The sequence below is a fragment of the Kitasatospora sp. NPDC048194 genome (assembly GCF_043202455.1).
In the GTDB taxonomy this organism is placed as follows: domain Bacteria; phylum Actinomycetota; class Actinomycetes; order Streptomycetales; family Streptomycetaceae; genus Kitasatospora.
The window spans coordinates 1-48,817 of the sequence record NZ_JBIDAK010000045.1 but is presented as its reverse complement, the minus strand read 5'-3'; the positions used below and the strand labels follow the sequence as shown (position 1 = coordinate 48,817).

At 69.1% G+C, this 48,817-nt stretch carries 37 protein-coding genes and 4 pseudogenes; 28 read left to right on the top strand and 13 right to left on the bottom strand.

What is annotated here, in order from left to right:
• The first annotated feature begins 68 nt into the window (after positions 1–68).
• Both ACGF07_RS33050 and ACGF07_RS33045 read left to right on the top strand, forming a co-directional pair.
• On the top strand, positions 69–404 hold the full coding sequence (locus tag ACGF07_RS33050) for an integrase core domain-containing protein (RefSeq protein ID WP_392904916.1): 336 nt from the start codon (positions 69–71) through the stop codon (positions 402–404).
• 496 nt (positions 405–900) lie between these two features.
• Positions 901–1,122 (top strand): hypothetical protein, encoded by a 222-nt coding sequence (locus ACGF07_RS33045; protein ID WP_362563600.1) that lies wholly within the window; start codon positions 901–903, stop codon positions 1,120–1,122.
• 196 nt (positions 1,123–1,318) lie between these two features.
• Here the strand turns inward: ACGF07_RS33045 and ACGF07_RS33040 are convergent, their stop codons facing one another.
• Positions 1,319–2,356, bottom strand: a complete 1,038-nt coding sequence (locus tag ACGF07_RS33040) for a hypothetical protein (RefSeq protein ID WP_392904914.1) — start codon at positions 2,354–2,356, stop codon at positions 1,319–1,321.
• Between the two features lie 133 nt (positions 2,357–2,489).
• On the opposite strand from ACGF07_RS33040, the gene ACGF07_RS33035 reads away from it, so the two are divergent.
• The 3 genes from ACGF07_RS33035 (at position 2,490) to ACGF07_RS33025 (ending at position 5,125) form a co-directional block, all read left to right on the top strand.
• Positions 2,490–2,897, top strand: a complete 408-nt coding sequence (locus tag ACGF07_RS33035; RefSeq protein ID WP_392904912.1) for a helicase associated domain-containing protein — start codon at positions 2,490–2,492, stop codon at positions 2,895–2,897.
• Positions 2,898–3,071: 174 nt separating this feature from the next.
• Positions 3,072–4,646 carry a restriction endonuclease fold toxin-2 domain-containing protein gene (locus tag ACGF07_RS33030; RefSeq protein ID WP_392904910.1) on the top strand — a complete coding sequence of 525 codons (1,575 nt, stop codon included), beginning with the start codon at positions 3,072–3,074 and terminating at the stop codon, positions 4,644–4,646.
• Positions 4,647–4,666: 20 nt separating this feature from the next.
• Entirely contained in the window at positions 4,667–5,125 is a 459-nt protein-coding gene (locus tag ACGF07_RS33025; protein WP_392904908.1) for a hypothetical protein, read from the top strand.
• 934 nt (positions 5,126–6,059) lie between these two features.
• Here the strand turns inward: ACGF07_RS33025 and ACGF07_RS33020 are convergent.
• Both ACGF07_RS33020 and ACGF07_RS33015 read right to left on the bottom strand, forming a co-directional pair.
• Positions 6,060–6,578, bottom strand: coding sequence for a hypothetical protein (locus ACGF07_RS33020; RefSeq protein ID WP_362563874.1), 519 nt, complete (start codon positions 6,576–6,578; stop codon positions 6,060–6,062).
• A 238-nt stretch (positions 6,579–6,816) separates the two neighbouring features.
• Entirely contained in the window at positions 6,817–7,518 is a 702-nt protein-coding gene (locus ACGF07_RS33015) for a hypothetical protein (protein ID WP_392904906.1), read from the bottom strand.
• An 85-nt stretch (positions 7,519–7,603) separates the two neighbouring features.
• Between ACGF07_RS33015 and ACGF07_RS33010 the strand changes: the two genes are divergently transcribed.
• The 4 genes from ACGF07_RS33010 (at position 7,604) to ACGF07_RS32995 (ending at position 10,680) form a co-directional block, all read left to right on the top strand.
• Positions 7,604–7,927: a hypothetical protein gene (locus tag ACGF07_RS33010; RefSeq protein WP_392904904.1), complete on the top strand. Its 324-nt coding sequence runs from the start codon at positions 7,604–7,606 to the stop codon at positions 7,925–7,927.
• The gene (locus tag ACGF07_RS33005) at positions 7,924–8,196 is read left to right on the top strand and encodes a hypothetical protein (RefSeq protein ID WP_392904901.1); all 273 of its coding nucleotides are present in this window, start codon (positions 7,924–7,926) and stop codon (positions 8,194–8,196) included. The genes ACGF07_RS33010 and ACGF07_RS33005 overlap by 4 nt, the downstream gene beginning before the upstream one ends.
• A 782-nt stretch (positions 8,197–8,978) precedes the next feature.
• A complete protein-coding gene (locus ACGF07_RS33000; protein ID WP_392904899.1) occupies positions 8,979–9,164 on the top strand; it encodes a hypothetical protein in 186 nt (61 codons plus the stop codon).
• Positions 9,165–9,312: 148 nt separating this feature from the next.
• Positions 9,313–10,680: a helix-turn-helix domain-containing protein gene (locus ACGF07_RS32995; protein WP_392904896.1), complete on the top strand. Its 1,368-nt coding sequence runs from the start codon at positions 9,313–9,315 to the stop codon at positions 10,678–10,680.
• 332 nt (positions 10,681–11,012) lie between these two features.
• Here the strand turns inward: ACGF07_RS32995 and ACGF07_RS32990 are convergent, their stop codons facing one another.
• Positions 11,013–11,975 carry a LysR family transcriptional regulator gene (locus ACGF07_RS32990; protein WP_392904894.1) on the bottom strand — a complete coding sequence of 321 codons (963 nt, stop codon included), beginning with the start codon at positions 11,973–11,975 and terminating at the stop codon, positions 11,013–11,015.
• Between the two features lie 523 nt (positions 11,976–12,498).
• On the opposite strand from ACGF07_RS32990, the gene ACGF07_RS32985 reads away from it, so the two are divergent.
• The 3 genes from ACGF07_RS32985 (at position 12,499) to ACGF07_RS32975 (ending at position 16,204) form a co-directional block, all read left to right on the top strand.
• Complete coding sequence (locus ACGF07_RS32985; protein ID WP_392904891.1) at positions 12,499–13,413, top strand: C1 family peptidase; 915 nt, start codon at positions 12,499–12,501, stop codon at positions 13,411–13,413.
• Positions 13,347–15,722: a polymorphic toxin-type HINT domain-containing protein gene (locus tag ACGF07_RS32980; RefSeq protein ID WP_392904889.1), complete on the top strand. Its 2,376-nt coding sequence runs from the start codon at positions 13,347–13,349 to the stop codon at positions 15,720–15,722. Before ACGF07_RS32985 ends, ACGF07_RS32980 begins: the two co-directional genes overlap by 67 nt.
• 92 nt (positions 15,723–15,814) lie before the next feature.
• Complete coding sequence (locus ACGF07_RS32975) at positions 15,815–16,204, top strand: Imm1 family immunity protein (protein ID WP_392904887.1); 390 nt, start codon at positions 15,815–15,817, stop codon at positions 16,202–16,204.
• A gap of 114 nt (positions 16,205–16,318) precedes the next feature.
• On the opposite strand, the pseudogene ACGF07_RS32970 reads toward ACGF07_RS32975, so the two are convergent.
• Positions 16,319–17,380: pseudogene (locus tag ACGF07_RS32970) on the bottom strand (IS256 family transposase); the annotation flags it as partial.
• A 371-nt stretch (positions 17,381–17,751) separates the two neighbouring features.
• Here ACGF07_RS32970 and ACGF07_RS32965 point away from each other — a divergent pair.
• From ACGF07_RS32965 to ACGF07_RS32955, 3 genes are all read left to right on the top strand, one after another.
• Complete coding sequence (locus ACGF07_RS32965; RefSeq protein WP_392904886.1) at positions 17,752–18,642, top strand: hypothetical protein; 891 nt, start codon at positions 17,752–17,754, stop codon at positions 18,640–18,642.
• On the top strand, positions 18,639–19,259 hold the full coding sequence (locus ACGF07_RS32960) for a HEAT repeat domain-containing protein (RefSeq protein WP_392904884.1): 621 nt from the start codon (positions 18,639–18,641) through the stop codon (positions 19,257–19,259). Before ACGF07_RS32965 ends, ACGF07_RS32960 begins: the two co-directional genes overlap by 4 nt.
• A gap of 86 nt (positions 19,260–19,345) precedes the next feature.
• Positions 19,346–19,855, top strand: a complete 510-nt coding sequence (locus tag ACGF07_RS32955; RefSeq protein ID WP_392904882.1) for a YrhB domain-containing protein — start codon at positions 19,346–19,348, stop codon at positions 19,853–19,855.
• A 525-nt stretch (positions 19,856–20,380) separates the two neighbouring features.
• On the opposite strand, the gene ACGF07_RS32950 is transcribed toward ACGF07_RS32955, so the two are convergent.
• Complete coding sequence (locus tag ACGF07_RS32950; RefSeq protein WP_392904880.1) at positions 20,381–20,734, bottom strand: hypothetical protein; 354 nt, start codon at positions 20,732–20,734, stop codon at positions 20,381–20,383.
• Positions 20,735–20,904: 170 nt separating this feature from the next.
• On the opposite strand from ACGF07_RS32950, the gene ACGF07_RS32945 reads away from it, so the two are divergent.
• Positions 20,905–21,240 (top strand): hypothetical protein, encoded by a 336-nt coding sequence (locus ACGF07_RS32945; protein ID WP_392904878.1) that lies wholly within the window; start codon positions 20,905–20,907, stop codon positions 21,238–21,240.
• 118 nt (positions 21,241–21,358) lie between these two features.
• On the opposite strand, the gene ACGF07_RS32940 is transcribed toward ACGF07_RS32945, so the two are convergent.
• Together ACGF07_RS32940 and mycP are read right to left on the bottom strand one after the other, a co-directional pair.
• Entirely contained in the window at positions 21,359–21,889 is a 531-nt protein-coding gene (locus ACGF07_RS32940) for a hypothetical protein (RefSeq protein WP_392904876.1), read from the bottom strand.
• Between the two features lie 30 nt (positions 21,890–21,919).
• Positions 21,920–23,161 carry a type VII secretion-associated serine protease mycosin gene (gene mycP, locus ACGF07_RS32935; RefSeq protein WP_392904874.1) on the bottom strand — a complete coding sequence of 414 codons (1,242 nt, stop codon included), beginning with the start codon at positions 23,159–23,161 and terminating at the stop codon, positions 21,920–21,922.
• A gap of 442 nt (positions 23,162–23,603) precedes the next feature.
• Here mycP and ACGF07_RS32930 point away from each other — a divergent pair, with 442 nt between their 5' ends.
• From ACGF07_RS32930 to ACGF07_RS32905, 6 genes and pseudogenes are all read left to right on the top strand, one after another.
• The gene (locus tag ACGF07_RS32930) at positions 23,604–35,114 is read left to right on the top strand and encodes a LamG-like jellyroll fold domain-containing protein (RefSeq protein WP_392904873.1); all 11,511 of its coding nucleotides are present in this window, start codon (positions 23,604–23,606) and stop codon (positions 35,112–35,114) included.
• 24 nt (positions 35,115–35,138) lie between these two features.
• Positions 35,139–35,720: a hypothetical protein gene (locus ACGF07_RS32925; RefSeq protein ID WP_392904870.1), complete on the top strand. Its 582-nt coding sequence runs from the start codon at positions 35,139–35,141 to the stop codon at positions 35,718–35,720.
• A 463-nt stretch (positions 35,721–36,183) separates the two neighbouring features.
• Entirely contained in the window at positions 36,184–36,774 is a 591-nt protein-coding gene (locus ACGF07_RS32920) for a hypothetical protein (RefSeq protein WP_392904868.1), read from the top strand.
• 32 nt (positions 36,775–36,806) lie between these two features.
• The gene (locus ACGF07_RS32915) at positions 36,807–37,043 is read left to right on the top strand and encodes a TauD/TfdA family dioxygenase (protein ID WP_392904866.1); all 237 of its coding nucleotides are present in this window, start codon (positions 36,807–36,809) and stop codon (positions 37,041–37,043) included.
• 596 nt (positions 37,044–37,639) lie between these two features.
• Entirely contained in the window at positions 37,640–38,935 is a 1,296-nt protein-coding gene (locus ACGF07_RS32910) for an integrase (RefSeq protein ID WP_392904864.1), read from the top strand.
• 258 nt (positions 38,936–39,193) lie between these two features.
• A pseudogene (locus tag ACGF07_RS32905) lies at positions 39,194–39,538 on the top strand (IS5 family transposase); the annotation flags it as partial.
• An 18-nt stretch (positions 39,539–39,556) separates the two neighbouring features.
• On the opposite strand, the gene ACGF07_RS32900 reads toward ACGF07_RS32905, so the two are convergent.
• On the bottom strand, positions 39,557–40,807 hold the full coding sequence (locus tag ACGF07_RS32900; RefSeq protein WP_392904863.1) for an IS110 family transposase: 1,251 nt from the start codon (positions 40,805–40,807) through the stop codon (positions 39,557–39,559).
• A gap of 196 nt (positions 40,808–41,003) precedes the next feature.
• Between ACGF07_RS32900 and ACGF07_RS32895 the strand changes: the two are divergent.
• Together ACGF07_RS32895 and ACGF07_RS32890 are read left to right on the top strand one after the other, a co-directional pair.
• Positions 41,004–41,568, top strand: a pseudogene (locus tag ACGF07_RS32895) (IS5 family transposase); the annotation flags it as partial.
• Between the two features lie 68 nt (positions 41,569–41,636).
• Entirely contained in the window at positions 41,637–42,686 is a 1,050-nt protein-coding gene (locus tag ACGF07_RS32890; protein ID WP_392904860.1) for a hypothetical protein, read from the top strand.
• Between the two features lie 175 nt (positions 42,687–42,861).
• Here the strand turns inward: ACGF07_RS32890 and ACGF07_RS32885 are convergent.
• Together ACGF07_RS32885 and ACGF07_RS32880 are read right to left on the bottom strand one after the other, a co-directional pair.
• A pseudogene (locus ACGF07_RS32885) lies at positions 42,862–43,305 on the bottom strand (helicase associated domain-containing protein); the annotation flags it as partial.
• A 313-nt stretch (positions 43,306–43,618) separates the two neighbouring features.
• Positions 43,619–44,164 carry an SMI1/KNR4 family protein gene (locus ACGF07_RS32880; RefSeq protein ID WP_392904857.1) on the bottom strand — a complete coding sequence of 182 codons (546 nt, stop codon included), beginning with the start codon at positions 44,162–44,164 and terminating at the stop codon, positions 43,619–43,621.
• A 205-nt stretch (positions 44,165–44,369) separates the two neighbouring features.
• Between ACGF07_RS32880 and ACGF07_RS32875 the strand changes: the two genes are divergently transcribed.
• Complete coding sequence (locus tag ACGF07_RS32875) at positions 44,370–44,684, top strand: hypothetical protein (protein WP_392904918.1); 315 nt, start codon at positions 44,370–44,372, stop codon at positions 44,682–44,684.
• Positions 44,685–44,844: 160 nt separating this feature from the next.
• On the opposite strand, the gene ACGF07_RS32870 is transcribed toward ACGF07_RS32875, so the two are convergent.
• Complete coding sequence (locus ACGF07_RS32870; protein WP_392904854.1) at positions 44,845–45,510, bottom strand: SMI1/KNR4 family protein; 666 nt, start codon at positions 45,508–45,510, stop codon at positions 44,845–44,847.
• A gap of 116 nt (positions 45,511–45,626) precedes the next feature.
• On the opposite strand from ACGF07_RS32870, the gene ACGF07_RS32865 reads away from it, so the two are divergent.
• From ACGF07_RS32865 to ACGF07_RS32855, 3 genes are all read left to right on the top strand, one after another.
• Positions 45,627–46,169 carry a hypothetical protein gene (locus ACGF07_RS32865; RefSeq protein WP_362563676.1) on the top strand — a complete coding sequence of 181 codons (543 nt, stop codon included), beginning with the start codon at positions 45,627–45,629 and terminating at the stop codon, positions 46,167–46,169.
• 70 nt (positions 46,170–46,239) lie between these two features.
• Positions 46,240–47,769 carry an ISKra4 family transposase gene (locus ACGF07_RS32860; RefSeq protein WP_392904852.1) on the top strand — a complete coding sequence of 510 codons (1,530 nt, stop codon included), beginning with the start codon at positions 46,240–46,242 and terminating at the stop codon, positions 47,767–47,769.
• Between the two features lie 112 nt (positions 47,770–47,881).
• Positions 47,882–48,415, top strand: a complete 534-nt coding sequence (locus tag ACGF07_RS32855) for a CbrC family protein (RefSeq protein WP_362563885.1) — start codon at positions 47,882–47,884, stop codon at positions 48,413–48,415.
• A gap of 210 nt (positions 48,416–48,625) precedes the next feature.
• Here the strand turns inward: ACGF07_RS32855 and ACGF07_RS32850 are convergent.
• Positions 48,626–48,817, bottom strand: a 192-nt coding sequence (locus ACGF07_RS32850; RefSeq protein ID WP_392904849.1) for a hypothetical protein, incomplete at its 5' end; no start/stop codon positions are given.

Here is a 48,817-nt window from a genome sequence, read left to right as displayed (position 1 = left end):
CAAGATCCTTGGCTGGAAGACCCCGGCCGAGGTCTTCGAGGAGCAGCTACGCTCACTACAACAGCCCGGTGTTGCAACGACCGGTTGAACTCGCCGAATACAGCAGCCAGGCCTACAACGAGCTGTGCGACCGTCTCGGCGTGGTCCAGTCGATGGGCCGGGTCGGGTCGGCGCTGGACAACGCCGCCGCCGAGAGCTTCCACTCCACGATCAAGGTCGAGTACATCCACCGGCACCGCTTCGCCACCCGCGCAGAGGCCCGCTTGAAGATCGCGACCTGGATCGCCGACTTCTACAACACCCGTCGCCGACACAGCGGGGCCGGCGGACTGCCGCCCGTGGAGTTCGAACGGATCATCAGCAAGGCACGAGCCGAGGCCCATCAGGAGGCCCAGGCCGTTTAGCGAGGACTCCACGATTACTGGGGATTGACACTTCAGTTCCCGACCCGCGGTCCGCAGCGCTCTTCGGACCCACTGCGCGCGATGCGCGGGGGCGATCCCCGGGGGCCCGGTGAAAGGGGCCTGCCGAGGCGGTGAACATCGGGAGCCGAACACTGCCGGCGATGGCAAGTAGAGACCCGGGGGATCGGCGTCCGGTGAAACATCAGCTACGGAGCTTCCCTTCGATCGTGTGCTGTCTCCCGGTGTGTCGGGATGAGCAACGGAGACGGAGGACAGCCTGCCGCTGAAAGGAGACCGCGGGCTCGGAGGGTTCGCGGCTCTCGTGCTGTCGACAGGTGGGGGTGTGGTGGTCGCGCTGGATCCGCTCGGGCCGGTGCCGGACCGGGAAGCCGTGGTGGCCCGGTTGATGGACCTGGAGGCGGGGTGAGGCAGGTCGGCGACGGCCGTGCTTATCGCTTCCGGGGTGACTGGTCGAAGAACCTTCGAGAGTGAGCGCTTGAGCATGATCAACGGCCAGGTCGGGGCGGCTCCGCACCTCGAGGAAGCCCAACGCGTCGCCAGAGCCCCCAGTGCCTCCCACCCACAGCTGCGCTGCTTCACCCATAACCGGCTCCTCGCGCGCCCGGCTGTCACCGGCTACGGCGACGCATGGCTGCTGTACCGGTTCCCCCAGCTCGTCCACCGCAAGGCCAGCCCCACTGGCGCCGTCCTGGCCTGACCGAAGCGAAAGGGCTCGTCTCCTGCGGGAGACGAGCCCTCGTATTTCCAGAGCCGGACGTATGACTCGGGGAGCGCCGATTCCATCCTGGCCGGCGCCACCTGCCGGCAGAGGCCCCGGTGACTCGCAAGCCTCAGAGTCCAGCTCGCGGCCGCGTGGCTGAAACGGCGGTCTCGCCCGTCTGGGGTGGCTCGATCTAGCGAGGTGCCCGGTTGTCGGTCGCCAGCACGTCGCCGGGCACCGTCGAGCCCACCTGGCGCCGCAGCGCGCCGATCGCCGGATCGGAGATGGAGACCGTGAGCCGGTAGTGCGGCTGGCCGGTGATGGTGTTGTGTGAGTCAGTCGGCGCCACCAGGAACTGCTGGAGGGCGAAGCCGTCGACATCCGGGCACAGGGCCTCGGCGGGGAGGGTGACCTGGACGGAGGCGCCGCTCTCGGGTGCGACGTGGACGGTGCCGCCCGCGTCTGACGGGGCGTCTTCGTCGGGTGTGAGTGGGAGCCCGTGGGCCCCGGCGACCAGGCCGTCCGGGCCCTCGATCTCCACCGCCACGCCCTGCGGGCCGAGCGGTGCGGACAAGTCCAGCGCACGGTCGCCGGCGCCGGGGCCCGGGCCGAGCCCCAGACCGATGGTGAAGTGCCCGGGGTCCTTCTGCGAGGTCCGTGAGAACCCGTAGGAGCTGAGGACGAGTTGCGGTCCCGGCGGCGGGGCGTCCGACTGCGCTCCGGCGGCGAAGCTGAAGGACGCGGGCGCCAGTTCGAAGTGGTGGAAGCCCTTGGTGCCGCACCTGGTGCCGTCGGATACCCCGCCGCCGGGCAGCGCGACGTCCGCAGCTGGCCTGGGAGATACGGGCACGGCCCACGGGTCGCGCGCCGGCCGACGGCTGCCGTTCAGCAGACCGGCCGGGTCCATCCCGACCGCGACGGCCAGCAGCGCCGCGAAAGCGCCGGCTGCGATCAGCGCGGTGCGCCGGTGTCCGGGCCGCATCCACCGCCAGCGGGCCGCGCCGGGGGTCGCCCCGGGCGCCCAGCGGCGGCCACCCGGGTCCACCGGCGGCCCCTGCCGCCACCGAGGGGCGAGCATCCGGGTCCGGGCGGTCGGCTCCTTGACGGCGGCGTCCTTGATGAACCGCTCGTCCAGGACGCGCCCCTCGAACGGGTCGGGTGTCGCCCGGCCCGGCGCTATCGGCTCCGGCTCACGGGAAGGGGGCTGGTGGGGTTCCTCGGGGGTCGGCACGGCGCCAGTATGCCCGCCCGCTCGGACACACCGACCGGCGAAGTGGCTCGGAACGCCTCGTGGCTTGGACACCGACGATCACTCAGCCCTCGGGCGTCGCGCTCGGCATGATCTGGTCCAAGCACGCCAACGCGTGGGAGCGCGCTACGCCTACGCCCGGGCCTGGGCCGGCCAGCGCGGGCACCTGGCGATCCCGGCGACGGAGAAGCTGGATGGCTACGCGGTGGGCGCGTGGATGCGCCGCCAGCGCAAGGCCGAGGCCCTCGGCGCCGGCCACGCAGGGAAGCTGGACGCGCGGGACGAGCTGTGGCGCCTGGAGCCGGACTGGAACCGCTCCTACCGCCGTCTGCTCGCCTACCTGGCCGCCGGAGGCACCCTGGACGGCCCGGCCAATCGCACCGGCCTGGGCGACGACCTGGCGTTCCGGCCCGGCGCGTGGCTGCGTAAGCAGGACCGGGCGCGTACCGACGGGAAGCTGACCGAGCAGCAGACGGCGCTTCTGGACGCGCTCAGCCGGCACGCCGAGACCGTCGTCGGCTGACCCTCGGCCGCCCTTGGCCTCGTTGTCCCGGACTGCCCCGTCGCGGCGGGCTGCGGGGGAGGAGACGGGTGCGCGTATCCGGGCTTGTCCTGGGCTGTCGGTGCGGCTCTCGTACCATGGATGGCCTTGCTTGGAGTGTGGGGGTGGGGGTTGGACGGCGGCTACAAAGTCGACGTGAAGGCGCTGGTCGAGGGGTCATGGCAGCTGCATCAGGTCTCGGAGGATCTGCTCCAGATCGTGACGTTGCTGGCCCGTGAGCTGTCAGAGACGGGCGGCATGATCGGTGACGATGAGGCGGGGGAGATCTTCGCGAAGGTCTACAAACCGACGGCGAAGACCGCGTTGAACCAGATGGCCAACGCCTGCCACTTCATGGGCAAGGGCGCGGAGACCCTGCTCATGAACGCCAACGCCTATCTGGCTGCGGAGGACGCGACGGCGAAGCACCTGCTGGAGGCGAGCACGGACTCCAGCGCGGACCTGTCTCAGCCGTGGGCGTCGCCGGAGAAGTGCGCACCCGACCCGCGGGGTGTCGGTGAGAGCCTGCCCGAGGCGGTTGGCCAAACCAGCGGCGTCGACAAGTGGGTGTGGGGCGACAAATACCGGGGCGACGCGGGCAAGCTCAGGAAGGCGGCGCAGACCTGGCAGGCCGCGCACCGGCTGACCGCCCAGGTCCTCACTGACGCGCAGGACGCGTGGAGTGCCGTTGCCGAGATCCATGAGGGCGAGACGGCGAAGGCGATCGCCCTGTTCTTCGGCGCTTTCGTCGGCCGGCAGGGGTATCCGGCGAAGCCGGAGGACGACCACACCCTCTTGGCGAACCTCTCCTCCGCCTGCAGGCAGCTCGGCGACGCCTGCGAGAACTACGCCAAGCACATCGACGACGCGCAGAGCATCTTCAACGGCTGGTTCGACGCCCCCTGGGACAACCCGATCTTCGGAGGCAACGGCGACGACGGCGGTCTGAAGTCGAAGGTCCTCGGCGACACGCAGATCCTGTCGCTCGCGAACACGCCGCACGTCCTCGACGACACCCAGAAGCGCATACCCGTCCCCCAGGGACAACCCGCCCCTCCGAAGCCGTCCAGCCCGTTCCCCTGGATCCTGCCCTTCCCCGCGCCGCTCCCTGTGCCCGGGCCCGTGTTGCCGCTGGTCCCCGCCGTCTACACCCCGGTCAACCCCTCCGTGCAGCTCAGGAACCCGGTCTCGCCCCCGGTTCCGCCGATGCCGGGCTACCCGCCGTTGACGCCGACCGAGCTGGCCGCGTTCAGGCAGTGGAAGTCGGGACTGGTGACCGGCGGCTTCTCCGGAGGCAACGAAGCCGACAAGCGCTACCAGTGGGACGTCGCCGGCTACCCCGAGTACCGCCTGCCCATCGTTCCACTGAAGCCTAACCAGGAGCCAGCCATGATGGCCGACGGCCTGCGGGAGACCGACGGGATGATCATCGAGGCCAAGTACGTCCGGGACCCGGCCAAGTGCTTCCGCACTCTCGCGGAGTACGAGAAGTCCAAGAACGGGGAGAAGGGCGCCAAGCCCAAGTTCCTGTTCAAGGACGACGAAGAAGAGATGCAGAAGTACGCAGCCGCCATGAACGACCCGCGCAACGCCCCCATCCGCGGCATGGAGATCGTCACCAACGACCCCAACACCGTGCCCTACTGGCGCACCATGATGGCGCTCAACGGAGCCAAGGGCTACGCCCGCTACGTCCCGCCGGGCCCCCTCACCGCACCCACCATCTCCTAGAGACGAAAGCGGACCACTCGATGACCTCCGACGCGCCGTTCCCCTTCGGGGAAACCAGCACGCTCTTCATCTTCACCCCCACGCACGGCACGACCTGGAACCTGACCCTCGACGGTTTCACCGAGGCACTGCGCCGCAAGGAAGGAGACAAGACGTTCGTTCACACGAAGGCAGACGGCGGAGCCTACGGACCCAGCAGCGAGCACGACTGGTGGTTCGACATCACCGCAGCCGGCGCCTCCTATGAAGGCATCGGATCCAGTGCGTCCGGTGACGAGGGGCTCTGCCTGCGGAACGCGACCGCCGGCGCCGCCGCGGAGTTCGCCGCCTGGCTGTTCCAGGAGATCGTGCCGCCCGGCGCCGGCATGGAGTTCAACACGCGGATCGGCATGGAATCCGGGCTAGACGACGAAGTTCTGGCCGCTCGGACGGTGGCCGAGCTCGAGGCCGTGTTCCGTGAGCATCTAGAAGACCTGTAGTCCACAGACTGCCGTGTCGCTGGGCTCCGCCGGGACCTGACGGGTCGCCGCCGTTGGCCGTCCGCCGTCCGGCTGCGGGGTGCCGGTGGCCCGGCGCAGCGGCCGGGCAGCGGATGGCGGGGGCGGGCGGCGGGGGCACGGCGGCCGGACGCAGCGGCACGGCACCGGCCGGGCCCTGGCCGGGCGGCGGCGGACAGCGCACGAGGCCGACGGACAGCAGCAGGCGGCAGGCGGCAGGCGACGCCGGCCGAACAATGGATGGGCCGGACGGGCGGGCAGAACGGCAGCGGCAGGTTGCCGCCTCCGTCCCGTCGCGGCTGAGGACCGGAGCCGCGGCGGGCCGACTGACGCCGGACCGCCGGGGCTGCGAGCGCAGGGGCATGGGTCGGAGTACTGGGGGTAGCGGGTGGCTGCGGGCGGGCAGGCGGCGCGCCAGTCCCCCCTTGGCGCGCCGCCCCGTTCCGCATAAGCTGCCCGGGCGAGCCCACCTCCCCGCTACACCTCGACCTCCGAGCAGCACACACCCCGAGCTTCACTTCCACCGTGCCGCGTCGCCGTCGGGGATCTCCTCGACGTGCTGGCGCGGCACGGTCACCGATCCGGTGCACTCCCGGTGCTGTGCGAGCGCGGCCAGGCCTCGGTCGAAAGCATCCGTCTTCCCGGAGCCGGCCTTCCTCTTCGGCGCCGCCTCCTCGGCCGGGGCCAGCCGTCCGGCCGCCGCCGTTGTGCCGCGGTCCGGCCGCGCCGTTGCCGGGCCGTGGTCTGGTTGTCGTCGCGGCCTGTCTGCCGCTGTTGTGCCGTCGTCGTGCGGCCGCGCATTGGCCGCTGCCCGCTCGGGCGCGCACCGGCCGATCCGTCTTTCCTGAAGAGCGCCGGATCGGCCGTGCCGGACGGGGCGCCCGCCGTGCTACAGAACGGCACGGCCGGTTCTCCGTTACGACGTCAGCTGGACGCGCAGGGCACGTACTTCCGGCGTCTCGCCCAGCACCACGCCCGCCAGCTCGACGAAGCTCCCGAGTGAGTGCTGGTCCTCGAGGTCTATGATGTGCTCCTTCACCTGGCCGCGCACCTCAGGCCAACGCTCCGCCCACAGTCTCAGGTGCCAGCCGATCGCTTCGTCCAGATAAGCAACGGCTGCCCCTGTACCGTTCAACCGCCGCTGCCCCACCAGACTCCGACGACCGATCAAGATGCCCTCGAAGCACCACAAGACCGCGAAGTAGGACGCCAGGACGGCCTCCGTCCGTGCAAGGTCACGGTCCTGCGCGCGCCTGTAGAACTCCAGCGCATCCCGGGCGCCGCTCATCTGTGGAGACACGAGGGTTTCGTACAGCGTGCGCGCCAGCTCGAACCCGGTGTGCAGCTTTGCTCCTCGAGCATTTCGCCAGGTCAACGCCGCGCCGCCAACAGAGACAGCCGCTGACAAGGCATTGATGTAGGTGGCGCCAGACACGATCCCCCCAGATCTCGACTGAAGGTTCGATACCCCAACAACGACCCACGAACGCAACGGAAAGTGTTCCCCACTCCCGCTACACCGCCGGCTACTCCAGCGGCTGGAGGAAATTCCGCGTCACCACCACCGTGGAAGCCGTCGTCGTCGGCATCATCCCCGGCGCCCCACCCCGGCCCGCCAAGCCGCCGTCCTCGCCCGACCCCCGACGCCCGCGGCCGACTCCGGCCGGTCGCCATCAGCCTCCTCCTCGGCCAGGCGCAGCGCTCGGAACTCGCCCCGCTGCTGCACCCCGCGAGCGGCGACCTGGCCGAACTGCCCGGCACCGTGGGCGGCCTGCCCGGCAGCCCGCCGGTCGCCTACCTGCCCGTGAAACCCGAGGTCGTCGTCGAGATCGAGACCATGAACGGGCCGCGGGTTTGGAGACGCAGCCCTCGACGCCGCCGCCGAGGCTTTTGAACCAGGCCTTCGCCTGGTCGAGGTTGTCGGTCATCGGCACCGGCCAGATCGTGGGCGGTGCGTTCTCGAGCAGGCCGAGGAGGAGCTCGTGCCGCTCGAGGTAGGGGAGTGGGCGGCGGTCGGTGTCGTCGGCGAGCGCGTCGAACGCGGCGAACTGGACGGTGAAGTCGGCGCCCGGCTTCGGGCCCTTGCCGGAGCGGGTCTGCAGGCGGGCGAAGGACAGGGCGCCGGTGCGAAGGACGGCGATCACCTCGCCGTCCAGGACGCACGGCGGGAGTTCGGCCGCGGCCGGGACGACGTCGGAGAACGCGCGGCTGAGATCGGTGCCGTGGCGCGAGTACAGCCGCGCGGCGGGGCCCGCCGCGAGCAGCCCGCGCCAACCGTCGAGCTTCGGTTCCGCTCGGTCGCGCCCCGCGCTGGCCGGCAGCCGGTCGATCGGCCGGGCGAGCGCGAGACCGATAGGCAGGTCGAACGGCGCCACATCCTGCGCCTACCCCGGCGTGGTGGGTCCTGACCTGGGGCGACCGAGCTTGTATTCGAATGAACGTTCGAACTACTGTGGGGGGGTGTCCTCCGATCTTCCGCTCTCCCGTCCCCGTCACCCGGACTACCAGCCCGGGGACGCCGAGCGCGCCCCGCGGGAGCTGATGTCCGGCCCGGGGCGCTGTTGGACGGTGGAGCCGCGGTGGCGGTGGGTGGAGATCCGGATCGGCGGCCGGTGGCGCCCCGGCCGGGTCGAGTCGTGGCGGCTGCACCAGGGGTCGACCCGCTGGGTCGCGCTGGTGCGCTGGGGTGCCGACCTGGACGCGTGGGGCTGGTACGTGTTCAGTCCGGGGACGGTGCGGCAGATGCCGGAGCCGGCGCCCGGCACGGGGCCGGCCGCCTGGTGAACACCGACGGCGCGAGCGCGGCCGCCGACCTCGCGGACGCCCTGGCCGACTTCGCCGAGCGTGCCTGTGTCCCCGGCAGCCCGGGCGAGGTCTGGGTCACGGTCGGCACCCCGCACGAGATCGAGCAGCGCACCGTGCGGCTGCCGACCGCCGTCGTCGACTGGATCACCGAACTCCTCGAGGACGAGGCCGAGGTCCTGGACCAGGGCCGGGACGGCCACGGCGCCGGCGGCCTCCAGGTGGCGTCCGGACCGGGCGGCTGGTACTGACTCTCGAGTGTCCCTTCGACCGGGGCCGTGGCCTGCTGGCAGGAACTGTGGATCTCCCGCGCCCCCGCCGCCGGGCGCCGGCGACGAGGTCGGATGGACTCACGGGGCCGTGGGGACCGCGGCGTCGAGGAGCTCTGCCTGGTGCGGCGCGGTCATGAGGCGGTCGGTTTCCGTCGTCGTGTCCGGGCGGCGTTCCTGCGGGCGCCGTGCTGGGCGTCGGGGGAGGGCGATGCCGGCGGGCGCCGTCTCGAACCCGGTCCACGCCGTCGGGGCTCCGATCGTGGTCGCCGGCGGACCGGTCGGCGTGGCGGTAGGCCTGTGTGTGTCGTGGCCGTCGGGGTCCCGGCGGTCCAACCGGCGCGTCCAGCGGCGTCGGGACCGGTGGCCGGCGCCGGGGCGCGTCGCGGGTGTTCGCCGACGGTGTCCTTGCGCGTCCTTTACCAGCTCGGTGCGCGCGCGGAGGCCACTTTAAATATTTACGGGCCTAGTTTCATGGTTCGCTGGCGCGGAATTCGCACAATCCTGCACAGACTCGCAAAAAGTGAGGGTTGTGCCAGTTTGGGGCATTCGTTTTCGGCAGAGCGTGAGGCTATGGTCACGATTGGGCACGCAGGCCCCATGGGGTTCGCCAAAACCATTCACCACGGGGCGCTGCGTGCCTTACCAGAAATCGAACGAGCCCAGGAGACACCATGTCTCGATCCCCTCGGCACCGCCGGACCAAACCTGTGAGGGTCCCGGCCCGTATCCGTGACAGTAGCAGCGGCAGCGTTATCCGTTCCATGCTGAACCAGCCGGTCAAGAACGCGGGCTTGCGGTTTGCCGCGCACCTTGCCCTCCCGGTCATCCTGATCTCCAAGCCGCAGATCCAGGTAGAACTGTCGCCCGAAACGGCGTTCCCGCTGCTCACCGCAATCGGCGTGGCCGTATTCGGCGCCGGCTTCGTCCAGCGGCTCCGCCGGTCCTGATCCGTGCGGCCCGGCCCCGCACGGGGCCGGGCCGTCCACGCGGTCTCAGCGGTGACACGAAACGGGTAGAGGGCTCCGCTTGCGTTACGGAATTACCCGGGATGAACCCGTTTCGTGACACCGGTGACGGGACCGGAAAAGAGAAGAGATGTCGAACGCGCCCGCCACCTGCCGCTTCTGCGACACGCCCCTGGCTGTCGCCGACGGCCCCCGCAAAGGCCGGCCCCAGGAGTACTGCAACGCCGTCTGCCGGCAGGCCGCCCACCGGGAACGCCGCAAGGCCAAGACCCGCCCGCCGACCAGAACCGACGCACCGGCCCCCTCTCCGCCGCCCACCCTCTCCGCCGCCCACCCGCCCGGCGCGCCCGCCCGCGCGGACGCGCCCAGCATGGAGGACACCCTGATGGAGATCGTCAAGGACATGCAGGAGGAACTGCGACAGCTCGCCCGCTGCCTGTCCGCCACCGAGACCCCACCCGAGGACGCACTGCGCCGCGCGGTGCGCATGCGCGCCCAGCTCGAAGGCCTCACCGCCGGCCTCGTCGGACTCGCCCGCGACCGCCGCCTCACCTGGTCCGCCATCGGCGACCTCCTCGGGATAGGCGAGGACACGGCGCGCCACCGCTTCCAGCCCGCCTACATCGCCCGCCGCCTGGGCCAGCTCGTGCGCTTCCGCCAGGAAGCACCAGCCAAGCCCAAGAGCCGCCGCTCCCACACCGAGCCCGCCAAGACGCCCCCGCCCACCACCGACGCCGCCGCGGCCGAGCCCTCCCGCGCCAGCTACAACCGACTCGCCCCCGTCCTATCCATGCTCGCCCGCTCCTGCGACCTGCCCCTGCAGACCATCGCCAAGCGCACCGGCTGCTCCCCGTCCTACCTCTCGCGCCTGCTCAGCGGCGAGCGGGTGCCGACCTGGACCATGACCGAGCGCTTCGCCAAGGCCTGCGGCGCCGACCCGCTCATCCTGCGCAAGGTCTGGGAGAGCGAGCGCCTCAAGGAGAAGGAACCGGCCCTGCGCAGGGCCGCGGAGCCCGGCACCAGCCCGGTACCGGGCGTCGACGACCTCCTGGCGGCACTGCGCACCCTGCACGTGCGGGCCGGCCGTCCCACCGCCTACGACGTCGCGGTCGCCAGCCGGTGGAAGCTGACGCCGGACCGGGTGAGCGAGATCCTGGACGGCGCCGTCGAGGACTGGGACGACCTGGCGGTCCTCCTCTACGTCCTCGGCGGCGACCGCGACTACTTCCGTCCGCTCTGGGAGGCCGCGGAGGCGGCCGCGTCCCGGATCCAGCCGCCCGCCGCGCCCGCCGCGGTGGAGCCGGCGCTGCCGCCGAGCGGCGAGGTGATCTCCCAGCGGGTGCCCGGCCTGCTGGAGCGCTTCAGCGGCGTGCTCGGCTCCCGGCCGCACCTGTCCCCACGTCAGGAGCGGGTTCTCAAAGCGAAGCGGGACGCGGTCCTGGCCAACCGTCTCGACGGTCACACCGCCCTTCCCATCCCGGACGACGAACCGCAATAGCTTTGGCCCCGCCCCGGGGCCGGACGGGCACCTCACCGGGAGAAGCCGCGGTCGGTGGAGCGCACCGCCTTCTCGTCGCCGGCCGACGACGCCGCGCAGGACCCCGCCCGGCACGGGCGCGGAGGCCTGGCGAATCCTCGTACCGCGCGGAAGACGGTCTCGGCGTGGGGACCCGGGCACGCTGCAGGGGGTCCTGCTGGTGAAGACGCTGAGCGCCGCGCTGGCCCTGACCCCGCCGCCCGGCACTTGCGATCCGCCGCCGGGCTGACCTCACCTGGTGGACGCTGGGGCCGGGGCGCTGTTCGGTCTCCGGGGCGAACTGGAGGAGTTTGTTATGGGGTGGCGGCTTGGGCTGTGCGTGCGGTCCAGGTGAGGTAGGCGGGGCTGTGGCGTACGACCTCGGCGTGGGCCTGCCGTGCGCAGGCGACGGCTTTGTCGACCAGGGCGGCGGCGGGGGAGTCGGGGTGCCAGCCGATGATCTGGCGCCAGGTCAGCGGCGTTCCGGCCAGTGGCACGGCGACGGTTCCGGGTGGCGGTGCGAAGGCGGCCGCGCACAGGGCGACGGCCCGGCCGGTCTCGACGAGGCGCACGCCGACGGCGGTGTCCGCCTCGTCGTGGGAGCGCGGGGTGAAGCCGGCGCGGGCGCACGCCGCGGCGAAGCAGTCAGCGAAGCAGTCGCCGCGCCCCGGTGCGGAGACCCAGTGTTCGTCGGCGAGCTGGGCGAGGTGCAGCTCGGGCTCGGCGGCCAGGGGGTGGTTGTGGGGCAGCAGGACGAAGACCGGGTCGATCGCGATGTCCCGCCAGGTGAGCCGGTCGTCGTAGGTGGTGCCAAGGTGCCCGCAGGCGCCGCCCAGAGCGAAGTCGAGCCGTCCGACTGCCACCTGCCTTGCCACGTCCGCCATCTGCGTGAAGCTGACGAACGTGACGAGCGCGTCCGCGCACTCGGCCGTCAGCCGCTCCCACAGCCCCTCGTAGAGCCGCATCTGGAGGACGCCGACGCGTATCCGTGAGGGTGCGGCGGTGGGCAAATTGACCAGGCGTGCCGCTTCCCGCTGGAGTTCGCGCACCGCCGGCAGCAGCACCTCGGCGCGTTCCACGACCAGCCTGCCCAGCGGCGTGGGCCGCGCGCCCTCGGATCCGCGCTCGAAGAGCGTGCCGCCGAAGACCCGCTCGATCCGTTTGAGCTGGGCCGACAGAGCGGCCTGGGTGAGACCGAGGCCGGTGGCGGCTTTGGTCAGGCTGCCGGCCTCGGCGATCGCCCGCACGGTCTTGAGGTGTCGCAACTCCAGTTCCATGCGGTGACAACCTTCGACCGTGGTGTTCGGGATCACAAGGGCTGCGGACGCGATCGGAGCGGTGGCATAAGCCGCTGTCAACGGTGAGCAGTCGAGGTCCGGCAGCCTTCGGAAGGGTGCTGGTGCCCGGGCTCGCCCCGGCCGACGCCGCCGGTGGTGCCCGGAGCGAGGCACGGCTCGCGGCCTTTGCCTGGTGGTTGCCTCCGGCTGGTCCACACGGTGTCGGCCGGCACCTTGTCACGGCTCCTGCGCGCCCGCGAGGCCTCGCGGCGGCTGACGGAGCTTCACCTGGACACGGTGCCAACACAGGATGGGACGCGACCGAGGGCCCATAACGCCGACCCCCGGGGCCACATGACGGGTACCTGCCACCCCAGTGGCGTGGCTACGGTTTCCCCCAGCCCGACCGACGAACAGTCAACGGGTCACCACCCTCACCCGCTTCACCGCGTCCGCCGTGCCCCCGCACGGCCGGACACGGCGAGCCGCCCTGTCCGGGCGGCCTCCCCCAAGGAGCGTACCCGTGCGTATACCCCGATCGATCGCCATCTTCGTGGCCGTGGCCCTGAGCTGCGCGAGCGCCGTCGGCACCGCCACGGCGGCGAGCGCCCAGACCCCCACCACCCACACCGTGATCACGCCGGACGGCACCGAGCACGGCTTCGGCCTCGACCTCAACGCACTGCGCAGCCGCCCCCACACCCTCCAGCAGTCGGCCCCCTCCGAGGATCTCTCGGCCATCGCGCCGTTCGCCCTCAGCGGCGACGTGCCGGCCAGCGCGGACCTGACGCAGTACGCGCTGTCGCCCGGCGACCAGGGCCAGGTCGGTTCCTGCGTCACCTGGGCCACCGGCTACTCCGGCTACGGCATCCTCATGAAGGAGCAGAACATCACCGGCGCCCCGATGGCGCCGATGTACATCTACTCGCAGATCGCCAAGGGCAAGGACACCGGCACCACTGCCGACGTCGCCCTGTCCATGGAGAAGGACCAGGGCATCGACACCCAGTCCGACTACTGGCAGGGCACCACCGACTACACCACCCAGCCCGACGACAACGAGCGCGCCAACGCCGCCCACTACAAGCTCTCCGGCTACACCACGCTGGCCACCAGCGGCGCGGACGCCAGGCGCGACATCAAGAACGCCATCTCCCAGGGCATGCCCGTCCCCATCGGCTTCAAGACCCACAAGAGCCTCTCCACCCTCACCGCCCAGAACGCCTCCAACTACAGCTACCTGCCCGACAGCAACGACCCCTACGACGGCAACGCCCACGAGGTGACCATCGTCGCCTACAACGACCAGGGCGTGAAGCTCGAGAACAGCTGGGGCACCAACTGGGGCGACAACGGCTACTTCACCGTCCCGTGGAGCTTCTTCGACACCGGCGACGTCCAGGAAGTCCACGCCATGGGCAAGCTCGTCCAGAGCTGACAGCTCCCTGCCCGGCCGGGCGGCTCCCGGCCGGGCAGGCCATCCCGCGAACCTGGTGCCGGAGCGTCCGGTCCGCCGCCTACACCGCGCTTCAGGGCAACACGGCAGCAATCGAATCGTTCCTCTCCGCCGGCCAGTACGAGGCCGCAGCACCCAGCAACCGACTGACGATCACCCGCCTCATCGATAAGGCCGGCCCAGCCGTCAAGGCCGCCGGCGACGCCGCCCTTCGCACCAACACCCCCGCAGCGCTGCGCGACTTCCTCGACAAGGGCCTCGTAGACGCTCAGGCGGCAGACGACCGCCTCACCGCTACCCGCCTTGCCGACGCCCCCGCAACCCAACCCGAACTCAAGGCCGCCGCACGGATCGCTCTCGAAAGCCCCGTCGTTACGCTGCGCGCCTTCGTCACTGAGGGGCAGTACACCGCTCAGCGCAAGGACCAGCTGACCGCCGTTCACATCGCAGACGTCACCGGCCTCATCGCCCAGGCCACCGCAGCAGCCGCCACCGCGCAGAAGAACGCCGCCGAGGCCCAGCGCGTCGCGGCCATCGCCCGCGGGGCCGCCAACGAAGCCGCCGGCTTCGCCAACACAGCGCAGCAGTGCGCCAGCACGGCGGCCGATCAGGTCACCAAGGCCCAGGCCGCCGCCGAAGCAGCTCAGACCAGCGCCACCAACGCCGCCAAGTCCGCCCAAAGCGCGAACGCCGCCCAAGCCACAGCCAGACGGGACGCGGCCAGCGCCGTGAACTCGTCCAGGCAGGCTGCCCAGTCGACGGCCCTTGCAAAGTGGGCGGCAGCGAACGCCTACGAGTCCGCCCGAGAGGCCCGGGCTTCCGCGCTGGCCGCAGGAAAGGACGCCAAAGCAGCCCAGGACGCCGCCGACGACGCCCACGCTAACTACGAGGACAAACGCGCTGCGGAGGAGCGGGCCAGGCTCGCCAAGCTCGAAGAGGACCGGCAGAAGGCGGAAGAACTCCGCAAACTTCACGACCAGACGCAGCAAGCCGCAGACCAGCTGGCAGCCAAGCAGAAGCAGGACCAGGTCGCGGCGATCGAAGATGAGATCAAGAAGCAGAAGGAGGACAACGACAACCTCAATGCTCTTTACCAGATCTTCTCCGAGAGCGTTCATCTCACCCTCGATATCATTGGCGGCGCCGGTGGAATGATAGCCCCCGGACTCGCGGACATCGCCGACCTCATCAACTGCGCCTACTACGCCGTCGAAGGCCGTACGGCCGACGCCATCACCTCTTGCATCGGCGCGATCCCCTTCATCGGTGACGGCGTTGCCGTCGCTAAGTTCGGCCAGTGGGCGAAGAAGTTCGGGAAATACGGCGACAAGGCCGCAGAGTTCATCAAGAAGCTGGTTACTCGGGTACCAGCGTCATGCCCGACGATTCCCAACAGCTTCGCCGCAGGCACTTTGGTGCTCATGGGTGACGGCAGCCGCAAACCCATTGAGGAGGTCGGGCCCGGCGATAAGGTCCTTGCTACCGACCCGGTTACGGGCGAGACGTCTCCTGAGATCGTCGAGCGGCTCATCCACTCACCGGACGACCGGGACTTCACCGACCTGACCATTGCCGGTGAGAATAGCAACGGCAGCCTTACCGCGACCGACCGACACCAGTTCTGGGCCGAGAACAAGCGCGACTGGATTGAAGCCGCCGATCTTGCCGTCGGCGACAGGCTGCGAACCCCCGCCGGTTCTACGGCGACGGTCTCGGAAGTCCGACACAAGACCGAATCGCAGGCTGCCTACAACCTGACGGTCCAGGAATTCCACACGTACTATGTCCTGGCCGATGAAATACCGGTTCTCGTCCACAATGATAACTGTTTCGACCCCCTTGTTCAGGCCGCGAAATCCAAGCTTCCAGAATGGGTCCCCGGTAAGTGGACGGCAGGATTCGCCAGGGGTAATGCCGGAAAAAGGGAAGGCTACAATCTGGCCAGCGGAATCGACAACGCAGATGACCAAAGGTTTGTCGACTGGGTAAATGCGAAGCTTAAGGAAGGCGGGGTTCCCCTGGGCAATGCCACATCCGCGCGGGCTAAGGACGTGGAGCAGAAATTCGTGGCTCGAATGTACGAAGAAAACATTACTATGGCGGAGCTCGCCATCAACAATACAACGGGCCCCTGCTCCGACGCGCTGCTCGGGTGCGATGCGGTTCTCGACTATCTACTGGGGGACAGGGATCTGGTGGTACATTGGCCTGATCCGGCATGCCCGGACGGATGGCGGAGCAAGGCGTACGGGAGGAATAAGGGGAAATGGATTCCGACATGCAAATCGTAGATGGAATTAACTCCAACTATAAAATATTCCCCGGCGTGGGGGATATAAAAGGAATCCAAGCCAGGTACAGGAGTGGTCATGGAAAGAACCCTGTGATCATCACGAGCCTGGATGGCGTCGATGCGTTCATCGACGACCTGTTGGATGGCGAAGACGACTACAGCACCCTCGCCGAAGTGTACTCGCAGGACCGAGAGGTGACACCCTCAGGATTCCCTGATCACCAGCTCATGGTCTGTGCGAGCAAGACCCTTGGCCTTGGACTCGTGTCCTACATGGATGCGAACGGAAACTTCACTTCCGTGGGGTCGCCGGAAACTCGAACCAAGCCGACCTATCACTTCGTATCGAACATGACCCAGTTCGCAGACCATTCAGAGATTCCGATCGTCCTCGTGCGCCAGGCAGTGAAGGAATTCTTCACCTCTGGTGGCAGGCGACCGACCTGCCTCGAATGGCAGCCCGAAACCTTCGGAGCTTAGCCATGCACTAAATTTTGACCACCACTTCGAGATGCCGGAAGGCCGCCACCCGCAGGTGGCGGCCTTCCGGTGGGTCGTGTCCCTTGAAGTGGTGGAGCGGTCGTAGGCCAACGTTCATGCGGTGGGCGGTAGTTCGTCGGGGGTGGGGTAGATCCGGTCCATGCTGGCCTCGGGCAGGTAGCGGCGTGGTAAGGCGATCCATTCGTCGTACATCTCGAACAGCACGGCGGTGACCAGACGCAGGAGCGCGTCGTCGTTGGGGAAAACCTGGACGACGTCGGTGCGGCGTTTGATCTCGCGGTTGATCCGTTCCAGCGGGTTGGTCGATTGAATCTTCTTCCAATGTCGTTCCGGGAAGGCAGCGAAGGCGGTCAGGTCGTCCTTGGCCTCCAGCAGCATCTGGCTGACCTTGGGGAACTGCTTGCCGAGCATGTCGGCGACGGTGTCCAGCTGGGCCCGGACCGCGGCTTCAGCCGGCTGAGCGAAGATCGTCCTGACCGTCGCGGCGACCATCTCACCGGCATCCTTCGGGATGACTGCGAAGGTGTTGCGCAGGAAGTGGACCCGGCAACGCTGGTAGGCGGCGCCGAGCATGACCTTGCGGATCGCCTTGACCAGGCCGGTGTGGTGGTCGGCGATGACGAGGCGGACCCCGGAAAGGCCTCGCTCGCGCAGGGAGCGCAAGAACTCGGCCCAGAACGCCTCCGTCTCGCTGTCCCCGACCATCAACCCGAGCACCTCGCGGCCGCCGTCCTCGGTGACGCCGGTGGCCACGACCACGGCCCGGGAGACGATCTGGTGGTACACCCTCGCCTTGCAGTAGGTCGCGTCCAGGTAGACGTAGGGGAAACGGGTGTGGTCGAGCGGCCGTTCCCGAAAGGCGGTGAGCTGTTCGTCCAGGTCCGCGCAGATGCGGGAGACCTCGCTCTTGGAGATGCCGGTGTCCGCGCCGAGGGCTTTGACCAGGTCGTCGACGGATCGGGTGGACACGCCCAGGACGTAGGCCTCCATGATGACCGCGTACAGGGCCTGGTCGATGCGGCGCCGGCGCTCCAGCAGGCTGGGGAAGAAGCTGCCGGTGCGGACTTTGGGGATGGCCACAATCGCCCTGCCGGCGCTGATCCTTGCGCGCGAGCGATGCGAAGACCTCGGCCACGAAGTCTCCGAGGTCCCCGCGAAGCTTCTCCACCTCACCAAGATCCACAGGCCGCAGCATGCACCACCGCAACCATCAAGATCAAATCAACCTAACGAAGTACTACTAGGCCGACCACCTGCCACCGCAACCCCCGAATGTGTGGTGACATCAGGAGACGCCGTCCGGTGACATCTTGATGCAGATCCCTATGTCAGCTGCCAGCATGGCAGGGCCTGAGCCCTGGATGTCCGGTTGTCCGGCCTGGCAGCCATACACTCCCGGCTGTGTCGGCGATGATTCAGCCCGCCTCTTGGAGGGCCTGTCCCTGCGCCCGGGCTCTGCTTGCCGGTACCGACTGGAGCGCGGAACCGAGAACCGGAGGCCGCCACCCACCGGGTGTTCGCCTCCGGTGCTTTCTCAACGCGAGGGCCGCGAGGCTCCCTGGTTCAATACCGGGGTGGTGGACTGGGCACGCATACGCGACAGCAGATTCGATGTCGATCGCGTCCCGGCGCTCCTGGCGCAGCTGGAACGCCGGGACGACGCGGATGCGTGGCGGGAGCTGGGTTGGCGGCTCGTCCTCGAGGACGACCTGGTTTCTCCGGCCGGCTTCGCCGCCTTGCCGCACCTGGTGCACCTGGCGCCGCGCAGCGCGCACGCGCGGGCCTTGGCGGGGCGGATCCTCGAGCGCGCGGCCGCGCAGCACGGCTGCGACGACCTGCTGGCGGACTGCGCCGGCGCGATCACGAAGTTCGGCGAGACGCTGGACCGGCACCTGCGGTCGCGGCCGGCCGACTACCTCGTCTCCTACCGCGCACTGCTCGCCGTCGCGCAGGAGTACCACTGGGCGAACGCCCTGGAGGGCTTCACCGACGACATCTACGAGCTGGAATGCCCGCACTGCGCTGCCGGGATGAAGATCGCCGTCGGCCGGTTCGGGTGCTACTCACAGGTGTGGGACGGCAACGAGGAACAACGACGCGACCTTCGACCGGCGGTTGCCGAGGCGCTCACCGGGACCGGCCGGTGGATGCACCAGATCGCGGTCCGCGACGGGCAGCAGGCGCTCGCCGACGGGATCGCCCACCTCTTCGGCGCCGCGCAATGCCCGGTGTGCGCCAGCGTCTTCAACATCGCGGACGAGTACACCCACGCCAACCGTCCGGCCGCATGCATCGATAGGGTCCCCTCCTCGGCCCAGAAGACCGGAGCGCACGCATCCCCCAGCCACCCGGCAGGCGCTGTCGGTGCGGGGCCCTACGCTGCGCCCGGAACGAAGCCGAGCAGACAGGGACCGTGATGGCGTTGACGTTGGATGAGGCCGTGGAGCAGCTCGGCCACCGGTTGTCGCCGAAGCGGCGTTCCGCCGCGCCGCGGCTGCGCCGGCTTGCTGATCCCGTAGCGGGTCCGCCGCTCCTGGAGGCCCTTGAGCGGGAGGTGCGCGACCCCCGTACGTGGGCGACCCAGTACCAGATGGTCATGGCACTGGGGATGTGCGGGCACCGCCCCGCGCTCGGCCTGCTCCGGGACCTTGCCCAGCGTCCGTTCGAGGCGACCATGGTGTACACCGCGCTCGGCGACGCCATCGTGCGGCTGAGCCCTTCCGAAGCCACCACCGATTTCCTGCGCTGGTGCCTGGACAGCGGAACCCCAATGCTCGCCGACGGCGCCCTGCGCGCTGTCGCCATGCAGCGGCTGCGCCCGGACACAACCACGATCGACCGCGTTCTCGATCTCCTCGGCCCTCTGGGCCCCCACGATGGCCTCCGGTTCTGGGCTGCGGCCGCCGCAGCGGGATGGCCGGGACCCCGGGTTCAAGAGTTCCTCCGGGAATGCGCGGCTGGCCCTCGAGCCGGCGTGGCCAGCGCAGCCGCCTCTTCCTTGCAAGGTAAGTACCAGACTTACTCGCCCCTGTAGGTCCCGGGCTCCCGGCCGTTTCAGTGCGAGCGAACGTCCGACCGCAACACATGGATCCTTCATTGAATATCACAAAAGACTTGGCCGTGGAAATCATCGAGGAACTATTAGCTGAAATTAAGAGGGCTTCCCCGGAAGCGCCGGATCTGGCGATCACTGGAATTCACGAGACTCAAGTCGGCTGGCTAGTGGCATGGCAGTCCGCCGAATTTAAGCGAGACCCTCGAATTGAAAATATGCTCGTCGGAGGCGGGCCATATCTAGTTGATGGTGACGATGGAAGTGTTTACCAGATACCGGCATTGACCTTTCGCGCAGCAGACTGGCAAGCGTTGTATCTCGAGCAATTCAAAGGCGCCCGCCCTAGTGACCCGCTGCTCGACGCGGTCGTAGCCACTCTCCAATCGGGTGGCCGGGCGGCGGCGATTCGCCTTTTACGGAAATCTGCACCCGATCTCAGCATTTCCGAGGCAAAGGACTATGTCTTGTCCGTCCAGGAGTCGGACGGACCTCCGGAAGAACTGATTAGGAGAACTCGCAGGCCCGATCCCTGCCCTCCCCTTCCAATTAGTAAAATGAGAGGGGCGGTGGCCTGAGAAATCGACTTCAGTGGTCGGATTGATGCACCGAGATGCGTAGCTGAGGATCGGCGAATAGGGAACATCACTGCCCGAATCGAGCACTTAACGGGCGAGAATCTTGGTTGGCCGCGGACAGGGTGACTGCGGCCAGCCAATGGCTCAGGGTAGTAGCCCGCAACCCCAGGCCTGCTTCCACCGCCGCCGACCTGGCTGTCCGTGATCCGTCGACCGCCCGCCACCGGCCCAGCCGTCGACCGGCCGGGGCCTGCCGCCGAGGGTGCTCACCGTCGCCGCGTCCTCTCCGTACTGCCAGATATCGCCCCGCTCCCGAGTGAAGCTGGCTGAGGCGTCATGGAAATCCCGCAGCAGACGTCCTGCGGCTACCAGCGAAGCATCGCTCCGCACCTCGGGTGCGCCGAAGTAGTAGGGGTCGGTGGGGGTCGAGTGGCCCGTGAAGGTCTGGATGACGGCGCCTGGGGTCATGGCCCAGAGGGTGGGGGATCCGATGCCGGTGAGGTCGCCGTCGGAGCCGATGACGGGTCAGTTGGCGGTGGTGACGCCGTAGCCGATCTTGGTGTCGGTGGCGACGCCGGTGAGGGTCGGGTAGCTGGTGCTGTTGCCGAAGTCGTCGGTGACGGTGCCCGTGGTGAAGGTGTAGCCGCAGAGGTCTCCGGTGCTCTGGTTGCGTGCCCACAGGCCGAGGTGGCCCTGGCCTGCCCAGTCGCCGGGGAGATGAGGTTCCAGCCCTTCAAGTCGGTGGCGGCGAGCTTGGTGGGTGAGCCGAAAGTGGCGTCTTGGTAGGTGGGGTAGAACCAGAGTGCTCCGGTGCCGTCGGGGCTGGTCTCGATGGTGAACAGGCCGGTGCGGGGTCGGCTCGTTGACAGTGCAGGGCATGTCAGGCGGGACGCGCCCTGACGGCCCCGGCCGGTAAGCCCCGGCACCCCTCCAAGCCGGGCTTGTTGGGCTGGAGCGGTCAAGGGCGGCAGGACCCTTGTTGCCTGGATGGGGGCCTTTGTGCGGCGGCCACGCGGCGTCGGCGTGCTGGGGCTCGTAGCGTCGGAGCCATGGTGAGCGAGGACACGGCGGCGGTGATGGTGGGCGTGCGGCCGGTGGACGAGGTGTTCGCCGCGCCGGGGGCGGTGAGTGAACCGTGCGGCGGGTTCGAGCGCGGACTGCTGGGGGCCTACCGGTGGGCGGTGGGCGCCCAGGTCGGCGCACCGGTCACGGCGAACGCCGCCGTCGGCGCGTACGGGCCGTGTCGGGCGCAGCTGCTCGCCGAGTGCCAGGCCGCTGCGGTGCGGATCCGCCAGACCGCGGACCAGGCGGGGGAGCGGAACTGGGCGCTGGGGGTCTTCATGGCGCTGGCGTGGCTGTGTGGACACCACGACGATCGATCCTGAGCGGCCTCCTCCGCCAATCTCACGCTGGCTGATGGCCCCCGCTTCCCGTGCCCGACTTCCGGAGGCCCCGTGCGATGATCGGCACCAACCGCTCCGCCTGGGCGCCTGGAGCGGCCTCTCACGATCCGACTGCGTGCCGCTGCAGGCCGCCGACCCGCTCGGTGATCCGCGCTGCGGCGTCGGGGCCGGCCAAGAGGGTGACGTTGGCGGGTGAGGTGGAGAGCGTCGAGTTGACGGCGATGATCGGAACCGACGGTGCGGCTGAGGCGATGCTGGTGGTCGCCTGGCCGAAGGGCGCGCCGATGGTGACGATCAGGTCGCAGTGTTGGACGAGTAGTTCTGCGAGGTGCGGAGCGGCCTGGTCCGCGGTGGTTGCCGGTTCGATCATCTGCTCGACGTTGGTGCCGTGCTGGGCTCCGGCCGACTGCATGGCGGACCAGATCCCGGGGACGGCGTCGCCGCCCGTCGAGCTCGCGCTGTCCGCCGCGAGGCAGGCGGTTGCTCGTCCCGATACGTCGTTCGCCTTGGTGGTGGTTGTATGGGGCGTGCCGTCGCCTGTGAGGAACATGTAGCCGAGCACGGCAATGGCGGTGACGGCCAGGGAGGAGGCGACCAGGGTTCGGCGGCCGGGACGCAGACGCAGGGACATGGGGCGGGCCTCCTGGGGACGGGGAACGGGTCAGTTGTTTCGCCTGGAACGGGGCGTGCGTACGGACGGGCGTGAAGAGGTACCGGCGCGAGGCCTCGTACGGGCAGACTTTCCGACCGCGTGCACCACGGGCTGGGCCGGTCCGGCCTTGCGCGTCGTTGCGTGACTGCGGGACCTGCGCCAGAGGACGACCGCCGCACAGGCGGCCAGGGCGAGTCCGGTGGATGACGCGGTGAGGACCAACAGGCCGGAATCCGGTTCGGAGGCGGAATCGGCCGACTCGTGCGGTTCCCGGAGGAGGGGATTGCCGCGGTCTCCATCGTCGGCGGAGGAAAGTGCCGAGATCGGGTCGATTCTTCCGAAGCCGAGTTTTGGGTCGGGGTGGCTTTTCCGCTCGACTGTCGTGGTGATGAGGCGGTAAATCACTTGCCCCGCTGACAGGTCCGGGTGTGCCGAGCGGATGAGCGCGGCAGTGGCCGAGACGTAGGCCGCCGCATAGCTCGTGCCATCGGCCTTCACATAGCGGCCTTGGTTGTTGGTCGAGTAGATCTCGGCGGCGGGTGCCGCGATGACGATGCCGCGGCCGGATTCGCTGGGGTTCCAGAAGCCGCCGGCCTCGTCGACTCCGGAAACCGATACGACTCCGGGGAAAGCGGCCGGATACATCGGGGGATTCCCCCGGTCGCCTTCGTTGCCCGCCGAGGCGACGACGACGGCGTCTTTGCCCATGGCGTACGTGACGGCCTGTTTGAGAAGTGGGTCCGGCTCGGGTGCGCCGAGGGAGACGTTGATGACCCGTGCACCGTGGTCGGCCGCCCATACGATGCCCTGCGCGACCATAGGGGCGGAGACCTGGTTTCCGGTGCTGACTCGGACCGGCAGAATCTTTGCGGCCGGCGCGAGGCCGGTCATGCCCCCACCGGGCGCGGGGCCGCCCGTGCCGGCGATGATGCCGGCGATCGCCGTCCCATGGGATTCGCCTGAGGTGTCCGTCCGGCCGTCGTCGCCGTCGCCGATCAGGCTGGTGCCGGGAAGGACCTGGCCGGACAGGTCGGGATGGGATGCCGAGACCCCGCTGTCGACGACGGCGACCGTCGTTCCGGCGCCGCGGCTGATCTCCCACACCCGGTCGGCCTTGAAGTGCTCAGCGTTCAGCGGCCATTCACTCGAGCGGATGCTGTCGGCGTTGCCGACGGGTGAGCCGGCGACCAGGGCGGACATGGTGAATACGGCAATCCCGCAGGCATGGAAGAGCCGGCGTATCGCGGCCATGGGTGTTGCTCCTGGGGAGGAGTGACGATGAATCAAGCAGGCATGACGATGCCTAGATCGGTGGCGATCTTATACATACGCGCCTTGTCGGAAGTGGCGGGACGAAGCATCGGGACCGCGCTTTGCGGAACTTTTGCCAAGATCATTTAGCGGCAAAGCGGGAGATAGCCCGGCATCTCGGATGTCGGGTGGCGGTTGCGCACTGGACCCGAAGTGGTCGTGGTCGATAGAAGATCTGTCGGCCTGCCTGACGGGGGGTCTCGGACTCGTTTTCCCGGAGGGGTCGGCCGTGCGCCGTTTGTCACGCCGTGTATCGCAAAAGCCGTGGGCTCTCGGGGGAGGGGGCCTTCCTCGGCGCGCGGCTGGTCGTGCGCGGAACTGGGCGGCCGGATCCAACCGCATGTCCGGCTCGGTTCGGCGTTGGCCTGCTGCGCTGCTGTCGTTGTCTTTGGTACAGGCGGTGGTGCTCCAGCCCGCCGAGGCCTTCGCCCGCGAGCATGCCCCGTCGCCCGCCGCATCCGTGCAGGCTCCGCAGGTGCCGCAGCAGCGTTCGGACGACGCCGGACGGCAGGGGCACCAGGTTGGTGCGAATGAGACCTCGCGCCACGCCGACGGCGGCGTGGCGGCCGGGCACACGCCCGCCCCGGGAGAGGCGCCCGAGAAGACGGACCGTCAGAGCGGCGGCAAACCCCAAACGCCCGCCGCGCCCGAGCCGGTGAAGGGAAAGCAGGTCACGCCCCCCAACCTGCCCCGTCCCCATGCGGACAACGCGGACGGCTCACCGAAGCGCCAGGGCGAGGCTGCCGCAGGGCAGGTCGCGCCGACCAATGACTCCCCGGCGGCCTGGGTCGGCCCGACCGATCCGGCTGGCGGGGCCACCGAGGTCACCGGCGCCAGGACCTCCACCACCTCGGTTTTCCAGAACCCCGACGGCACCAAGACGATGCGCGTCTACAGCCAGCCCGTCCACTTCCAGAGGCCCGACGGGACCTGGGACAACATCGACACCGGCCTTTCCCACCGTCGGGATGGCCGCTGGGCCGAGGCCGCCAACGACCAGGCGCTCAGCTTCTCGCCGAGCGCCGACGGCACCGCGCTGATCGACTGGACACTGGACGCCGGCCACCGGATCTCCTACACCCTCCAGGGCGCCAAGCCGGTCTCGGCGACCGCCGCGGCGAACACGCTGACCTACCCCGGCGCGCTCCCGGACTCCGACGTCGTCTACAACACGCTCGCGCAGGGCATCAAGGAATCGCTGGTCCTGCACAGCGCCTCCGCCCCGGCGACCTGGGTGTTCCCGCTGAACACCACGGGCCTGTCGGCCTCCCTGGACGCCTCCGGCAACGTTCGCTTCACCGACGAGGCTGGCAAGGTCAGGATGACCATCCCGCACGGTTTCATGGAGGACTCGGCGCTCGACCCGCACTCCGGTGAAGGAGTCACCTCCAACGCCGTCACGTACAAGCTGACCGCCGTGGACGGAAAGCCCGCCCTCCAGATGGACCTCGACACGGCCTGGCTGAAGGACCCCAAGCGCGTCTTCCCTGTCAAAGTGGACCCCACCGGGCAGATCAACGGCACGCGTTCGACCTACATCGTGTCGAACAGCCGCATGAACCACGCGAGCGAAGCCAGCCTCAAGACCGGCAGCTTCAACGGGGGATCGTCCTACGACGTCAGCTACCTCGTCTTCGACTCCCTCGGCGCGAACCTCAGCAACAGGTACATCCAGAAGGCCGAACTGGACCTGAACGCGATCTGGAGCGGCGGCTGCCAGTCGCGCGACGTCGCCGTGCACGCCATCACCTCCCCGTGGGACCCGGGCAGCGTCAACGACCTCTCCCAGGTGTCGTTCGACCCCGTGGTGCTCGCCTCCGCCAACTTCGCCGCCCCCAACACCAACTACTGCCCGGGCTCACCCGTCACCGTGCCGTTCAACCTCGGAGGCGACCCGACCACGGCCGGAGTCCAGCTCGTCAACAGCTGGACCCACGGTGGCGGCAACTACGGTTTCGCGCTCACTTCAGACGCGAGCGACATCCAGGCCTGGAAGCAGTTCGACAGCGTCAACACCCAACACCCGCCGTTCCTGAAGCTGACCTACGTCGACTGGGCCGCCAGCTACTCGATCCCGCAGGACTACATACCGCCGACGGCCGTTACCGCAGGCTCGCAGCAGGTCACCATGACCAACCTCGCGGAGAACTGGTGGAATTCCAGCAGCATGCAGGTCAAGCCGCGGTTCTTCGACGCTAACTGGCACGAGTTCTGGCCGGGAGCGGGCACTACCACGGGCGTTCCGGGACTGGTCAAGACGGGGGATACGGCGACCTTCACCGCCACCATCCCGCCGATGGCGCCGGGGACCAGCTACCAGCTGTGCTGGGACGGCCTGGTGAACGGCACGTACTCACTCAGGGACGACTACGGTATTCCGTACCACACCTGCACCTGGGTCGCGGCCAAGAACGTCGACCCGCAGATCGACATGATGGTGCCGCTGTCGAACTCCGTGGTCAGCACCTTGTCCCCGCAGCTGTACGCCAGCGGCCACGATCCGGACAACTACCCGGGCACCGGGGTGGACTACAACTTCCGCGTCTACACCAACCCGTCCTCGGGCGACCCTCAGCTGATCGCCGAGTCGGGCTGGCAGCCGAACCAGACCTGGGCCGTGCCGGCCGGGAAACTATCCTGGAACAGCAGCTACCAGTGGACCGTCATGAGCGGGGACCACATCGGCGCCAGCCCGTGGTCGGGATACGCGACCTTCTCCACCCAGTTGCAGCAGCCCGTCATCACCTCCCACCTCGGCGGGGCCGCCGGCGACGCGGCGGGGCACGACTTCGACGCCCACGTGGGCAACTACACCACCTCCGCGACGGACGCGAGCGTGAAGACGGTCGGACCCGCTCTCACCGTGACCCGCTCGTACAACTCCCTCGACCCACGCACTTCCACGCTCTTCGGCGCCGGGTGGACGTCCGCCTTCGACATGCAGGTACAGCCGGACGCGGACGGCACCGGCTCAGTGGTCCTGACCACTGCCAACGGACGCACCGCGCGCTTCGGGCTGGGCAGCGGCAACGTCTACACCCCGCCGCCGGGCGAGTTCGCCTCCCTGACCAAGGTCGACACCGGATTCGACCTGACCGCCAAGGACGGCGTGGTCTACCAGTTCCACATACCCAGCGGCAGTGCCTTCGCGCTGTCCCGGGTCACCGACGCGGCCGGACACATCCAGGACCTCACCTACGCCAACGGCAAACTCACCACGGTCAAGGACAACGCCTCAGGCCGGGCGCTGCACTTCGAGTGGACGACCGACAACCGGCACGTCGCCAAGGTGTACACCGATCCCGCGGTCGGGACGGACTGGAACACCGCCCAGACCTGGACCTACGCGTACGACAGCGGCAACCCGGACCAGCTGGACAGCGTCTGCACCCCGCCGGCCGGAACCAACACCACCAGGCCCTGCACTGGCTACACCTACACCCCGGGTTCCCACCTGCGCTCGGCTATCCTCGACTCCGCCCCCGTCTCGTACTGGCGCCTCGGCGAAGCCTCCGGCACCACCGCGGCCAGTGAGGTGGTCGAGAACCAGGGCAACGACAACGCCACCTACTCCTCCAGTGGCGTGACCCTGGGTACCCCCGGGCCGGCGGCATCCGCGACGGCGGCGACCTTCGACGGAAGTACCGGCTATGTGACGCTTCCGCAGACCGCACTGGCCACGTCGTCCTACACATCGGTCGGACTCTGGTTCAAGACCACCGGCTCCGGCGTGCTTTTCAGCTACCAGACGGAGAGTTTCCCCGGCAGCGGCACCACGGCGGGCGACTACACCCCCGCGCTCTACGTCGGGATCTCCGGCAAGCTCCACGGCAAGTTCTGGGCCGGCTCCTCCAACCCCATGCAGTCCACCAAGGCGGTCAATGACGGCCAATGGCACTTCGCGCTCCTGTCCGCCTCCGGCGTCACCCAGACGCTGTACCTGGACGGCCAGGCCCAGGCCACACTGAACGGTCCCGTCCTCGCCCCGGGGCAGCGCGCCGGAGCCATCGGCGGCGGCTTCACCAGCGCCTGGTGGCAGGACAGCCCGTTCACCGACTTCACCGGCCGGGCCAGCTACTTCACCGGCAGCATCAGCGACGTCGCCTTCTACAACCGCACCCTCGGCGCCCCGACCGTCCAGGCCCTGTGGCAGGCCGGCAGCCAGCCCTCGACGGAGCTGTCCGGACTGAAGCTTCCCTCCGGCAAGACCCAGCTCGCCGCCGCCTACGACACCGTCAAGGACCGCGCCTCCCAGATCACCGACGGCAACGGCGGCACTTGGAAGCTCGCCAACCCGACCGTCTCCGGCTCCTCCCAGGAATACCGCGGCCAGGTCATGGGATCGCAGCCCGCCGGATACTGGCGCCTATCGGAGAGCCAGGGCGTCCAGGCCGCCAACCAGGTCTACAGCCCCCGGCCCACCCCCAACAACGGCACCTACTCCGGCGTGACCCTCGGAGCCGCCGGGCCGATGACGGGTTCCGCCGGGTCCGCTTCCTTCAACGGCAGCACCTCCTGGGCCGAGCTGCCGGCCTCCTACGCACCCCAGTCGGGCCCGGGAACGCTGGGCGTGTGGTTCAAGACCAGCAGCGCCGGCGTTCTGCTCAGCTACCAGTCCTTCCCCCTCGACGCGCCCCACAGCCAGTGGGGCCTGCACTGGAACCCGGCCCTGTACGTCGGCACCGACGGCAAACTCCACGCGCAGCTGTGGACCGGTGACGCTTCCCACACCATGGCCAGCGCCACCACGGTGAACGACAACAAGTGGCACTTCGCCGTACTGTCTGCCGACACCCCCACATCGCAACAGCTCTACGTGGACGGCGCTCAGAGTGCCGGCCCGCTGACCGGCAGCATCACCCCCAACGGCACCGAGCACGTCTTCGTCGGCGCCGGCGCCGTCTCCCTCGGCTGGCCCGCCGCCCCCAGTGACGACTCAGGCCACTTCAACGGCCAGATCGCCGACGTGATGGCGTTCCCGCGCGGCCTGGACAGCACATCGGTCGCAAACCTCTACCAGGTGGCCACCAGCGGCGGCGCCGCCCAGTACGACGCGGCCGTCGTCGACGCCCACCCCACGGGCTACTGGCGAATGGGTGACACCAGCGGCAACCAGGCCACCGAGGTCGTCTCCTCCGCGGCACTGGCGCAGAACCGGGGCAGCTACCACTCCACCACCTGCTGCCAGAGCGGTCCCTGGGCCTCCGGCACCTCCACGGCCACCGGCTTCGACGGCACCACCTCCTACATCCAGCTGCCGGCTAACACCGCTCCCAAGCCCTACGGCGCCACGACCGTCGAGCTCTGGTTCAAGACCAAGAGTCCCGGCGTCATCTACGGCTACCAGGACTTCCCGCTTGGTGCCGACCACCCGCAGGGAAGCAAGTGGAACCCCGCCCTGTACGTCGGGACCGACGGCAAGCTCTACGGAGCCCTGTGGACCGGTGACACCGCGAACGCTCTGGCCACCCCGGCGGCGGTCAACGACGGCGCCTGGCACCACGTCGCGCTCAGCGGTGACAGCAACGGCCAGACCCTCTACCTCGACGGAACCAAGGCCGCGGCCAGCACGGTCGCCCGTCCCATCACCTACAACGGATCCCCCTACGTCTACCTCGGTGCCGGCACGGACGACGGCGCCTGGCCCAACCACCCGACCGACGTGAGCGGCCACCTCAACGGCGCGATCGCCGAATTCGCGATCTACAGCTACCCGCTCACCCCGAGCGCGGTCGCCGCCCACCACAGTGCCGCCACCACCCCCGGCACCACCGGCGGCCTAGATGCCGCAGGCGCCTACCGTGCCGCCGTCGTCCAGGCCGGACCTATCCAGTACTGGCGCCTCAACGACCCGTCCGGCTCCTGGTACGCGGCCGCCGAACTCGGCACCGCCATGCCCGATCTGACCGCCGGCACGTACAGCAACGTCACTCTCAACGCCAACGGCCCGTCCAACGACTACGGCAACCAGCGCGCGGCGGTCTTCAACGGCACCACCTCGCAGATCCAGCTCCCGTCCAACGCCGCGCCCACCCACGGCCCCGCCAGCATGGAGCTCTGGTTCAACACCACCAGCGGCGGACCGCTCTACAGCTACCAGGACTTCCCCGTGGGCGCCCCCCTCGGGAACAGCTGGAACCCGGCCCTGTACGTCGGATCGGACGGCCGCATCCACGGCGAGTTCTGGATGGGCTCCGGCGCCGTCATGACCTCCGACCGGACGGTCAACGACGGCAAGTGGCACCAGGTGGTCCTCGCGGCCGACGACAGCGGCCAGACCATCTACATCGACGGACAGCCCAGCGCCTCCGACACCAGCGGACGCAAGATCACCTTCAACGGCACGCCGTACGTCTACCTGGGCGCCGGCACCACCACCGGCTGGGGCTGGCCCGGCGGCGGCGCCGACCACTTCACCGGCAGCATCGCGGAAGCCTCCTACTACACCAGCCGGCTCGACGCCGCCACGGTCGCCGCCCACTACAAGGCCATGGGCAACGGCGGCACCGCCACACCCGTCACCACCGCCACCGTCACCGACCCCACCGGCAACACCCTCTCCTACCGCTACGACGCCCGCACCGCCAAGCTCATCGCAAGCAGCGACGCCTGGGGGCACACCACCCGCTACACGTACGACACCAACGGCTTCCTCTACACCGTCACCGACGCCGACGGTCACACCGTCACCACGGGCCACGACGACCGGGGCAACGTGCTCTCCCGCACGACCTGCCAGGACACCACCCACTGCCACACCAGCTACACCCACTACAACCTCGACGCCACCGCGGACCACCTCGGAGCCCTCAACGACACGGTGACCGACCGCAGCGACGCCCGCTCCAACGGGCCCGGGGACGCCACCTACCGCACGCAGTACACCTACGACCCGGCTGGCGAACTTCTGTCCACGACCGTGCCAGCCACCGCCGACTTCCCCCAGGGACGCACCTCCTACGTCGCCCGCACCAGTGGCAGCGAGACGGCCATCGGCAGCGACGGAAAACCGACGACCGGAACCCAGCCGGCTGGCCTCGTCACCTCGCAGTCCCCGTACGTCGACCACACGGCCTACCCCAACCAGGCGTCTGTGCCGGCGAACCTGAGCACCGTCAACTCGTACAACGCGGCCGGCGACCTCACCAAGACCGTCAGCCCGCTTGGCCTGGTCACCACCTACAGCTACAACAACCTCGGCCGTCTCACCTCCATCACCGAGAGCTGCGCCAACTGCGGCCCCGGGCAGACCCCGACCACGTCCACGACCAGCTACACGTGGGACGGCCAGGGCAACCCGCTCACCCGCACGGATCCGGCCACGACGGACGCCGTCACCGGCACCGTTCACACCCGCCGGACCACCACCACCTACGACACCGACGGCAACCCCCTCACCCAGACCGTCGCCGACCTCACCGGCGGTGACACCCCGCGCACCACCACTTGGGCCTACTCCAGCGCGACCAGCCAGCTCACGAAGGTCACCGATCCGGCCGGCCGCTCGACCAGCTACACCTACGACAAGTACGGCAACAAGGCCACCAGCACCGACGCAGCCGGCACCACCTACAACTACGACTACGCCCCGATGGGCTGGCTCCAACAGGTCACCATCGCCAACTACACCGGAAGCCCCACCAACCCGATAGACACCCGTCCGCAGATCGTCGAGTCCCGCGCCTACGACCCCGCCGGCCGCCTGGCCAAGGTGACGGACGCGATGGGCCGCTCCACCCACACCTACTACAACGACGACGACACCGTCGCCGAGATCGACGCCGACGGATTCCACAACTTCGACCCCGTCGCGAAGGCCTTCGACGGCACCCTGCGCAACGTCGTCCTGCAGCAGAACACCTACGACGCGGCCGGCCACCTCACCCAGCGCGTGACCGGCGGCGGCAAGACCACCGTCACCAACACCTGGGACGCCGCCGGCCGCGCCACCAGCACCACGGTCGACCCCGGCGGCCTCAACCGCACCAGCAGCAACACCTACGACGCCGCCGGCCACGTACTGCGCTCCACGATCACTGACGGGACCCAGACCCGGGAGAGCGACTTCACCTACGACGTCGCCGGGAACGTCACCACGCAGACCGCCAAGAACCCGCCGCAGGACTCCACCACGACCTTCACCTACGACCAGCGCGGCCTGCCGATCACCCGAACCAGTCCCAACGGCAACGTCAGCGGCGCCAACCCCGCCGCTTACACCGTCGGGTTCCTCCACGACGAGGCGGGTCAGCAGGTCGTCACCACCGAACCTCCGACGGCCACCACCACCTTCAACCCCGTAACCGGCCAGCCCCTCACGCTGACCGTCGCCCCCCAGACCCGCACCGGCTACAACACCTTCGGCGAGAGCGCCGAGACCAAAGACCCGACCGGCAACATCGTCACCACCACTCACACCTTCGACGCCACCGGCGAACATCTCGCCGTCGCCAGCAACACCTATACCGCCCCCGACGCAAGCGGTACCTTCACCGCCGTCACCCGCACCGACTTCGACGCCATGGGCCGCCCCAAGGTCCTCACCGATGCCAAGGGCAATACGGCCACCAACACCTACGACCAGCTCGGCAACCTCGTCGAGAAGGACTTCCCGGCCATCGGCGGGGTGATCCCCAAGTGGCTCTACAGCTACGACCTCGACGGTGAGATTCAGTCGGCCACCGACCCGACAGGCGCAGTCGTCCTGTCGACGTACGACGACCTCAGTCGCCCCGTCACCATCAGCAAGCAGGTCCGTCAGACCACCCACGGCACGAGTGGCGCCACCCCCGCGGTCTACACAGGCAGCTTCGGCTACGACGACGCCGGCAACCGCACCAGCGTCATTACCGCCAACCGTGAGACCACCCTCAACTCCTACGACGCAGCAGGGGAGCTGACCAGCACGACCGACCCGCTGGGCAACACCACGACCACGGCTTACGACCTCGTCGGCGCTCCGGTACGCACCACCGCGCCCGCGGACTCACCCGGCCGAGTCGGACGCGCCGCCGCCACGACGTACGACCAGGTCGGTCGCCCGGTGAGTATTGCCAGCCTCGACGAGAGCGGGGCGGTGGTGTCGACGAGCCACATCCAGTACGACGCCGACGGAAACGCCCTGGCATCCACCGATGCGGACGGCAACACACGCCACACCGAGTACAACGGGCTCGGCCAGCCGGTCCGACAGATTCAGCCGGTGGACGCCACACACAACATCACCACCACACTGGGCTACGACGCCGCAGGCCACCGCACGGTCTACACCGACGGCAACGGGCAGAGCACCTACTTCACCTACAACGCCCTCGGGCTGGCGGAGTCCACCATCGAACCGGCGACCTCCGCCTACCCGAACCTCGCCGACCGCACCTACACCACGGCATACGACCCGAACCTGCAGCCGGTCACCGCCCTCAAGCCGGGCGGAGTGAAGATCCAGACCACGTACGACACCTCAGGCCGAATCACCACCCAGAGCGGCAGCGGAGGTGAGGCGCCGACCACCAACCGCAACATCGGCTACGACCTCGCCGGACGGATCACCTCCATCTCCACCCCGAACGGCCCGCAGACCTTCAGCTACGAGGACCGCGGACTGCTGTGGACCAGCTCCGGCCCACAGGGCCAGGCGAACTTCACCTACAACGCCGACGGCCTCCTCGCGTCCCGTACCAATGCGGCGGGCACCGCCAACTTCGCCTACGACGTGGCGGGCCGCCTGAAGTCCTTCGCCGACCCGCTCACCGCAAGCACCGTCGGCTACGCCTACAACCCGTCCGGTACCTTGCAGTCGGTCACCTACGGCAGCGGCACAACCCGCTCATTCACCTACGACGGGAAGCAAAACCTCGCAAGCGACACCCTCAGCACGTCAGGCGCTACCAAGGCGTCCCAGACGTACGGCTACTACCCCTCGGGTCGACTGAAGACCCAGAACACGACCGGGCTCGCCGGCACACCGAACGCCAGCTACACCTACGACCAGTCGGGCAGGCTGTCCACCTGGAACAAGGGGGACAGCGCCACCTCCTACAGCTACGACGACAACGGCAACCTCACCAAGTCGGGTGCCACGACCGCGACCTACAACCAGCGCAACCAGCTGCTCACCGCAGGGTTGAACACCTACACCTTCACCGCCCGAGGGACCAGGTCGTCCGTCAGCAGCGGCAACACAACAGCCACTGCCCTCTACGACGCGTTCGACGAACTCGTGACGCAGGGAAGCCAGACCTACTCCTACGACGCCTTCGGCCGACTGGCCTCCACCGCGGGCCGCACCTTCAGCTACGACGACTCGAGCAACCACCTCGTCACGGACGGCGCGGAGACATACAGCCGCACCCCCGACGGCGGCCTTATCTCCGTCGGTGCCGCCGGCACCGCCAACTTCACCTACAGCAACCGGCACGGCGACCTCGTCGGCACGTTCACCGCCAACAGCACCGCCATGGCAGGCTCCGGGGCCTTCGACCCGTGGGGCAAGCCCGACGGCACAGCCACAACCGGCAGCCGGATCGGCTACCAAGGCGGCTGGACCGATCCAACCAGTGGACAGGTCAACGCGGCCAGCCGCTGGTACGACCCTTCCACCGCCGAGTTCACCAGCCGCGACTCCGCCCAACTGGCCACCGGCACCACATCGGCCGCCAACCTCTACGCCTACGCGAACAGCGACCCGATGAACGCGGCCGACACCAGCGGACACCGCGCCTGCGTTCCGTTCCCCATAGCGGCACCCAGGGGCGGCGGCGGTGACGACGGGGACAACGAGGACCCCACGCCGCCTCCCGCAGTTTCGACGCCCCCGCTGGCCGTAGCGCCGCAGCCTGCCCCGGCCCAGCCTGACTACGCTCCCGCTGCCCGGCAGCAGTACGACATGCAGCAGATGCTGGAACAGCAGCACCTGAACGATGCGATGCATCCGTTTGGCTACTCCGGTGGTTCGCTTGATGTGCCGTCATGGGGGTTGTATGCCTCTCCGCTGGGTGCCGGAGCAATCCCGGAGATGTTCGGAAGTATCCCGTGGGGAGGGATCTTCGAAGGGGGCGCCCTTGCCCTGAACCCGTTCTCCCGGAGCAGCTGCGACACGCCAACCGGCCACCAACACCCACGGCCGCACGGCGGTGGGTCGGCGAGCCCCAGCCGCCCCCAGCCCGACCCCCACACGATCGAACCCGTCCCGTGCACGCACTGCTCCACCTCCGCGCCCGCCGGCACACCGCTCAACGGCCCGGAACTCGGGCTGACGCAGCAAGGAAAGCCGCTCCCCGAGCTTGGTGGGCAGACGCTGCTCGACCCATACCAGCCGGGGGCAGTGACCAATGATGGCCTGTTCCTGTGGCCTCAGGACGCGGCTATCGCGTACAACCCTAAACTTGACGAGCAGGACAGCGAACAGGGATGCCGTTCGACCAAGAAGACGTGGGTCTACTACCAACCGCGCGATCAGGCGGGGAGAGCAACCGGTGTCACTGCCTGTCTAAATGCCGCAGATATCGACTATCAGGACCGGGGGCGTAAGCCGGATCCGAATAAGAACACCTTCATCATCGGTGGTGACACTCGCTCGACAGCCGCCGGTACCTATGATCCGCCGGGGTTTGTTGATGGAACCAAGCAAGCTCGGGGCCACCTCCTCGCTAGGCAACTGGGCGGCTCAGGATTGGAGATGAGGAACCTGGTGCCCCTCTACACGAACGCAAACTCCGTCGTTATGAAGAGCTACGAAGATCAAGTTCGAGCGGCGCTCGATCGCGGAGAGACGGTCTATTTCAGCTCTCAGGTCGAGTACTGGGACAAGACAAATCCGGATCCGCGCCGAATATGGTTCAATGCACGTGGGACAGGTACGCTGAACATCAGCGTGCCCATCGATAACATATAGTTGTGTGGCTGAAGGATAGAGATCTTGGGATTTATCGAAGAACTAGCGGCGCTCGGCGGTCTGGCTGAGGCGCGCAACTTTGTGGTGCCCTGGCAGGACATCGAGCGAGAGCTCGGCATCGGAGTGCCATCCGACTATGTCGAATACGTTGGTCATTTCGGTCCGGGTGGCTGGAGCAACTACCTGGGCGTGCTGATTCCGGGGGTGGCGGATTCATCCAGCGAGCTTGTGCACCAGTCGAAGAGTCTGAACGAGCTGCTGACCCAGCATCCCATCATCCGTGAGCAGCAGCCGTTCCCCATATTCCCGGAGCCCGAGGGCTTGCTGAGGTGGGGCAACTGCGCGACCGCCGAGACATTCCACTGGCGCGTTGACGGGAATGCTCCGGACTCATGGTCCACGGTGGTGCTCGGGGACACGAAGGAGGAAGTCTACGAGTTCCAGGGACCGATGACGGAGTTCCTGGTAAAGCTGTTCGACCGCCGGATTGAGATTCCGTTTATGACTCAGGTGCCAAAGAGGACGGATACCCGGTTTATGCCAGGGGAGGGGAGCCCCTTGAGCCCACGCTTCCGTATCGAACCCCTGGGTTACTTCGCGAGCTGAGCCAGGACTGGGAACGGCGGGTGGGCCTCAACGCAACTGGGGCGGTCCGCGCGGCGAGATCGACGCTGATCTGGTTGTGGGCGTTCAGACAGGCGATGGTCAAGGTTTTCACCTTGTGCCGGGCGGGTTCGGTGTGGGCGGGGGTGGAGCCGAGTAGGGCGATGGCGGGCTTGGCGCTGTCGGAGGGCGGCGTGCCGGGATCCGGGGCGTCGAGCCCGATCGCGTTCTTCATCCGCTCGGGCGTCCGGTAGTCCCGATTGCTCGCGGCGACGGCCGAGCCGGCGGCGGTGCCATCGGACAGCGTCGCCACGGAGATGCCGGAGTCGCTGGATGCCGCAGTCGCCCGGGCGACCGGCGCGCTGGGGGTGCCTGGTGGCTGGGCCGCGGCGGTCCTGGCACCGGCGACGGCCAGTATGCCGCCGTGGCCAGCGAGAACAGTGCACTCGGCCGCAGGAAGCCGCGCTTGACCCAGGCCGAGGCCGTTGAACCGGCCGAGCCGTCCCGGCCGGGACGGACCGCGTACCGGCGCGAGTCTGCGAACCCGAACGGGTCGACCACCGCGCTGCGGGCCGATGTCCTCGGCGCGCTCGGTGTCCTCAAGGCCGCCACCGCCGACCAGCTCCAGCGCCTGCTGCGCCCGCAGGCGGCGTCGAACACCGTGATCCGGCAGGCGCTGCGCGATCTCGCGCTGCACGGCCTGGTCGCCTCGGACGGCAACACCCGGGACCGGCACAAGACGTGGCGGCTGGAGAGCACGGCCGGACTGGAGGCGGCCGGGCACGTCGTCGGCGTGCCCCGTGCCGACATGGGCTCCACGGCCCGGGGAGCCGGGTGCGGGGCCTTCGACCGCGAGGCGCGCAGCCGCCCGCCCGGCGGAGCCTTGGCGGCGCTCGCGGTGTGCTGGGGCGCGGATGCCCGCATCCAGTGGGCCCCGCAACGCTCCTACGCGAATCGTGGCAGCTTCCGCGCGCCCGGGGGGGAGGGTGCAGTGTCGCGGCGGCCCGCGGGAGGCAGGATGAAGCGGGGCCTGTGGCGTTGCCTTCCCGCGGAATGAGGCGATGAGCCCTATGGGTATTGCTGCGGTGCGTGGTCGCTCGGTGTCGATGGACACAGCCGTTCCGGCCGCCTGCCGGAGCGGCATCTGGCCGCCCTGGACACCTTCGACGAGGTGCTGGCCGACCGGACATGACCGCACGCGTGCAGCTTCGGCGCGGCGACCTGCTCCTGATGGCCAACACCAGCGTCCTGCACGGCCGCACCGCCTTCACCGACCCCTGCGACCCCTCACAAGCCCGCTACCTCGTACGCGCCTGGGCCGACTGAGCCCACGCCCACCGCCAGGCACCCGCCTTTCCCCAGCAAGCAGGCCGGGCTGCGCCGCACGGACGTATGCCGCGACGCCCGACAACGGATCGAAGTCCGGGATCCGGGTCCGAGGTCCGGCATGGACACGGATCGCATCCCACCAGGAGGTCACCATGTCGCTGCTGTTCCTGCCCAAGGCAGTCCTGCTGACCGCGGTCATTGCCGCGGCCCTCGGACCGGCTGCCCGCCCTTCACTGCCCGGCCGGTGGCTTGCCCTCTCGCGGGCCCCTGGCCACAGTCAGCCCGGCTCCGGGGCTTCTGCCGCTCTGACACCGACTGTCCGAGGCCGCCCAGAGCGCCTTGGCGGACCACCCGTATCAGGAGGTGCACCCGTGCCCGCCCGTGTTCTTGGCACAGTACAGGGCCGCTGTCCCGACTGCCACGTCGTGCGATGGCTGCGCTCCGACAGCGGCCGTTGCGCCTGGTGCTCCAGGACCTGCCCGGGCTGCGCAGGGACACGGCGCGCAAACGCCGAGCGCTGCGCCGCGTGCGACCGCCGCGCCGCCCAAGGCCCCGGACGAGGTCCGTGCGCGCACTGCGGCCGGCGCCGGATCTTGGACGCCGCCACCCAGCACTGCCGCCCCTGCCGCACCCACGACCCCGGCACCGCCGCGCCACCACCTTCGTGCGAGGCCTGCGGACGGCCCGGCCAGTGGATCAAGGGCCTGTGCAAGGCCTGCTACCAGCGCTCGGCCCGGACCGTGATCGCCCGCGCCCAGGGCTGGACCCGCCGCCTCACCGACACCCCGCTGTGGTGGCAAGACCTCGCCGACCATCTCGCCACCCACCGCAACCCCATGTACGCCGGCGACGTCATCGCCCGCACCGCCCGACTCCTCCACCTCCCACCCGCCCCCACCCCTGCCGTGCTCCTCAGCCGCGCACACGACCACGACCCCCAACTCGCCCGAGCCCTCACCGACTTCTTCACCACCCATGGCCACCTCGCCCCCATCCCCGAAACCGACACCGAGGACCTGCGCGCCGCCGCCCGCCGCCAGCGCCGCCTCGACGCCACCCCCGCCCCGCTGCGCCCCGCCGCCCGGGCCTTCGCCGACCACCTCCTGGCCGAACGCGCCCACGCCATCAAGCACGGCCTGCGCCCCAAGCAGCTTCGGACCATCGAGGTACGCCTGACCACCGTCCGCGACTTCGCCCTGCACTTGCACGGCCAGGGCACCACCACCTGGGCGAGCGTCAATACCCACGATGTGGATGCGTTCCTGGCCCGTAATCCGTGCCACCGTACCGCGCACCTGGCCGGCCTGCGCCAGTTCTTCTCAGACACCCACCGCACCGGCCTGATCCTCCACGACCCCACCGCACCGCTGGACGCCCCGCAGCACCGCGGGTTCCGCGGCCCCACCCTCACCCTCGACCACCAGCGCGCCCTCTACCGACGCTGGACCACCAACCCGGACACGCACCCCCACGAAGCCCTCATCGGCCTCGCCGCCCTCCTCCACGCCGCCACCACCACCGAACTACGCCACCTGACCGACGACGCCCTGGACACCGGCCGCCGCACGCTGCACTTCCCCGGCCGCCCGGCACCCGCCCCGCTCGACACCGCGACCTGGCAAGCCCTGCAGCGCTGCCTGGACCACCGCACCCGCACCGGGTCGGCCAACCCCCACATCCTCACTACCCGCCTCACCGCCACCACCCGTGCCCCCGCCGGCACCGCCCACATCCGTGACAGCCTCACCCCCGTCGGCCTACTGCCGCGGATCCTGCGCTCCACGCGTCTGCTGACCCTCGCCGTCCAACTCGACATCGAACTGCTCACCGCGGCACTCGGCATGTCCTACTCCGGCGTCACCCCCTATGTACGCGCGACCGAAGGGTGAACCGTCACCCGGCTCACGGACAGGACGGCCGCTACCTCGCCCGAGCACGGGGGTCCCGGGTTCACCGCTATGGTGCGACCCCCGGTCGGGAAAACCAGTGTGCCCGGCCGTTTTGGCGGAGGAGGATGGGCGGCCCCGGGCGCGCCTCCGGCGCGATGACGCCGACGACGAAGCGATGCTGGAGATGATGTTGAGCAGCCTCCTGGAGCCCTTGGACGAACCGCAGTCGCTCCTAAGGCTTGTCTGATAATTGATCTTGTGGCAGGTCGAGGCGAGTTGACGGACGCGGCGTGGGAGCGGATAGAGCCCCTGTTGCCGCAGATGGACGGGCGCGGTCGTCCGTGGCGTGATCACCGGCAGGTGGTCAACGGTGTGTTGTGGCGGCTGCGGACCGGGGCGCCGTGGCGTGATCTCCCGGATCGGTACGGGCCGTGGCAGACCGTCTACGAGCGGTTCGCCCGCTGGGAGGCCGATGGCACGTGGGCGAGGCTGCTGGAGCACGTCCAGGTCCGTGACGACGCGGTGGGCCGGGTGGAGTGGGCCGTCTCCGTCGATTCCACGGTCAACCGGGCCCACCAGCACGCGGCCGGCGCTCGCAAAAAGGTGCCCCTATGGTTTTCGTCAAGCGGCGGTGACGGCCGGGGGTTCATAGAGGGTGCCGTCTCGGAGCATGGCGAAGAGCACGTCGATGCGTCGGCGGGCCAGGCAGACGAGGGCGGCGACGTGGTGCTTTCCCTGTCGTCGCTTCTTGTCGTAGTAGGTGCGTGATTCGGGCTGGGACAGCGACGCGAACGCGGCGAGGTAAAAGGCCCGTTTGAGCTGCTTGTTGCCGCGGCGGGAGGGGCGCTCGCCGCGTATGGAGGAGCCGGAGCTTCTGGTCACTGGTGCCAGTCCGGCGTAGGCGGCCAGGTGACCGGCGGTCGGGAAGGTGCCGGCGTCGCCGACGTCGATGAGGATGCGGGCTCCGGTCCTGACCCCTATGCCGGGCATGGAGGTCAGGACCTGGGAAAGAGGGTGGGCCTCCAGCAGTTCCTCGATGCGGGCGCCGAGGAGTTTGCGCTGGTCGAGCACGGAGCTGAGTGAGCCGGCGAGGCTGGGGACGATGAGCGCGGCGGCGTCGGTGCCGGGCACGACGACGCTCTGCTCGTCGAGGGCTTCGAAGATCTCCTCGACCAGGCGCTCGGCCAGTCGTGGGGCTTTGGGCCGCAGCAGTGTGACCAGGCGGCGTCTTCCGGCTTTCCTCAACTGGGCTGGACCGCCGTGGCGTTCGAGCAGGGAAAGGACGGCGGGATGGTCCAGCCTGGGGCCAAGAACCCGCTCCAGCGAGGGGTGGATCTGGGTGAGCAGGCCACGCAGCCGGTTCTTGATCCTGGTGGACTCGGCGGCCAGGTCGTCGTCGAACCCGACGATCATCTCCAGCTCGGCGACGGTCTCGTCGGACATCGCCAAGTCGCGGAGCGTGTGCGGCATCGTTCGCGCGGCGTCCGCGATGATCACCGCGTCTCGGGCATCGGTCTTGGCCTCGCCGGGGTAGAGGTCGGCGATACGTCGCATCGCCAGGCCGGGCAGGTAGGCGACTCGGCAGCCCGCGTCGCGGGCCACGGCCATCGGCAGGGCTCCGATCGAGGCGGGTTGGTCGACCACCACCAGCACGGTGCCGTGCTTGGCCTGGAGCTTGCCGAACACCTCACGCAGCTTCGGTTCGGTGTTGGGCAGCCGCTTGTCGAAGACCCGCTTGCCAGCCGGGGTCAGGGCGGTGGCATGGTGCTCGCCTTTTCCCACATCCAGGCCCAGGTAGACGTCGATGTCACCCGTGTCGATCACGCGCACTCTCCACAGTGGTCGTGCCCTCCCCGGCCTCACCTGCGGCATCAGCGTGCCGGCATCCACGTTACGAAGAGCCTGCGTCACCCGGGACGGGATCGGCGCGCGTGCCCCTAATCAGCGGTCTGCCAATGCCTCCGGTACCCGGTGACAGCACCTTTTCGATCATGATCGACTGGGGCCACAAGTCATGCCGGGCCCGGCGGCCGGGAGCCCCGTTGCGGGGCCGTGAAAAAGGTAACGGGCCGCAAACGGGGACGAACTGGAAGATCCGGGCCGCTCGCAGACGCGCCAGGCCCTCGGCCGGTCCCGAGGCGGGCTGACCACAAAGGTCCACCTCGCCGTCGACGGCCGGGGCCTGCCGCTGTCGATCGTGCTCACTCCCGGCAACGTCAACGACGCGACCGCGTTCGGCCAGGTCCTCGACGGGATCCGGATCCCTCGTCCGGGCCCGGGCCGCCCCCGCACGACGCCGTTGCGGGTGCTGGGCGACAAGGCCTATTCCAGCCGGGCGATCCGCCACCTGCTGCGGCGCCGGGGCATCGCCGCCACGATCCCCGAACGCCGCGACCAGGCCGGCAACCGCCGACGGCGCGGATCCCTCGGCGGCTGGCCACCCGCCTTCGACAAGGAGGTTTACCGCGACCGCAACGTAGTCGAACGATGCTTCGCCCGCCTCAAGCAGTTCCGCGCGATCGCCACCAGGTTCGACAAGCTCGCGGACCGCTACCGAGCAGGAATCGTCCTGGCTTCCCTGATCCTCTGGCTTCGCGAACCAGCCAGATGATCATTTGTCAGACAAGCCTTAGTCCGCACGGTCTGGAGCCAGTTCCGGAATAGCCATCGGTTCCCCGTCTACTCCTATGTGGAGTACGTGATGCGCCGCGCCGGGCACAACGCCGCGGCCGTGCTGCGCAGCTTCCCCACCGTCGGGGGCCACCTGCGCGCCTTCGGGGAGGGGTATAGCGCGGTCGGCTGGCAGCATCAGGGCACGCACATCCCGCCGGAGGCGGAGGTGTGGCTGACCCTCGCCGGTCTCCACCACGTCGGCGCACCGGTCGATGTGGTCGACGTATTGCTCACCTACATGCGCGCGCTGACGAAGGTGCAGGGGCTGATCCTGGAACACCCCTTCGACGTGCCCGACCTCGGCCTGGACCTCACGGAAGTCCTGCAGTACACCGCCGACCCAGACCGCAGCGCTGGCTGTCTACCTTGGGTAACAGCCGTGGCCGAACACGAGTGGCCCGGCCTGCGTTTCTCCCGCACTCCCGGCACGATCACGGGCACCGGCACGCTCGGCTACCTTCCCGCCGCCGACTTCCACACCACCGACGACTACCTCGCGGCCGTCTCGGTCGCCCTCGCCCAGCCCGAGCTACCGGCCACGCTGCCGTACGGGGACGCCCGGGCCCTGCTGCGCGCGGCCAACTTCCTCGACGTCACCCACGAACTGGTCGTCGGCACCCCGGTGGTGGAGCGGCCGCCGATGGACCGCTCAAGCCTCCTCGCCCTGCCCGCAGCCACCGAAGCCGACTTCCACACCGGCGTGACCGTTCTCGCCGAGCTCCTCGGCAAGCTCAAGATCCCGGGCAAAAACCCGTCGCACGCCCTGGGCCGACTCGAACAGCACCTAGTGGCCCAGCTGCCAGCCATCGACCAGGCCATCGTCCGCGAAGCCGTGCACACCCTGGACCAGATACGCCACCTGCGGAACTCCACCATCCACACCAAGCCGGCTCCCACCCTGCTCCAGGCGCACGAAAGCCTCGGCCTCACCTTCCCCATCACCGACTTCGCCACGGCCTGGGACAGTGTGCGGGCCCACGCTGAGCAGGCCTTCGGCGCACTGCAAGAGGCGATCCAGGCCGCTCGGCCCGCTCAGGCCGAGGACGGGAACACGGCGAACGGGGCGACCACCGTCTGAAGGAGACGACTTCCGGCGCGCCAGGCGCCAGCAACGCCTGGAGGCCGTTACCCACAGGGTGACGGCCTCCAACGCCTTCTCGGGGCCGACGCAGCGTGCTGCCGGCCACGGACACCGACCTCGTCCGGGCTCGTTCTACCAGGCCACTCCGAGGGCCTCCAGCTGCCCGTTGTTCCGGGCTGAGCTTGTCCCGGCGGGCCTTTCGGTTGTTCTTGTTCAGCCAGGCCCCGAGCGACGTCCCGCCCTCCTTGTGCGTGCGCGGCACGCGAACGTGCCCCTCACGCTCGACGAAGGCGGTGAGGGCGGCCAGGCCCTGCTGGAAGCGGTCGGCGCGAGATACCTTCGGCTTCGCCTCGGCGGCCTGCTTCGCCGCCACCAGCTCCTGGTCCTCCTCGATGCCGATCGCCGACAACAGGTCCCGCTGGTCTGCCTCCAGGCCTAGCCAGCTGGCGCGCTGCGCCTTCACCCACCGGCCGAGCTGCTCGCCCTCGAACACCGTTTCCAAGGGCAGCGGGGCCCAGTTGACCCGCCCGTCGGCTTCGAGCCACCACTGCCGGGCCACCGCGTAAGTGTGCTGCCAGGTGATCGGCCGCGTGGGGCACGACGTCACCGGCCTCATCCGGCCCGGCGACGAGGACCGCAGCCCGTATGTCACCGGTCCGGCTTGGCCTCTCGGCGACGGGTACTCCGACGACCCGCCCTTCTGACCGTCCCGACGGGGTAGAGGGCCCGCCGCTGGGGACGGTCTGAAAGATCTGCGAGACGTACTGGCGGCCCCGCTACACCAAGGCACCTCAGCTCGATCACCGCCAGCGCGTGCGTGCCTGCCGTCCTTGCCGGGGGCGCCTCGTCGCCGTCGTCGGGCCCCGCGTATGCGGCCGGTGGGCTGGTTCTGCCGGCGGGTGCTGCTGCACGGGAGTGGGGTGCAGCGGTCACAGTGGCCGGTGCCAGTTGCGGTAGGTGTGCGGGGGTCTGGCGTAGCCGCTGTCGCTGAACGGGTGTGGCAGCGTGCCGTCGAGGGTGCCGGCCAGGAAGTCGCCGAAGCCCGCCGCGAAGCGGACCCAACGTTCCTCCCCGTAGAGGGGCTGGCGCTTGAAGACGACGACGTCCCAGCTGTCCGGGGCGCGGGTGTTGCAGAGCCAGAAGGCCACATCGCCGTTGGAGCTTCTCGCGAAGGGGAGAAGCCTTCCCTCCTCCAGGTCCTGCGGGGAGGTGCCGGTAAGGGCGGCCGGCTCTTCCCTCGGGTCGAAGTCCAACCCGTCGACGAGGTCGCCGTACGGGGAGCCGTTCACCGGCGGCGTGCTGATGCCGAGGTACTCGTCCAGCTCGCCGCCGCCGTAAAGCGTGACGAAGTCGCGGTGGTCGACGGGCAGGCGCAAGCCTGTGGTCCGCATGAGCTCGTCCCAGTCAACGGTGTCGCCCGGGGTGCCCGGTTCCCCGATCAGGGCCGAGAGGCGGGTGATGGCCGGATGGACCATGGCGGTGTCTCCTCCGTGGATGGCGGGGCTTCGACCGGTCACCGTAGTGCCCGGCGTCCCGCCTGGCGCAGCGCTGCGCCCGGGACGGCACCGCTCGGGGGTCTGACCCCATGCCTGGCTGACGCTTCGGCTGTCCTTCGCTGGAATCGTCGACCTTTCGGGCGGTGCCGCCATGCACGCAGCCGGTCGGGCGTCTGTGCGTCGTGTGGACGAGTTGCGGGAGGAGGCCGACCGTAACCAGGCTGAGCTAGCCGTGGCCGAGCGGGACTGGAAGGAGTGGGTCATCGCCCGCAACCGGGTTGGCGAGGTTCTGGCCCCGACCGACGGCGGTGTTGCAGGCCTCGGCTCGTCGGAGGACCTGCGGGATCCGGGTGAACCGGAGATGCGGCCCGAGGCCCCGGACGCGGCGAAGCCGAAATCGGTGGTTGCCGATGTGGCGCTTCGGGCTGGCCTGGTCGGCATTTTCGGTGGACGGGGCTTCCCCCGGGAACGTGGCCAGGCAATCGCTCGGCATTGGTGAGCACCCGCTCCTCGATCACGATCGCCTTGCCGGGCTGGGCTCGGCCCGCGTGTTGGATCGGTGTCTCTGGGGTCAGCAATTCTGCTGGGTGCAGTTCCTTTCAAGGGAAGGGTTGAGTGGGCCTCGGCGCGTGGGGCGGGCCAGGGTCACCAGCTCTTGATCATCGTGCTGCTCGCTCGCGTTGCTCAAGCCACTCGAGGTACCAGGTGCCGAAGGTGTGGCGGTTTCCCTCTGCGTCGACGTACGGCTCGAAGGGCGGGTTGACCGCGCACTCTCGGTCGCGGACTCCTCCCTGGTGAGGGCCGACGACGATGAGCCAGCTGGTCATCCCGCATCCGTTGTCGCTGATGAGGACCGCACCCCGGCCTCGCTCCAGGTGCCAGAGCTCCTCGCCGGCGTCGCCGAAGGCCTCGTGGTAGTCGTCCAGGTAGTCGTCGTCTTCGTCCCGGGTGGTGGGTTCGTACCCGGCGGCGCGAAGGGTCGCTCTCTGCTGGTCGGCCCAGTCTTCCGTCTCGACGAACGGTCCGCTGGGGTCCAGCAGCCAGTGATACCCGTCCCAGAGCCATCCCCACTTCCCATCGATCCGGCACAACGACGTGAGGTGGCCCGGTCCGGGGCCGCCCGCCCCGACCTCCGCCAGAAACGTGCGGTACTCCTCGGGGAGCGCGATACCGAACTGTGCCTCGGCCTCGGCGATCTCGGCGGTAGTCAGGACAGGTTCGAATGTCGGGTATCCAGACGGCCCAAGGCCACGGGCTCGGCGCTCGGCTTCCTCCACGGCAATGACGCGTTCCCGGACTTCCAACCAGTCCACGTGCGTGTTCACGGCTCTCCTATCGACGGCGAGCACGGACGTTAGCGCCTGCCGCCGACATCCGACCTCCGTCTGGGCTGTGTTCGGGGCTGCTCGTCTCTACCGTGGTGGGGAAGGAGGGGTGACAGATGGGCTCGCTGTTCGAGGAGTTGGAAGCCCGCGAGGCAGCCGCTCGGGGCAGGGTGGAAGAGCTGGAAGCCGAGCTTGCTGAGCTGTCCCGGAGGTTGGAGTTGGCCCGTGAGGGGCTGGAGCGCCTGCGAATCACGCGGGAGACGGTCACCGAAGTGCTCGCCGAGATGGAGCCGGAGATGCCCGTCGCGGCGGTCGACGCCGGACAGCCGCGGTCAGCAGAGCGGGTTGTGTCGGCGTATGCGGGGGCCGCGCGGCAGGTCATCGGGGTGCTGACCGTGCCGAACTGGCAGCCCGGGATGCTGGCGGACGTCCTGCCGTCGGCATACCGCGACATCGTGGAGGTGGTGGCCGATGCACCGGGGCCGATCCGCGCCAAGCAGATCGTGCCGAGGATCGGGCTTCCGGCCGAGGCCGGGAAGATCGAGGGCACCCGATCGAAGCTCAAGCGGCTGGTGGAGCGGGGCTGGCTTGACGAGGAGGCCCCAGGGTTGTTCACCCCGGCTCGCCGCCGGACGGCCGATTCGCCCAACTCCCGCTGAGAACAGGGCTCTTCCGCCTACATTCGACGGTGCGACCCATATCGGATGCAGGACAGGAAGAGCCCCGGAGATGACACCGTACGACACTCATGCCACCACTGACCCCTTTGCCCGCTCCATGAGCGCCTTCGAATCGCTGATGCACACCCTGTCGGGCGGCGATGCGAGCGTGTGGACTCACGCCGAGCTGGAAGAGCACCTCGACGCGGCCGGCCGGGAGCTGTTACGGCAGCTGCTGCAGGACCACCTTGACCTACGCGCCCGACGGGAAGAGGAACAGATCCGCGCCGGTGGCAGACCTGCCGTGATGGGACCGGAGGGACAGCTGCGGCCCTGGCGGGAGACGGGACACTCGCGCTGGCTGGCCAGCGTGTTCGGGCTGGTCCGCGTCACCCGGGTCGCCCACCGGGGACCCAGCGCCTGCAACGTCCACCCCGCCGACGCCGAGCTGTCGCTGCCGGCGGGCCGGCACTCGATGGGCCTGCGTCGGCTCGCGGTCACCGAAGCCGTCCGCGGCTCGTTCGACCAAGCCCAGCAGGCGGTCGAGCGCCGCTGCGGGAAGGTGCTCGGCAAGAGGCGGCTCGAAGAACTGGTGGTCGCGGCCGCCGTCGACGCCGACGACTTCTACCGCGCCAGAATCCCAGTCCCCAGCAGCCGGAATATGCCGCTGGTGGTCCAAGTCGATGGCAAAGGCGTGGTCATGCGGCCCGAAGCCCTGCGCGAAGCCACCCGCCGTGCCGCCGCGAAAGCCGCGGGCGGTCACCGCGCACGGCTCGCGCCGGGCGAGAAGCCGAACCGGAAACGGATGGCCACCGTGGCCTGCGTCTTCGACATCCGCCCCGCGCGCAGGCGCCCCCACGACGTGATCCACCCGCCTGGCGGCCGAAGCGGCGAGCGCCGGTCTCGCCCCGGGCCGAAGGCCGAGAGCAAGTGGTGCACCGCCTCCCTGGTCCGCCCACCCGAACAGGTCATCGCCGATGCCTTCGACCAAGCCCAGGCTCGCGACCCGAAGCACCTGCGGCCCTGGATCGTCCTGGTCGACGGCGCCCGCCACCAGCTCGACCTGATCACCGCCGAGACCAGCCGACGCGACGTCACGGTCCACGTGCTGCTGGACTTCGTCCACGTCGCCGAGTACGTCTGGGCAGCCGCCCACGCCTTCCACAAACCCGGCACCACCGAGGCAGAAACCTGGGCCGCCGACCACCTGATCACGATCCTCGCAGGCCAGGCCGCCCGCGCCGCCCAAGAGATGAAGAATCAAGCCGACCATCAAGGACTGCCAGCCGCCCGGCGCGAGGCCGTCGACGCCTGCCACCGCTACCTGACCGGCCACCTCGACCAACTCCGCTATGACACCGCCCTCGACAAGGGATGGCCAATCGCCACCGGCGCGATCGAGGGCGCATGCCGGCACCTGATCGGCGATCGACTCGACATCACCGGCGCCCGCTGGGGCCTGCCCGGAGCCGAAGCCGTCCTACGACTACGCACCCTCGTCTCCAACGGCGACCTCGAAGCCTACTGGCGCTTCCACACCGCCCACGAGCACGAGCGCCTCTACCCCACCGACCAGCACAACCTCGACCTCACCGCTTGATCACGGGCTTCCTTGCGGACAGACTGCAACGCATGAGGTTCACAGGCGCGCCCGCCGACACATCGACCACCGGCGACGAAGCCGACCTCTCGAAGCTGGGACAGGCTCAAGAGTGAGCGTCGACCTGCCCTTCTTCCGCTACCACCCCGACCCCCTTGCAAGCGGATCCATCCGCGCGAGCACCGACGAGTGCGTCTGTTGCAACCGCAGCACCGGATGGATCTACACCGCGACCTTCTACACAGCCCAGGAGGTCAACAAGAGATTCTGCCCCTGGTGCATCGCTGACGGCAGCGCAGCTGAACGATTCGAGGGTGATTTCACCGACGCCTACGGGCTTGACGGCGTCAGCGAGGAGACGCTGGAGGAGGTCACCCGCCGCACCCCCGGCTTCCACGCCTGGCAGGATCCGCACTGGCTCGTCCACTGTCATGACGCGGCCGCCTTCATCGGCGAGGTCGGGTACACCGAACTGGCGGCTCATCCCGAGGCGCTCGACCAGCTTCGGAGCGACCTGCGAATGGACGGTTGGCGCGACCCATCCCAGCTTGAGTGCTTCCTGAGCGACCTCGGCCAGGGAGCAAGCGCCATGCTCTTCCGCTGTACCGTCTGCGGCACGCACCTCGCTTACGCCGACGCCTCATAGCTGCCCCGCGCGACCTTCCCTTCAAAGGATCCGCACCCTCCAGCTTCTTGTTCATCTGGTACTCCCTCTGTGACGGAGCACCCCCGTGTGGAGCGGCTCCGCCCCTTCGTGTCCGGGAGGGCACCAGGACAGGAAGCAGGCAGCCTGGGGTTTCCGGAGCCCTCGCCCGACCGACCGAGGGCTCCCGGTCAGGACGCGGCTGGCGTCCGCTCATTCGCGGGCGCGGGCGACGGGTGACAGCAGTCGGCCCCGGCCACCATGCGGTGGTCGGGGCCGAGAAGGCCGCGCGGGCGGAAGCGTGAGCGCCGGGCGGGTCACCCATGCCGGTCGGGCGCGGTCGGCCAGGGTGATGCCGTGGATGGCGGCGAGCGCCAGGACGCTGTCGACGCTCTCGCCCGCGCG

Bases quoted from the DNA above. Each gene is read 5' to 3' on its own strand.
- ACGF07_RS33025 (WP_392904908.1), top strand. From the start codon at position 4,667: ATGACCTCCGACGCGCCGTTCCCCTTCGGGGAAACCAGCACGCTCTTC.
- ACGF07_RS33000 (WP_392904899.1), top strand. From the start codon at position 8,979: ATGCTGAACCAGCCGGTCAAGAACGCGGGCTTGCGGTTTGCCGCGCAC.
- ACGF07_RS32995 (WP_392904896.1), top strand. From the start codon at position 9,313: ATGTCGAACGCGCCCGCCACCTGCCGCTTCTGCGACACGCCCCTGGCT.
- ACGF07_RS32990 (WP_392904894.1), bottom strand. From the start codon at position 11,975: ATGGAACTGGAGTTGCGACACCTCAAGACCGTGCGGGCGATCGCCGAG.
- ACGF07_RS32950 (WP_392904880.1), bottom strand. From the start codon at position 20,734: ATGCCCTGCACTGTCAACGAGCCGACCCCGCACCGGCCTGTTCACCAT.
- ACGF07_RS32945 (WP_392904878.1), top strand. From the start codon at position 20,905: ATGGTGAGCGAGGACACGGCGGCGGTGATGGTGGGCGTGCGGCCGGTG.
- ACGF07_RS32940 (WP_392904876.1), bottom strand. From the start codon at position 21,889: ATGTCCCTGCGTCTGCGTCCCGGCCGCCGAACCCTGGTCGCCTCCTCC.
- mycP (WP_392904874.1), bottom strand. From the start codon at position 23,161: ATGGCCGCGATACGCCGGCTCTTCCATGCCTGCGGGATTGCCGTATTC.
- ACGF07_RS32900 (WP_392904863.1), bottom strand. From the start codon at position 40,807: ATGCCGCAGGTGAGGCCGGGGAGGGCACGACCACTGTGGAGAGTGCGC.
- ACGF07_RS32890 (WP_392904860.1), top strand. From the start codon at position 41,637: ATGCGCCGCGCCGGGCACAACGCCGCGGCCGTGCTGCGCAGCTTCCCC.
- ACGF07_RS32880 (WP_392904857.1), bottom strand. From the start codon at position 44,164: ATGGTCCATCCGGCCATCACCCGCCTCTCGGCCCTGATCGGGGAACCG.
- ACGF07_RS32865 (WP_362563676.1), top strand. From the start codon at position 45,627: ATGGGCTCGCTGTTCGAGGAGTTGGAAGCCCGCGAGGCAGCCGCTCGG.
- ACGF07_RS32860 (WP_392904852.1), top strand. From the start codon at position 46,240: ATGACACCGTACGACACTCATGCCACCACTGACCCCTTTGCCCGCTCC.